Below are 56,789 nucleotides of genomic sequence, written 5' to 3' on the forward strand. Positions count from 1 at the left end.
ACAGCAGTGGAATACCACCGCGCACAAGCCTATGAATTGGCTCTTGCCAACATTGTTGACTCCACACTGCAGGAACCACCAAAGGCCTATGTGCTAGGCCCTGCGGTGGCTAACGAGGTCGTAGCGCCCAGAGAGCGCCTGGTCGGTGAGGACGAACTTTTTGTAGTGGCACTGTTTGATATAAAACCGAGCCAATGGGACCGTGTGATAGCGCAGTACGAAAAACAGATACTCAACATCCGGGCTCAAGATAGCAACATCTCCTTCAATGTCTATCCCGTGGTTGACAATCCGACACAGCTTGTTGCGATTGAATGGTGGAAATCGAAGGAAGCGGCTCGCGACTTCTCGACGACGAATCCGCTCTCAATGGAAACTGGACAGGTATTGACAGAATCGCTGGAACGTCCGATTGCCGAGTACCTTCATGAGCTCAATGAATTGAAACCTTGATATTGAAAACCGAGTGAAAGGAATTGAGCCTGATCAAGGCGACGATTTCTTCACTCGGGAGCCAGTTGGCACAAATCAGTTGCAACCGCTCTTTGGATTCAAGAAAGGAGTGGGATCAATGGATCTTGGATCAGACTGCATTCAGATCGATGTAACGGACAGCAAGATGCGACTGATCCTGAACAAGGGCTATCTGACTCAAGATCTCACGCCCTCGCGACGATCGCTATTCTCAGACAGCCTCCTAACCACCATGCAAACGCATCTCAAGTACAACAATGAGTGTCTCGGTATACTGACGCAGGACGGCTGAGTCCTGCGTCAGTCGAGAATAGCTCCACAGGCCCTGGACAGAAATCATCGCGTAGCTAGCCAAGTCGTCAATTTCAGTTTTGCTCAAGCGTCGATCCTGGCGATTTTCATTCGTCAGTGCATTGCGATATCCGTCAGTCAGCCGTTCGTAGAACTGCAGGATCTTATCGCGAGTTTCATCATCATCCGATGTCAGCTGGGTGAACGTGTTTCCCACCAGACAACCAATACCCGCACCCGGGTTCGCCTCGAATCGCTTCAACAAGGCTTCCAGATAAGCTCGGATATCTTCAATTCCTGAATCAGCCTTTTCAACGGATGAGAAAAGCGGATCCACCACGATTTCCTCATAGCGATCAAGGCAGGCATGGAAAAGCTCTTTCTTGTTCGCATGATCGCTATAAATGCCGGCGCGACTCACCCCGGTCTCTCGCACCAGATCACTCACTGAAATAACATGAAAACCAATCTTCCAAAAGGCTTTCATGGCGTTATCAAGTAGATCTGTTCTTGAAGATGATTTTTCTCTTGGCATATTTAGCATTGTAATAGAATGATCATTCCATTACCATTCAATCTCTCACAATCCGGGATATGACGTCATGGCAGGCTTTACCGACCGAAAGAAGTTCGCAACCGTTCGCGGCAAGCAAATGGCCTACATCGAGGAAGGCGAAGGGGATCCGATTGTTTTCCTGCATGGTAACCCAACGTCGTCCTACCTATGGCGCAACGTCATGCCGCATCTACACGGCTGTGGCCGATTGATCGCACCTGACCTGATCGGCATGGGCGATTCTGAAAAGCTTGATAACAGCGGACCGGATAGCTACACCTTTGCTAAACAGTCCGACTATCTATTCGAGCTGCTGGAACAGCTAGGCGTCAAGGAAAACGTGACATTGGTTTTGCACGACTGGGGGTCAGGACTGGGTTTCCATTGGGCTCATACGCACCCCGAAGCAGTCAGGAGAATTGCGTTCATGGAAGCCATTGTCGCCCCTATACCCAGTTGGGACAATTTTTCCGAAGCGGCTCGCGGAGCTTTTCAGGCGATGCGTTCGCCGGCAGGTGAGGCAATGGTTCTCGACAACAATCTGTTTGTAGAGTCAATTCTGCCCGGATCTATCCTGAGAGATTTGAGCGACGAGGAAATGGCTGAGTACCGCAGACCGTTTCTCACACCCGGTGAAGATCGTCGTCCAACACTGAGCTTTCCCCGTCAGATCCCTATCGAGGGCGAACCCGCCGATGTCGTCAAGGCCGTTGCAGCCTACTCTCAGTGGCTGATAGAGACACCCATCCCCAAGCTTTGGATCAATGCCGACCCTGGAGTGCTGATTACTGGCCCAGTGGAGGACTTTGTTCGTACCTGGAAAAATCTGTCAGAAGTGACCGTCCCCGGCCTTCATTTTGTGCAGGAAGATTCACCTGATGAGATTGGACAGGCGATAGCGAGTTGGATGAAAACCCATTAAAGGCAGCGGTACGGTACAACCATACAAATCCGTATATTGAACTTTTCTGACCAAGATTCTATGGTCCGTCGGCTGTCATCAGCAACTTCATCAAACGTATAGAGCACTCGCACATTATTCCGATCGCGCAGGCGTCATTACTTTCCACCATTTCTGACAGTACCAAAAGGAGTTACCATGTCCATCACATTGAAAATCAACGGAGAGTCACGCCAAGTAGAAGCGGATGCGGACACTCCCCTGCTATGGGTAATCAGGGACGAGCTGAACCTTACCGGGACAAAATTCGGTTGCGGTGTGGCTTCTTGCGGTGCCTGTACAGTTCATCTGAATGGCAAGCCGCAGCGTTCCTGTGTCTTTCCTATCGGTGCAGTGGGTGACAGCGAGGTCACCACCATCGAAGTGGTAGACACGCCACAAGCCAAGGCTGTACAGAGCGCATGGCAGGAGCTTGACGTTGTTCAATGTGGATATTGCCAATCCGGGCAGATCATGTCGGCTATTGGCCTGCTGTCCGAGAACGCCAAACCCACTGATGAGGACATCGATACATTCATGCAGGGAAATGCCTGTCGCTGTGCCACCTACCACAGAATTCGTGCGGCCATTCATCGCGCATCAGACATTCTGGAGGCTTGATCATGGACTCATCAAACACAGCTTCAATGAGCCGACGTGGATTTCTGAAAAGCGCAGCAGTGCTCGGCGGGTCCATGGTGATCGGCTTCAACGCCGGTGGCGCACTGGCTATAACGACAGGCTCGGCCCCGGCTGACTCTGTCGGCTTCAACCCGTTTGTCAAGATTGCTCCAGACGGCACAGTGACGGTGGTGGTCAAGCATTTCGAGATGGGTCAGGGAACGTCTACTGGTCTGACAACACTGGTAGCCGAAGAACTGAACGTGGCCTGGGACCAGGTGGCGGTAGAATTTTCTCCCTCGAACAAGAACTACATCAACCTGGCATTTGGTGGTCAGGGAACCGGCGGTTCAACCGCCATGGCCAATTCCTACCTGCAGTATCGCCAGGCCGGCGCCGCCGCCCGCGATATGCTGGTACGTGCCGCGGCAGCAGAATGGAACGTTGACGCGACAGAGGTAGTGCTCAAGGATGGACAACTTGCCAGTGGCAACAACAAAGGCTCCATCGGTGATTTCATTCAGCAGGCAGCCAAACTTGAACCCGCTGCAGAACCCGTGCTCAAGGATGCCGCCAGTTTCACCTTGATAGGCAAGGACAAGCTTCCACGCAAGGACAGCATGGCCAAAACTACAGGCAAGGCGATGTTCGCCATGGACGTCAAGGTGCCAAATATGGTGTACGTCACCATCCTGCGCTCACCGTTGTTTGGCGGCACCTTGAAAAGTTTTGAGATAGGCGCTGCCGCCGAGGTCAATGGTTTTGTCGATGCCAAGGCCCTGCCTGATAACTCGGGTGTCGCGATCTATGCAGATTCAACTTGGGCGTCCATCAAGGCGAGACGATCTGTGACTGCCGAATGGGATAACTCGGCTGCAGACTCGCGCGGTGCTGCCGAGATGCTCAGTGAATACACTGAGAAACTGAACGGAAAACCCACGTACGATGTCACCGGTAAAGCAGACCTGGTTGAGATGGAAACCGCAGCAAAGGCTGCCAGTCGATCCCTATCAGTCGACTTTCACTTTCCCTTGCTGGCGCATGCACCGATGGAGCCGCTCAACTGCGTTATCGAGCCGACAGAAGACGGTGGCGTCCGGGTACACGACGGTTGTCAGTTTCCCATGATCACACACCCGACAGTGGCTGCCATCACTCAGTTGCCAGAGGACAAGGTCGAGATCATCACCTACTACGCAGGTGGCTCCTTTGGCCGGCGAGCCAATACAAAATCCGACTATCATGCACAGGCCGCCATGGCCTTCGTCGCACTAGGTGGCAAGAAAGCAATCAAGCTTGTCTGGACTCGTGAAGACGATCTGGCAGGTGGTTTCTATCGCCCCATGTTTGCTCAGCGTGCACACATCGGCATTGGCGACGACGACAAGGTATCAGCCTGGAGCCAGCACACCGTGGCGCAGTCCATTTTCAAAGGCGGCCCCATGGAGAGTTTTGTCGTTCATGATGGAATCGATCATGCGTCTGTCGAGGGAATTGCAGACACTGCCTATCAGTTGCCAATGGCCTTGGGCCTGACTGACTACGAATCCCCGATGCCTGTTCTGTGGTGGCGCTCTGTCGGTCACAGTCAGTCCGGTTACACCATGGAAGTGCTGATGGATATGGCGGCAGAAGCGGCCGGCAAGGACCCTGTCGAATTCCGTCTCTCACACCTGGATCAAACTGATGAAAATCAGGGCCGGCTGGCTGGTGTTCTCCAACTGGCGGCAGACAAAGCTGGCTGGGATGGCAAGCAAGTGGCAGGCAAAGGCCGTGGAATAGCGGTACACAAATCGTTCGATACCTATGTTGCACAGGTGATGGATGTTTCAGTCAACGCCGAGGGGGCTATCTCCATCGACAAGGTTGTCTGTGCGGTGGATTGCGGTGTTGCCGTTAATCCGGACGTCATACGGGCTCAAATGGAAGGTGCTATTGGTTATGGTCTGGGTGCCGTGATGCGCAATCAGATCACCATGAAAGACGGTGTGGTTGAGCAAGGTAATTTCCCACAATACGAGCCTTTGCGCATTACCGACATGCCCGTGGTGGAGGTGCATATCGTGGCCTCCGACAAAGCGCCTTCTGGCGTGGGTGAGCCGGGATTGCCACCTGCGGGACCTGCATTGGCCAATGCAATCTATGCCGCCATCGGCACGCGTGTGACCTCATTGCCAATGACCTCTGCGGGAATCAAGTTCGCCTGACCTCATAGGGTGGATAAATAGTCGCCTGAAACCCAGCCATGCCTGTCATACCAGGGCATGGCTGGTTTACGCTGATGACAGACTCGCTCATCCCGACGGCGAAAGCCGATCGTGCTCAACCTGACGTCTGAGTCTCGGGCATACCAGGATTCAGAGCGCGAGTGGATCAATGGATGGAGTGGACCAAAACGTCCGTAGTGCCTGTAATCACGTACAAAGTATTCTGGCAGCTGGTGTGCGTAACCACAGAACAACGCGATACCAAACTGTTGACGAAGGCTAGTGGCTCCAACCACATGATATTTGCGGGTTCAGCTGTTCTGGCCGCAGTAGCGAGAAAGAAATTACTGATGGGCATCAGTGAATAGGCTCGTCTCTGCGAGACTATTCACTACTCACAATGATTTCCAAGTCGCCAACTGTCAATCCTGAACTGTTTTTCCAGACACATCACGTTCTGCCTTGGCAATCAAATCATCCAGTTCGGCATCCGTGAGACTCGGACACAGTACCAGCAGATGATCGCCTGGTACCACCAAAGGGGCAGTCCGGAGGATGGCAACGATACCATCTGATGCTGCGCGCAGCACTTCTGGCTCCGCATCCAGACGATGAAGAGTGCGCAGTACGCCCAGCTCCTGCCCGGCACGCACCTCATCTCCCATACCCACGCTATAGGTCATCAACCCATGAGATTGAGCGGTCAGGTAAGAGGCGTTGGCCCCCAGGTTCAGAAAGCTTGGCTCGTCGAATATGATGAGATCGGGACGACAGGCCATCGACATTGCAGTCATGGCACGCTGTAACTGACCTCCGGATACCTGGTGAGGATAACGAAAACCGATCTCCTCCGGGTTAGGTAGTTGCATTTTTCGATAAAGATCGACTGCATCCGAGCGTGCCTCGGAGCGAGACATCACACCATGTCTGACCGGCCCTTCACAATACTGGTTGATCAACTTGTAGGCTGGGTTGAAAGCGGCTGCTGCCGATTGCGCCACGTAGGCAATTCTGTTGCCTCGCAGTTGACGCAAACTTTCGGCCGAGGCACCCACCAGTTCCTGGCCATCAAACATGATAGAGCCACCGCTGATACGGCATCCCCCCTTTGTATAGCCCATACCCGCCAGACCGAGCGTCGATTAGCCCGCGCCGCTCTCACCAATCAACCCCAGGATTTCACCTCGGTTGAGCTGCACATCAACCCCTTTGATGATGGGCTTCCAGACACGATCCGAATACCCATCAATCCGAATATCCTGTATATCAAGCAACAGCTCAGACATAATCTACTCCTTCAATCCGGATGACAGATGCAACATCCAGTCAACAACCAGGTTGACGCCAATCGTCAACAGAGCAATGGCTCCAGCCGGTAACAATGGCGTCAGACCAAAGGTGGCTGTTTTCCAGGACGAGAAGTTGGCAAAGGCGATGAGCTTGGCACTTTCACGTACCATGCCACCCCAATCGGCGGTGGGAGGCTGAATACCCAGATCGAGAAAGGACAGCGCCGAAATAAACAGAAATACAAAGCAGAAGCGTAAACCGAACTCGGCAATCAATGGTGCAGCGGCATTGGGCAGAACCTCCTTGCGAATCAGCCAGAACAGCCCCTCGCCTCGCATTCGCGCCACTTCGATATAATCCATCGTCAGAATGCCCTGCGCCACCGCACGAGACAGGCGAAACACACGCGTACTGTCCAGCAGCGCGATGACCAGAATAAGGGCGAGCACTGATGTACCGGTAATGGTCAGTATCAACAAGGCAAATATCAGTGCCGGAATTGCCATCAGTACATCCACGGCTCTTGAGCTGATGGCATCAAACCAGCCACCCAGGGTAGCTGCCAACAAACCGAAAGAGGCTCCCAGCGTAAACGACAGAGCCGTTGTCAAAAGCGCTATCCCAACGGTATTACGGGCCCCGTAGATCAGACCTGACAGCACATCACGCCCCAGGGCATCAGTACCCAGATAATAGGGAGCACTCCAGCCTTGATACTGAGCACCTACCGGTGTCTGTTCAGCATAAGGGGCAAGCCCCTTTTACCAGAAAGGTTCTCTGACATGCTCGACAAAGAACAAGATACAGTTACCGCACTTCGACAAACCCTGTCTCAGATGCAGGCACTTGCCAAAGAGTCGGCCAGAGCCATGCCCGCCGAGTTCTACACCAGCGAAGGGTTTCTTGAACTTGAAAAAGACAAGGTACTTCGCCATGAATGGATGTGTATAGGCCATGCGGGAGAAGTAGCCAACGCGGGCGATTTCTACACCACCGAATTGCTGGATGAACAATTGATCGTCACCCGCGATACAGATAACGTGATCCGTGTGTTATCGAACGTATGCCGGCATCGAGGCAACCAGGTAGCGCAAGGATCCGGCAACTGTCGAAAGTTCGTATGCAGTTACCACACCTGGAGTTATGACAATGCAGGGGCCTTGGTCTCGGCGCCGCTCATGAAGAATCAGCCAGGCTTTGACAAGCAAAAATGCGGATTGCCAGAATTTGCCTCCGAGATATGGAACGGCTGGATTTTTGTCAACCTTGATGGAACGGCGACACCGTTGGCGCCGCGACTTGAAGGATTGCAGGCAATTATCAAGAACTATCATCCAGAAGAGCGCTTTCTGAATTTCATGGAAGAGGACGTCTGGAACTGCAATTGGAAATGCCTGTTCGAAAACTTCATGGAAGGCTATCATTTGAGTGCGACTCACCTGAAAACACTTCACAAAATCACCCCGACACGCCTGTGCAAGAAGATGGAAACCGGTGAGGGCTGGACTGGGTACCATGCCTACTACAATCCTGATTATCCGCCCCGTGGCCCGTTTCATCCCGACCTGACCGAAGATGAGCAACGACAGTCGCCCATGTACGGCATCTACCCCAACCTGGTTGTCGGCATGGCCACCAACTTCACGCTATTCATGTGTCTGCAGCCGCTTGGTGTTGACAAGGTAAAAATCCGTTGGGGTGTCGTAGGACTTGAGAATGATCCTGATGCTCAGATGGTCAAGGACTATGTCACTCTTTGTCGATCCTTCAATGCAGAGGATCAGGAAAAGCTGGAAATACTGCAAAAAGCCCTGAAAACCCGATACTACCCAGGCGGTCCGCTGGCCCCCGAGGATTTTGAGGGCTCAATCTGGGACTTCACACACTATATGGCCAAGCACCTTGCAAGCTGAATCCTGACAAATCACTAACAGCCTGCGATGCCGTTTTGATTAACCTCTGGCGGCATTGCAGGAACGGCTATGGCATTGCACCAGACGCCAACCGGCCAGGCAGTAAGCGCCTTTTCATTTCCAAAAACGGCACAATGAGATCCACAAGTCCATCTCTGATGATGAACTATGCATCACACCAAACCATATTCATAAAACTATATATTCATACAGTATAAATATTTGACGAAACAACACCAGAGAGGTATATTGATAGCTTCAAAGAGGGCATGAATACATGGAAGATTCAAGCAAACAAGAAGATTGGCAGAACAACTATAATACAAGCCATGAACACAGTCATGAAAACAACCATGGGAAAAGCAAACCCCACATAAACCACACATCATTCGGCACAGACTCATTCAATGCTGAAGCGCGAGAGTCCTTCGGCCGCAACCTGCGTCTGTTCATGTCACTCACGGACGGCTCTACCCTGCCTCCCCAGCCTGAGCATCCCGATATGGCGATGCCCGAAATGGCGATGCCTAACGAAGCACCTGCCATTGCCCGCCGACTGAAGCAGCTCGGAGAAGACATCTCCTCAGGCATGGCAGATCAACTCGAACTATTGGTCCGATTTGACGACCTGGAAGGCTGGAAAACCTCAGGCTCCCGCCACTGCGTAGCCTGGATGAACCTGGAGTTAGGTATCAGCCTTCAGCTGGGATGGGAATACCTGAGAGTCGGCCGGAAAGTGCGCAGCCTTCCCATCACCCGGGCATTGTTCCGAGCTGGCAAACTCAGCTGGTCAATCGTGCGCCTGCTGACACGCGTGGCCGATGAGAACAATGAAGCACTGCTGTGCCACACAGCATTGGACGCATCAGTCTCTGACGTGGAACGTCTGGTCAATGAATACCGCTGGCAGCAGGATGAGGAAGAGAACAAGGCCGATGGAGAGAACGCCAGAAGCCTGCAACAAATCGAAGCACGATCCTTCGGCTGGAGTTCAGCAAGCAATGGCAACACGCTCATCAGGCTGTCGCTGCCACCCGAAGTTGCTCAGGCATTTCTCAACAGTGTCGAACAATCCCTGGCACAGCTTGAAGAGTCTGACGACTCCACGACACAGCGCCGTGCCGATGCCGCCGTCCTCATGGCAGAGAATAGTCTGCAGAACGCCGGCCGCGAAATGGCCACGGCCGATCGTTATCAAGTCATCGTAACCGTAGATGCATCAGATTTATCGGCCAATAGCCCCGAACAACAAGATCAGCAGCCAGCTCCAAACCCGATACCCTCAAAACGCCCCACCATCAACGGTGCAGGCCCCATTGCCATCGAAACCGCTCGACGACTGGCCTGCGATTGCAGCATTTCCACAATAACCCACCAACACGGCGAACCTCTGGATATTGGTCGTAAATCCCGTCTCTGGCCACCCGCTATGGCTCGCGCCATCAAGAACCGTGATCAACATTGCCAGTATCCCGGATGCACACAAACAAGACATTTACACATTCATCATATCCAGCACTGGGCCGATGGTGGCTCTACACGCGTAGACAACGGCATCTGCTTATGCAGCAAACACCATACCGCTGTACATGAAGGCGGGTATCGAATTGAGCGCGTGAATCAACGGGAAACAGCAGCATACGAAGAACAGTTCATTCGCCAGCAAGCTACAGAACAGACGGTTAACGACATCGAGATAGCACTGCGCAACAGCCGTGAATCATTCGAACTCGTACGCCAGCTTGATCCAACCCGCTTTCGATTCCGCATCGTCAATAAAGAGGGTATGGACATTCGTGATACCAAGGAGACTTCAAGCCCAAACCGATCAAATCACGAGAATCACGAGAATCACGAGAATCACTCTACGCGTGTAGACAAGCCGTTCGATGACTACTGGCAATCAACAGACGAGGACACACCGTTCAAGCATTGGCCTGGTGTCGCTGAGTTGGCAGGGTATTACTGTGCCGATAATGCCTATGCTTGACTTGATTTTAGCAACTGACTTTTCCAACTTCCCATGGATGGAGGCGATTCTGCCGTCTGCCGGGATAGTGAATCCCGCAGACCACGGTTACTCCCTGGCGGCAATCTCCGTAGAGTTCGCTGTACGTTAACTCTTCATCAAAAACACAGCCGAGCGCCGGACTTCCTCATGATTACGCGAATTGTCAAATTTACTGTACCTACCGAGCAGATTGATGCATTCAAGGCATCGTTTGCAACAGCCGCCACAGGTTCGTTGAAGGAACCTGGCTTCGAACAAGCCAGGCTTTTCGCTGCCCGTGCAGATGCAAACACCTTTTTTGCCTACGAGCGACTGCGGGACCAAGAGGCACATGCTGCCATGCCGCACACACGCCAATTGTTCGAATTCCTGGCCAGCTCAGGCACACAGGTCGAGCAATACAATCTTGGTGAGGCGGATCCAGCGCCTGTACCACTCTCAGAGCCTGACGTCGTTGGAGATGATGAGTTGGCTGTATTTTTCATCTTTTCGCTGCGATCCGGTTTCCGGGAAAAGGTTCTGGCCCAGTTTGCCACGCACACAAAACAGGCTCGCATGGAACCGGGGAACGTAGTCTTTGATCTCTACACCATCGAGGGTAATGAGGATACGCTGATTGTTTATGAGCGCTGGAAAAACGAGGCGGCGCTGATGGAGAAGCATTTCGCCCATCCTTATGCACAGCAAACAGGTGCGCTGCTGACTGAAGCAGTTCCCGGAGATCTGGTAGAGGCCATGCATTTTTCTACTGAAATTCGCTAGACGCCCTGTCACGCAATCAACGACCTGACACTCAATTCGATCACCGACCACAGAATAATCTGCATGATAATTGAACACAAGAATAGCCTGTTGGCGGCCGCCACAACTCTCGCTGCATTGCTCTCGATCAGTAATGCAAGCGCACACGAGTCACACGAGCACAACGACACCCAAGCAACGGATAGTGTCGACGACAGAAAGGCCATAGAACAATATGGACTGCCTTTGACACTGATGAACACCATTTACGAAGGTCAGATAACGGCAGCTGAAATGAAGTCCCTGGGTAACCTGGGCGTGGGCGTCAGTAATCACCTCAATGGCGAGCTGACAGCGGTGGATGGCGTTGTCTACTCGATAGCGGCTGATGGCACAGCGACGGTTGCCCCCGATGATCTGCAAGCCCCCTATATGTCCATGATCGACTTCGAGCCCACCCGAACCATTACGATCTCGGACATCAACTCCTTCAAGGATCTGGAACAAGCAGTGCTGGCGAATATCACCTCAGCCAACACCTTACACGTATTCAAGGCAAAGGGATTGTTCTCGTTCACTCGCCTCGCCTCCGCACACGGCGTCGAGGATGAGAACGTCGACTTCTTTGAATACCTGGGCAGTCGGCAGATGTACGATCTGGAGCAAACCGAAGGCACGATTGTCGGGATCTATACACCGGCCTATCTGGGAACCGTCAGTATTCCCGGTTTGCATTTTCACTTTCAGAACGGCGACAACACCATCGGCGGGCATATGGAAGACATTCGCTTTGACCAGCTACAGTTCGAGGTACAGGAAGTTGATCGCATCAATTTGGCGCTACCCAACGTGCAGAAGTTTCGCGATATCGACATGAAGATGATTCAACCGCCTTCAGGTGCTGGCGCCGGCGGTAGCGACAAAAAAGAATAAATGCAGCTGTCGGTGTCAGTCTTTCAAGAACGCCGTAGCCGGACTGTCCAGCGGCGGGTGGCCCGCGGGTGTCGTTGGCTGATTCTCGAAGTATTCGTCGAATTTCGCTTGTGCCTGATCGCCGAACAGAATCTGGCAGGCTTCGAGCAGCCCCGGTGATTTACGGATGTCATCTTGGCGTACCACCAGGGCAATCTTGGAACGACGACGCAGAAAATCTTCCAACTTCGTGATCATCTCGCGGTGAGCGGCCTGCTGAATCTCGCAACGCGTGTACTCGGTGCCTTGGATCAGTATCTCGGCTTGACGTGGATCTTCACGGATATTCTCAAGCAAGCCGATGGCCTCAAGGGCATAGCGCCGCCATAGTCGAGTACTGAGCTTCTCGGAGGATTCCGGTGCGGTATAGCTATCCAGATCCATCAATCTGGCCTGATGAAAGAATTCTTCTTTGAGCGCCTCATGGGGTTCTCCGTACCACTTGTAGTTGGGGTACTCCATACTCACGCCCATGTCTTTTACTATATCGCAGACCTCATTACCCACATTCAGGCAGTCGGTCAGTTTGCCGCCAAAGATGCTGAGATGGGCCTGTGCCTGATCGCTATCGATGGCATGTTTTCGTGATAATTGCAGAAAATCACGGCCCTTGCCGCCCTCGGTTTGAATCGCCAGTGGCCTCACGCCACAACGGGTAGCGATGATGTCATCCTCGACCAGAGGCGTCTCCAACGTCAGTCGTTTATTGATATTGTCCAGCACGAAGCGGATATCCTCTTCGGTGACCTGAACATCAGCATCCTTGACCGGCGTATCGGTGGTGCCAATGCACGTTCTGGCCCCCATTGGTATGACGAAGAACAGTCGGCCGTCGTCCGCAAAAAACGCCAGAACCCGGCGATTAGGTGTGAGGCGATCCACGATCAAGTGGATACCTTTTGAAAACGCATGACGGTGCTCGGTCTGCTGCCCGGTCAAACCATTGTGCTGATCCACGTAAGGACCACAGGCGTTTACTACTATCCTGGCACTTATGTCGAACGTCCGGTCATTGATCACGTCTCTTGCCTGAACCGTCCATAGGCCATTGTCTCTTCGCGCGCCCAGAGACTCCACATAATTGGCAGCCACGCAGCCCCGGTTCAACGCGGTGCGAATGAAGTTGAAAACGAAACGTGCATCATTGTCATGCAGGTAGGCATCGGAGTACTCAAAACCGCCGATGCTATCGTCTGTATTGATGATGCTCTCTTCCTGTCGAATGCCCTTGCGTGAGAACAAGCGCGGAATCCTGGTGAAGCAATTACCAAAAAACCAGTACAACCAGGTGCCAGCCCAAAGATAGATCGGGTGGTAGCGAAAGCCCTTACCAATGGTGGTAAAAAAGCGTATCTCCTGCACCGTCGAGGGATAGCTTTTTATCAGATGATTGCGGCTTTTGCACAGTTTTCTGACCAGCGCGAAGTCATAGGTTTCCATGTATTTAATGCCGCCCCAAGCCAGATTTGACGAGTGCATACTGGTCTGGCCGGCAAAATCCCCACGATCGATCAGCGCGGTCTTCAGACCTTTGCCTGCCAGTGCGGCTGCGGAGACCGCACCGTTGATACCACCGCCGATGATCAGCACGTCGTAAGTGGTTTGGGGAAGCTTGTCTATATTGCTTTCACGCAGTTGCATAGCTGGGGTACCTGATAAATCGTTGATTTGACCTGAATCGGTATGACTCTGGACAACAGCGCCCTGACGGGCTGTTGTTTTAGGCAGCTACTATTGCCACGTGCTTTTGGAACATTGTTCCATTTTTGTCGTTCAGGTGCAATACACTTGAACACCCGTAACTTCAGGGGCTTGGGTGTCACACGACTCGCTAATAAGTGTGTACACGCCTGATGTCGCATTTTGTACACTGTAGATCGGCCAATGTTGGTCTGCCTGGCGATTGCTGCTGCGCCTATAACCTGGCCATGTACTTGATCATGACATTCCGCATCCCCATACGCCTTGTCACTGTATTTGGTGTTACCACACTGGTAGCCGTGGCTGTTGGCATTGTGTTCTGGCTTGGTCTGGTCAGCGCCACGCAGAACACGCGCTTGCTGATGAGCGATCAGGCCCAGACTCTGATCAATGCCATGGAACGCGAGATCGATCTGTGGCTGAGCCCCATCCAGCAACAGGCAAACTGGATTGCTGCACATATCAATGCAAATGCCGGCCAACTCACCGAGCTTGCCAGCTTTGACCCATTCATGCTGGGTACTCTGGCTGCCACTCCTCAGGTAGCGGGCGTGGCGCTTGTTACCCCGGATGCACAAAGTCAGCGCTGGCAGCGCGCTGATGGAAAATCCATCGCCGCGGACTGGTCGAATCGCCCGGGCATCAGAAAATGGATAGATACGGGTAGACAAAGACGTGATTCCTCATGGATAGAGCCCTTCTTCACAGACACCATCAGCAAGACGATTCTTCTGCACGAGCTCCCTATCCACGCCGATGACGGCCAGCTACTGGTCATGCTGGCGCAGATCGTACCCGTCGAAGAACTCTCACGCCATATGATCGATTTGGCGCCGCGCGAAGGCATGACACCGTTCATCCTCTACGGTACTGATCATGTGCTGGCCCACCCCTCTCTGACCAAAGAGAGGACCGGGCATGATATTGCCGATTCACCATTGACTCGCCTTGACGAGCTGGATGATGAGGTATTGAAACGCATCTGGACACCGGATGAAGAGGAGCTGTTTTTCCTGTCCAGTGACGAGCAGCTTCACACCTCTGGCGTTTTCATCAAGGAACAAAAAAGGTTCTTCATATTCCTCTATCGATATATTCAAAAGTATGGCGAGGAGCCCTGGATCATTGGCGCCTACCTGAATACGGAAACGTATGGCGGTGCCGAGGGGGACCGACTGATGCGCAGTCTACTGGGCGGGCTTGCTGTGCTGCTGGCAGCCGTCGTCGGCGCATTCTTTCTTGGACGATATATAACGCGCCCCGTCACAGCCATTGCCCAGGCCGCACGCCTGGTGGAAGCCAACAAACTGGAAGATGTGCCACTCTTGCAGTCCAGCCATATGCGGGAACTGGATGATGCTGCGCGCTCCTTCAATCAAATGGTTGTTGACCTACGTGAGCGTACCCTGATTCGCCAGACGCTCGGACAGTTTATACCCGAAGAGGTTGCCAGAAATCTGTTGTCCGATGGCGGTTCACTGAAGACCGAAAATTCGGTTGCCACACTTCTGTACTCCGATATCGAGGGCTTTACTCGATTGACCGAGTCCCAGGGATCAACCAGGGTGGTTGCCATCCTGAACGCCTATTTTTCGGCTATGGTGGACATTCTGGAGCGTCATCAAGGTGTCGTGACTCAGTTTCATGGTGATGCCATTCTTGCCACCTTCAATGTTCCCATCAGCAATGATGAGCATGCCAGAAACGCCCTGCTGGCCGCATCACAAATGCTCAATTGCATCGATACTCAGACCTTCGCCGATCATTCACTGCGTATTCGCATAGGCATTGACACAGGCCCTGTCGTCGCCGGTGCAGTGGGTGCTGCCGGACGCCTGAGCTACACGGTGTACGGCAACTCTGTGAACCTTGCGGCCAGACTGGAAATGCTCAACAAGGAATTCGGAACCCGCCTGCTGATCTCCGACAATACCGCCAGACTTGCGGGTGATGTCATCCCCCTGCGTCTTGTCGGGGAGGTACCGATCCGGGGCCAGGCGGACACGATCAGAGCCTTTACTGAAGGTAGCGCATCATAAAGTCAGTGCCAAGGTCTCACTGGTCCACTTTTCGGCAATGGTACGATCGTGCGTGACCAGCACCACGGCCGTCTTGCTCATCGCCGTCACCTCGGCAAGTAGCCGCATGGTCTGCTTCTGGGTGACAGGGTCGAGTCTTGAGGTCGGCTCGTCGGCCAGCAAAATCCTTGGCTTCACGCTCAGGGCTCTTGCTATGGCAATACGCTGAAGCTCACCGCCGGACACCGCATCCGGTTTGCGATCAAGCAAAGTGGTACTGACCCCGAGTCGTTCCAGAAAGTCCTCGATGACCTGCCATTTGACGCCGTGGAGTTTAGCGACATCTTTCAGGCTTTTTTGCAGAGTGACATTGGCTGCAAACGCTGCCGGAGGGTCCTGGTACACTTTCTGAACATCTGTCCTGCCCAGTGCACCATCCTTGATCACCTTGCCCGATACAGGCTCTATCAAGCCTGCCAGAGTGTCCAGAAACGTGGACTTGCCCACGCCACTGGGGCCTGTGATGGCAATGCGTTTGCCCGCAGTGATAGACAAGTCTATGGGCTGTGTCATGACCGCCTTGTGTCGGCCGACGACAAGGCCTTCGGTTCGCATCACAAACTGCCCACTGGTATCCGAGGGCGTCTTCTCCCAGTACGAGGGATCAGCTTCTATCAGGGACTTTGTATAACTGTGCTTGGGTGCCTGCAATACGGTGTGAGTTGCTCCAGCCTCTACGATGTCACCGCCTTTCAATACCAGCAGATTGCCACCGATACGGTTGGCCACCATCGCGTCGTGAGTAATGACTATCAGTACGCCTCCCTTGCCCGGGACCTCGTTGAGCAGACTAACGACGGTACCGGTTCTGTCCGTATCCAACCCCTTGGTGGGCTCGTCCGCCAACAGTACCGGTGCGCCACCGGCTAACGCTGCCGCGAACGAGACACGCTGCCCCATTCCTCCTGACAGCTGATCGGGGCGCTTGAACTCTGCCCCTGTCAGCTCAAGATCATGAAAATTGGATTGTGTACATCGCTGAGATTCAGCCTTACTCAAGCCTGCGACCAGCCGGTGTGATTCATGAACTTGCTGGTATGAGCGCATGAGAGGATCGAGTGAGCGCCAGGGCTCTTGCGGCAACATGGCTAATGAGTGTCCCCATAGTTGCTGTCGAACTGAGGGTGACAGTGTGTCTATTCGAGAACCATTGAGCCAGATCTTGCCACAGGCTTTGAGTGAGGCGGGCAATGCTCCCATGATTGCCTGAGCAATCAGACTCTTGCCAGCACCGGTTTCTCCCATGATCACCAGCGCATTACCTGCTTCCACGCTAAAGGATACCGGCCCAATCAGAGCCTGCTTGCCATGACTGACGACCAAGGATTCAACGATTAGCATGAGACAAAGATCTTTTTGACTGGCCGGTGGCCAGGTGGACGGCCAGGACGGTGAGAACAAGGCAGGCAACGGGTTGCAATATGAGCCAGGGAGTTTCGCGCCAATAAGGCAGTAGTTCTGTCATCATGACTCCCCACTCAGCGGTGGGTGGTCGCACGCCGACACTGACGAAACCCAGCGCCGCCATGGCCGTTACGCTACTGGCAATACCGAACGCTGCCAGGGTCAGCAGCCCGGGCAACAAGTCGGGCAGCAGGTGACGTTTGATGATATGCACAGGCCCGAAGCCAAGCAGCTTGGCCGCCTCTACCGCAGGACTGGCCAGCAAGGTTCTTGATCGCTGCCGGCTGTAGCGAAAGAACTCCACCCACAGTGTCAGCGCTATCCCCACATACAAGGCCCACCAGCTGCCCGGCGCAATAGCGGCCATCATCAAGACCAGCAACAATCCTGGTAATGCAAGAATGGAACTTGATAGTGCATTGGCAATATGCTCCACCCAGCCACCTCGCCAGGCGGCCAGGACACCCAGTGCCACACCCGGCAAAGCGGCAGTGAGTACGGCCAGCACAGCCAGAGAGAGTGATAATTGTGCGCCTGCCAGCAGTCGGGCAACCATATCCCGACCCAGGTGATCGGTTCCCAACAGATAATGAGAATCTGGTGGAGACAGAATGTTTCTTAGCGACTGCCTGGCAGGGTCCAGGCCAAACACATCTGGGCCCGCCAATGCCAGGATAAGCATGATCAACAGTAAAGTGACACCGATGAGACGAGATAGGGACATCATGATGCGGCCACTCTGTCGCGAGGATCGATCAGCTTGCACAACAGATCGACGCCGAAGTTCAGGGCAACGAACAACAGCCCGAGCGTCAAGGCGGCGCCTTGCACCATGGGCACATCTCGCTCGAAAATCGCATGCACCAGTGCATGACCAATCCCCGGCCAGGAAAACACCGACTCGATAATAACAACCCCTTCTATCAGTAATGCCAATTGCACACCGACGTAGGCCACCAGTGGTGCTGCCACATTTCTCGCCACGTGACGCCGCACAGTGGCGGCTTGTGAAAGCCCCTTGGTTCTGGAGAACTGAAACCATGGGCTGGCCACAGCCTCAACCACGATATCTCTCAATACGCGGTTGGAGACCGCGGCCAGACTCAGAGCCAATGCCAGCGAGGGTAGTACCAGATGCCTGATCTCACCGTAGCCCGCCACCGGCAGCAGCTTGAATTGAACCGCCAGCAACAACATCAGAACCACAGCCAGAGCAAAGGCCGGAATGGATCGCACCGAGACAGACAAAGCCATCGACAAGCGATCCATCTTGCCTCCCGGATTCAGACCCGATAGAACACCGACCGGTATGGCGATCAGCAACGACATCACAATGGCGCTACAGGCCAACAGCAAGGATGCACCCAGCTGCCCTGAAATTTCCTGCCAGACCGGCTGACCACTGACCAGAGAACGGCCCAGATCCAGCGTCGCCAATTGTGTCAGCCAACGACCCATTTGCTGGAGAACCGGCTGGTCCAGCCCCAATTCCAGCCTGACGGCTTCAGCAACCTGGGCATCCATGACATCGTAGCCATAGCGCCCAGCGGCAATCCGGTACGCAGAATCACCCGGCAAGGCCTGCATCATGGCAAAACTGGCAAGACCGATGACCAGGACCACCAGCAATGCCTGAACCAGACGGGCGCTGCTCATCTGCAGTATTGCGGACACCAGCCTACTCCGACCAGCTCAGGGCCTGGAGTCCATAAGTGCGTTCCAATGGGTCTACCACGACACCCTGCAGCCCCTTGGCAGTGGCGACGGTGTGCTGGTACCAGACCACGGGCGCAACCGGAAGATCTTCATGTATCTGCGTGATGACCTGTCGGATCAGTTCATGGCGCTCCTTTGATTCGGCGGAGGCTGCAATGGTGCTGACAGCCTCTGCAACTTCAGGTGCCTGCCAGTTCATCGCGCCCCAGTCACCACCTCCAACGCCAAAATCTGATTGCACCGCACCGGTTGGATCGACGGTGGATGCATAGTTACGCGCATACAAAGCCACCGCGAGAGTGCCATCCTGATGACCTGCGGGTATCTCTGAAAAGTTCGACACGCTAACCTCCAGCTCAATCCCGATCTGGCGCCATTGATCCTGTAATGCCGCGCCTACCAGCGGCAGTTCCGGCCTATCGGGAAAGGTTCGAAGTGTCAGGCTGAAGCGTTCACCCTCACGCACAAGAATGCCATCCTCTCCTGGCGTCCAGCCAAGGCTGGCTAGCATCTCGCTTGCTTTCTCCGGACTATACTGCAAGGCTGGCAATGTCTTGTCATACCACTGCTGCAGTGCCGGGGGGAAAAGCTGAGTGGCAGCCGACTCTGGTGCGCGCATGATACCCGCTGCAATGCCCTCCCTGTCGATGGCCAGACTCAATGCCCGGCGAGCCGTCGGCGTGTCCAGTAGCGGATGCGCAGCATTCATCTTCAGCAGCATGACTCTGGGAATGGCGACCGATTGTACTTGTACACTATCAACATCGCCAAGGCGCCTGTACCCTGATGGATCGAGTGTGTGAACCATATCAGCGTCCCCACTCTCCGCCATCAAGGCCCTTGTTTCAGCGCGTTTCACGGCCAGGTAGCTGGCACCGGAGAGTTTCGCAGGCTCCCCCCAGTAGTCCTCGTATCGCGAGGTGGTCATCGATTGTGGAACAGACAGGGAGTCGACCTTGAAGGGGCCGGTGCCTATAAGGTTAAGCGATTCACCGGTTTCATCCGCAGAAGTTGATGCGGGTATGACCGTAGAGGAATGCGTCAACACAGCGGGCAAGATGCCATAAGGTGAATCGAGTGTCACGATCACATCATCCCCATCGGCACTGATCTGACTGATCGGCGCATCATTCAGTGGACCGGGGTTATCTGCAGCACGGGTTAGCGCCTCGGCGACATCGCCACTGCTCAGCACAGACCCGTCATGAAATGTGGCTTTTCGCAACGTGAATCGCCAGCTCAATCCATCCTCAGCCGCTTGCCAACTCAAGGCCAGCCCGGGTTGAAGCGTACCGTTCGCATCAGTACTGACCAGCGTTTCCATGACCCCCATTCTCAGGAAGATGAATCCGTCAGTGGCAGGATCAGATCCGGATATCTCCCAAGGCGTTGCGATGCGAATATCGGTACGTGCATCGGCGGCGTGCAGCGTGGTCGTTGTAATGCCAATGGCCAGGGCAATGAGCAGTTTTGGGAACATGATCTGAATCAATCCATCCTAATAATGATATGTTGTAACATAACAATACTATCACAAGAAACAGACATCGCGGCCCCCGTTATTTTTCATGAAGTACTGCCAACAGAGAGCAGACTTCCAAAAAGCACAAGCTGCAGGAAGCTGTCATCGCGCCTTGCAAACTGTGGTCAAAACTTACAAGGAGATCTCCTTCAAAACTGGGAAGCGTAGCCTGCTCACTGTAAATAAACGAACGCACTTTCCCGGCGTGTTCGAACAAGCAACTTGCAGAACGTCGTTCCACCTGCATGGCCGTGTTGTGCTTGCGCGTGGATTCTTCCAGTTACAAAAGCGGTGGCGATCCCATGATTATCCTCCTACTCCTGTTCGTGATCCTCGGATTATCATTACTGGCTGGGGGGATATGGCTAGCTGTTCTCGGGGGCAGCCTCTACTACGCGATGGCTGGTGCGGCCTTGATAGTTGTCGCCTTGCTGATTCGCTCAAGGCGGGGCAAGGCGCAACTGGTGTATGCGCTGCTGCTGGCAGCCACTGCAGCCTGGGCAATCTGGGAGAGCGGCTATGACTGGTGGCCATTGGCGACTCGTCTGGGCTTGCTGATGTTGCTGGCGATACCCTTGCTATGGCCTGCCAGAGAGGCGAGCCGAAAACCGGCCATTGCTCTGCGGTGCATCTGGGCGTTAACCGGCGCCTTGCTGCTCGGCAGTCTCTTCAATGATGCTCATCGTATTGAGGGTGAACTGACGAACGAGTCCGTGGTAACCAACCCTCAACTCGGTGAGACTGGCGATAACAATGATTGGTCAAGTTATGGTCGCAGCAATTATGGTCAGCGCTATTCGCCACTGGAACAGATAACGCCTGACAATGTTGCCCAGTTGCAGCCGGCTTGGGAATACCAGACTGGGGATCTGAAAACACCGGACGATGTGACCGAGACCACCTACGAGGCAACGCCACTGAAAATCGGCAACCGCCTGTTCCTGTGTACACCTCACAACTGGCTGATCGCCCTGGATGCTGATACCGGTGAAGAGCAATGGGTTTATGACGCTCAGGTACCAGCAGAGAGTCAACGTCAGCACCAGACCTGTCGCGGCGTCTCCTATCTGCCAGCAGAAGGTGAACCAGACACAGACACTGCCGAGCCACTTTCTTCAAAGCCTGCCCGGACTCTGGCAGCCATGCGTTGCGACGCTCAACTGTATATGCCGACCTCAGATGCACGCCTGATTGCGGTTGATCCAGTGAGCGGTGCACGCTGCAGCAACTTCGCTGAAGACGGTGTGCTCGACCTGATGCACAACATGCCTTTTGAACAAGCAGGCTACTACTACGCAACCTCGCCTCCCGTGGTGACACAGGACCTGATAGTGGTTGCAGGAGCCGTAAACGACAACTACGACATCAATGCCCCCTCTGGCGTGATTCGCGCCTATGACGCCCGAACGGGGGAGTTGCGCTGGAATTGGGATTCAGCGAACCCTGATGACACCGCACCGATTGCCGAGGGCGATACCTACGCCACCAGTTCACCCAATAGCTGGTCGGTCGCCAGTGCAGATGAAGAGCTTGGACTGATCTACTTCCCCATGGGTAATCGCACCCCGGACCAGCTGGGCATGTATCGCACGCCAGCGGAAGAGAAATACGCAAGCTCCGTAGTGGCATTGAGTTTAGAGACAGGTGAAGCGCAATGGGTGCAGCAGTTTGTTCATCATGACTTGTGGGACATGGATACCCCAGCGCAACCGAGCCTGGTGGATATTGAAACTGAAGAAGGTCTGCAGCCAGGACTGGTTGTGCCAACCAAGCAAGGTGACGTCTACGTTCTGAACCGGGAAACCGGTGAGCCACTGCTACCCATTACCGAAGTGCCTGCTCCGCAAGGTACGGTAGAAGGTGATTGGACATCCCCCACACAACCGGTTTCTGGACTTAGTTTCACCCCAGAGCCACTACAGTCCAAAGACATGTGGGGTGCCACCCTACTGGACCAGATGATGTGCCGTATTCAATTCCAGTCACTGCGATACGAAGGGCGCTACACCCCTCCTTCCGAACAAGGCACGCTGGTGTATCCCGGCAATTTCGGTGTTTTCAACTGGGGCGGCGTTGCGGTGGACCCCGAACGTCAAGTCATGTTCGGTATGCCTTTGTACCTGGCTTTCACCTCAAAACTGGTAGCCAAGCAGGACGACAAATCACCCAGTGGAGAAACCAACCAGGGTGAACAAGGCCTGAACGAGAACGCCGGTGCCGACTACGCCGTGGCACTCAGCCCCTTCCTGTCGCCGCTGGGCATTCCTTGTCAGCAGCCACCTTGGGGCTACGTTGCAGGCGCTGACTTGCGTACTGGCAAGATTCACTGGAAACACAAGAACGGCACCATTGAAGATATGACCCCGCTTCCCCTGAAAGTGGAAATGGGCGTACCCGGTATCGGTGGCCCCATCATCACCCGAGGCGGTGTCGCCTTTCTGGCAGCCAGCGTCGACGACTACTTTCGCGCCTATCGTGTGACTGATGGCGAGCAACTGTGGGAGCAGCGTATCCCGGCTGGCGGTCAGGCCACACCGATGACTTACCTGAATAGCCAAGGTGAGCAGATGGTGGTTCTGGTGGCCGGTGGTCATGGGTCGATCGGGACAGCGGCCGGGGATTATGTGTTGGCTTACAAGTTGGGTGCCGTTGGGCTTTAGTATTACCAATTCCGCTGCACTTGGGAGTTGAAACACTGTGAAACGCCCTGCCTCGTTATTGCAGGTAGGATGTCGCTTTCACGATGAGTCCAAAACCTGAAACCATGCGTCGGATATTTACAGCGGCAATCCTATTGCTGGTTGGATTGGGTGCCACCGGGTGCGGTTCCAGTCCAACCACGCTACCGAACCGTATCCCCGATACTCTACGGATTGCCACCTACAACGTTCACTACATTGTGCTTGGCAAAGAGACCGGCGCCTGGTCTGTGGGTGACTGGGAACGCAGAAAGGGGCCACTGAATACCGCCTTCGGTGCACTGGACGCGGATATCGTCTCTTTTCAGGAGATGGAAAGCTTTTCCAGAGGCAGTGATGGCGGTGTCAATCTGACGCTGGACTGGCTGCTGGAGAAGAACCCGGGCTATGCGGCCGCAGCTGTCGGTGACTGGCGCGAGTTCCCATCCACCCAACCGATCTTCTACCGGAAAAGCCGTCTGAAGTTATTACAGCAAGGGTGGTACTTCTTCTCGGATACCCCGGATATCATCTACTCACCTACCTACAACGGCTCCTACCCGGCGTTCGCATCCTGGGCACGTTTCGAGGATCTTGAGAGCGGCAATGCTTTCACTGTCGTGAATATGCACTTCGAGTTCAAGAGCTTCTCCAATCGCACCAAGTCCGCCGCGCTGGTGGCTGAACGAACCGCACCGCTCATCGAGGCGGGAGAACACGTCCTGCTTGCAGGCGACTTGAATGCCTGGCACGGTATGCAGCCGCTCGAGACACTGGAGCAGATCGGGCTGAACTTCCTGCCGGTACGCGGTACCACCTACCATATGAATCACGGTATCAACCTCATGGGCGCCATCGATCATATCGCGCACACAGAGGGCCTACAAGCAGTCGGCGAGCCTGTGGTTCTTCGACAGAAGTTCGACGGCGAGTGGCCGACCGACCATTACCCGGTGATAGCGGACTTTCGATTTTCGATCAATTGAGGCCGGCACACGCTACGAAATGGAGGCGCGCTAAGCCAGCATCGTCATCACCAGCCGAATAATCACCTCTTTCTGTTGAGGATCTGACTCGGCGATCAATAGCGTTAGCGCTGCCAGCCCTGTGTCATTGATTACAGGTTCGTCACGCTCGTTGAGCAGGCGAGCGTTTCGGTGCAAAAAATCCACAAACAGGAAGGCTCCACAGTTCGACCAATCTTTCCATGGCATCACGTGGACTGGGAAGCTTACCTCCTGCCTGACCCTCAGGCTCTTCAAGCAGGCCCTCATCGTACTGTTGTAACCACGAGAATGTCCGGGTATAGCGGCTGACGATACTGACAAGACCGCTGCCTGCCTCAGCCTTCAACTCAGGTGCACGTGCAGTTTTCTCGATCAGAACAAGGGCCTGGCGTAACACTGCCGCATTTTGCTCGAAATGATGTTGATCGACAGAATAGCCTTTTAACAAGTGCTCACGCAGAGTGTTGGTCGCCCACTGTCGAAACTGCACGCTTTGCTTGCTGTTGACCCGATAACCGACCGAAAGAATGGCATCCAGGTTGTAGTGCTGCAGATTCCTTTCCACCTGACGCTTGCCTTCAGTTTGAACTACCAAGAATTTCTTAGCAGTTGCCCGTTCCTCAAGCTCTTGTTCTTTGTAGATATTTTTCATGTGCATCAACACATTTTCCGGAGTAGTTGCAAACAACTCTCCCATTTGTCGTTGAGTCAACCACACGGTGTCCAGCTCATGGAGCACTCTGACACTGACTCTACCTTCTTCAGATTGGTAGATTTCTACGTTGTTTTTCATATTTTGTTCATCCGCTTACGGCATGTTCACCCTGAGGCTTTTCACGATGAACAAGCCGATTCCTGATCGAATGTAACACCTGGCCTTGCTGCCAAGCATCATGCAAAGGCTCATTCATCATGCTGATCAGTGCTTGTACCCACTCCCTGAGAATATTTTGCATCGCAATGCAGCGGTCAGTATCTGGCGTTAGGATGTGAACCAGTTATCACTAGCGGCAAGGATGTTTACGACAATTTTTTACAAGAATTACCGATCGTGGATATTGAAAAGCACTGCAACAGAATATCCACCTGAATTTGAAACAATGGAGCTAAAGCAATGAGTTCAACACAACAGTCAGCCAACAAAAATTCAGCCAAAGCAAGTAACGGAGCTAAAGCCATGAGTTCAGCACAACAATCAGCCAAAAAGCAGATCAATCAATTTTCCGAATTACAGTCCAAGTCAGTCCAGCCAATGCGAATCTTCGGCGGCCTGGCTGCTGATGCGATAGAACAGCTCGTTCGCAAGAACTACGCGGTCATGGGAGACTTCCTCGATTTTTCCGTCAAGCAAGTGCAGCTTCCAATCAGTGGTAACAACCCACAAGAGATCTTCTCTTCGCGCATGCAGGAATTCAGTGCCTTTGGCGAACTGATGAATAGCCGCGCATCAGAGTATGCAGAGTTGGTCAGCACGTTGTCTGATCGTACTCGGGAAACGACCAATGAGGCTGCCGAACAAGTTCGCGAAGTAGCCAACGATGCAACCGATCAGACAAAGCGACTTACTGATAGCGCCATCTCGCAGACAAAAGAGGCAATGAATGACGCTGCCGATCGTACCGAAGAGGCTGTTGAAGATGCCAGTAGCAATGCGAAGAAGGCTGCCAACGATGCGACTGACAATGCAAAAAAAGCAGCTGACGATGCAACTGACAACGCCAAGAAAGCGACTGATAAAGCGGCTGACAATGCGAAGAGTGGTGCTGCCAAGGCTTCCAACAGCGCGAAGAAGACTGCTTCCAAAGCAAAGACAAGCGCCTGAACATAGGGCTTGCTGAAGATAATCACATTGCCGATATTGGCTACAGGAAATTCTTACGTGAATAATAATAAATCAGAAAAATTTGTATCCGATGTGGCCAGCGTCATGGCCATGCGATTGGCGATGCTTCCCATGATGTGGGTGCTTGATCCTGCCAAGGCTGAAAAGGAGACCAAGAAGATGTTCTCTGAAAAAGAAGATGCCATGCAGGAGTCTATCCAACAGATGATAATTGCACCCATGATGTTCTCGTTCGATGTCTGGCAAGGTCTTTTGAACGGCGACAAGGATGGCGGCATAGGACGAGCCCAAGAGCAGGCTGAAAAACGAATCTCGTCTCCCTACCTGTCACGCGTCAGTGCAAACCGTCGCAGACTGTCCAAGGGCGGCTAACTTCGAGCTAAAGCTGACTTGCCCGGGAGTCGTTCAGGAAGTCTCCCGGGCAACATTGAAGATCATGTTTCGGTAGTTCCAAAGATTCGGGCAAGCGCAGGTCTCATCAGCTTTACAGCTACACTAATGGTCACTACAGTTACCATAATGTTCAATATTGGTAACTGTAATGACCAAAAAGGTTGCTGCCAAACGTAGTCCGGTGGTCTTTCCCAAAAATCGGAAAATTCTGGAACAGCTGGGAGAGAATATCAGGCTGGCCTGTAAACGCCGCGCTTATACACAAACCCTGATCTCTGAGCGGACCGGACTAGGCAGGTTGACCATTCGCAAGATAGAACAGGGAGATCCCACTGTTTCTATCGGCCACTATGTCGCTGTGCTCAGCGTTTTGGGACTGGTGGAAGATTTCGCACAGGTGGCCAATGACGATGAACTTGGCCGGAAGCTGCAGGACATAAAACTTCTGGGCGAACAGAAACGGCATTCGCAATGAGCACGAGGTTTTTAGCCGAAGCGAACAACAACTCATGGCTGGGGCGTTCAATAAGAGCTGAATAGTCACGCGCTGGCGTCAAGTTCACTGAAGTGTTGTTCGAGAAAGTCCAGGCAGACACGAAGCTTCGCAAGATTGGCAGAGCGTGTCGAATAGACAGCCCAGACGTCGGCATTCTGGCTGTAGGCATCGAGCACTCTGACCAGCGTTTTCTCTTTCAGCATGGGGCCAACATCCCACATGGAGCGCAGCAGGATCCCGCGTCCGTGCAAGGCCCACTGCAGCACGATCTCGCCATTATTCGATGCCATTTGCAGGCCTCTACGAACAAGGTCGCGGGGTCTCCATGCCAGAACAGAATGTGGCAGTTGTCAGCCACATCATACCCACGCATCCGGTGCCTACACGCATCATCGCAGACCCCACCTCGGCCCTGCAGGCACGTAACCTGAAAAAGAACTGCGAGCATTTTGGCATCCCGTTGTTCGACACCAATGATCCCTTGCAGGGTATCGAGCATGTAGTGGCCACACAGACGCTGGTTTACCGTGTCGCCAGCAACATGCGAATTTGTATAGACGGCACACTACCGCCGGGGACGACTGCCAAGGACCTGGTGCTTGCAGTCATCGGTCGCATTGGTGCACAAGGTGCCTGCGGGTTTGCAGTCGAATACTGCGGCAGCGCGATTGAGACCCTGTCAATTGAAGCACGATTCACACTGTGCAACATGACGCTTGAGGCGGGCGCTCGCGGTGCGCTGGTGGCACCCGATCAGAAAGTCTTTGATTACGTCTTGTCACGTGCACCGGACATCATCGATAACCATGGAGAGGCGGCACTGGCACAGTGGCGTGAGTTGTACTCCGATGCGGATGCCCTGTTTGATGTTGAACATCGCTTCGATGCCGGCGACGTTGCGCCCCAGGTCACCTGGGGCACCAGTCCCGATCGGTGCGCCTATCGATGGACGCATTCCGGCACTCAGCGAGCTTCCGGACGGCCCGGTGCGCAGCAGCGCCAAGCGTGCCTTGCATTACACCGGACTGGCCGCCGGATCACCCATCGAAGGCATCCCCATACAACACGTTTTTATCGGCTCTTGTACCAACGGCCGGATCGAAGACCTGCGTGCCGCTGCCAGCATAGCCCGTGGCCGTCATGTGGCTGATGGTGTCCGTGACATGGTGGTGCCCGGATCAGGAGCCGTGAAGCTGGCGGTGGAGGCCGAAGGGCTTGATCAGGTATTCATCCAGGCGGGGTTCGAGTGGCGTAATGCCGGCTGTTCGATGTGTCTGGCGATGAACGACGAAGTGCTCGAAGCTGGCGTACGCTGCGCTTCAACCACCAATCGAAATTTTGAGGGCCGCCAGGGTAGAGGCGCAATCACCCACCTTCTGAGTCCGGCGATGGCCGCTGCCGCTGCCGTCACTGGGTACCTGACCGATAGTCGTCAACTGGATATCCTGCCATGAACACGCATACCCACATCGAGGGGCATGCCGCTGCCCTGCGTATAGTGAACCTGGACACGGATCAAATCATGCCCAAGCAGTTCCTGCGCGGCATCGACAAGTCAGGGCTGGAACAGGGTCTACTGCATGATCTTCGCTTCGACGCCCTCGGTCAGGCAAGGCCGGATTTCGTATTGAACTAGACTGTACATGCCAACACGTCGATCCTGATTGGCGGCTCCAATTTTGGCTGCGGGTCGAGCCGGGAACATGCAGTGTGGGGTTTGCAGCAGTACGGCATACATGCAGTGATCGCTACCAGTTTTGCCGAGATCTTTCATGGCAATGCGATGAACAATCAACTTCTGCTGGTGACTCTGCCACCAGACCAGGTAGAGCAATTGATGGATGAGTCGGACGATGCAAATGGCCTCTCGATCAAGATAGACATCGCTGCACAGACACTGCATAGCTCACATGTTCAGGCTTGCTTTGAACTGATGCCACGCCATCGCAAGATGTTTCTTGAAAACCTGGACAGCATCGGACTCTCTCTGACCTACCAGGATCAGATCACACGCCTTGCTCAGAAGCACTGGTCACAACAACCCTGGCTACACAATGTGGCGGAGTTTTGCACACGGACTGGGAATGAACCATCATGAGATCTGACAAGTGCTCTTTGGGGACCAGGAAGTCATCTACATGCGCCTTTCAATTGAGCATATCTACCCTGTTTTCAACAAACTTCTGCACGGCCAAAACGCCACACAGCACCTTCAACAGGGCGAGTAGCGCTTGGGATGCTAGCTGAGGACTGCACCGCAAAATTGTCACTAATATTACAAATCAGCCTACTGACTTCATTTCCTCCCAGGTTTGACGCTATACTTGATGTAACAACACCCGCCAAGGCTATGTTCTTCTTAGATCACCCTCAAACTGGCGGGTTTTTTTTGCATGAAATTTGAGAGGAGCTCTTTTTTCATATGGATTATTCCAAGCCTGCACTATCTTTCAAGCAGCAAGTAGCTCTTTTGAGCGACAGAGGACTGACGATTGGCGACAGTCGTAAAGCTGAGATTTTCCTTTCTCACACCAACTACTACCGACTGGCAGCGTATACGATCCCCTACCAGATCGGAAATGGGAATCATCAATTTGTTCAAGGCACTCATCTCGACCGAATCATTGCCGACTATGAGTTCGATCGCTCCCTGAGATTATTGTTGCTGGATGCCATTGAGCGTATGGAAGTGTCGCTCCGTGCGCATTGGGCTTATTTCATGGGTCACAAATTTGGAGCTCATGGCTACGCTCAATACCACAAACGAATATACAAAAACCAACACAGACTGAACCAAAGCCTCAGTGAGCTAGAGGCTCAAGTAGACAGAAGCAGTGAGCCATTTATCGCCCACTACAAAAACACGTACAGCGAATCATTACCACCCGCTTGGGTTGTTTGCGAGGTCATGTCACTGGGTCTGCTATCGAAGATGTACAGTAACCTCAGTGCCTATACTGTTCGCCGTGAGATCTCTGCAATTTACAAAATGGATGAAGGCTTCCTGGAAGGGTTTCTTGAACATTTATCTTACGTCCGAAATGTCTGTGCTCACCATGGTCGCGTGTGGAACCGGCACCTGATGAAGAAAATGCCCTTGCCTAGAGGCAAACCAGCAGGCCTGAGGGACAATATCAATGTCGAAGCTGAAACTGAACACAAGATTTACAATACGCTCGTCTTGCTCATGCACTGTATATCTGTTGTATCAATGCCCTGTAGCCACTGGTGTCAAAAGCTGGAAAGCCTTTTGGATGATTTTGACATGGATATCACCGCAATGGGGTTTCCGCCAGATTGGAAAGATCGGCCATTGTGGAAACTTCATTTGAATGGCGACTTATAGCGCTCAGGTGGTAGCACCTTTGGTAGAGACAATCTACTAACCTCTCTACCAGTTACCTGGACTGCCTTCTTGCGTCATTTTACAGAATTCCTGGAACCACTCGAACTCTCACAATCAATTTTCACCGCCCGTGTCCTTTGTGATTGCACACAGACTCTGTGCACGTTTGGAGAAAGGCGATAATGAGAATAGAGTCGATTTCTGATGCCTGTCACTAAAAACAGCTACCCGCCCAACTGCGCCAGTTCAAATGCATACTTCTGCCTTTCCCGCCTGCCCTGCTCAGAGGAACCATTGATCAAAGCCTCCAGCCGCTCCAGATTCACCGGGCACATACGCACCTCCGCGATCACATTGCCATATACAGGGTCTGTGACTTCTATTCGAGTTTCACCTGCAGCGGGTTGTGCCGCGTCATGCACTTCAGATTGTGCTCATCGATAACGCTATAGTCCAGCAGGTTCTCTCGCAGGAACCGTGATAGCAGGGCCTGAGAGAAAGCATTCATCTCAAACAGATAGCCTGGTATACGATTGGTGACCGCCTCGCCTTCAAGCGCGACACCTTGCGACTCAACCAGTAAGCTACAGAACGTCCTCATTCTGCTCGTAATGACACATCCGCTTACGGCGCCCCCATGCTGAGGCTTTACGTGAATCCTTCCTCATTGAGCTGGTCAGAGATGCTTTCTCGCACTAGCACCGCACTCAGTTCCAGTCTTTACTGTGAGAGAATTCTTTCATCAGTCCAAACAGCTGGCAGGACGGCAATGACTCAGATTGGCAAGACGATTCAGATATTCCTGCCGGATGGAAATCCCAGAGGACTACGCGTTGCTGAAATCACCAGTCGCACGGTAAGTGCAGTCCAGATTCCGCGTTCCAAGCTTGATCAGGCGGCCTTGAGAGCCGAGCTTTCAGGTGTTGGGGTATATCTGCTCTTCGGTTCAGACGCGGCCAAACCCAGGGTATACATTGGTGAGGCAGAAAATTGTCTCAGCCGACTCAAGCAACACAACAAGCAGAAAGACTTCTGGGCACAGGCGATAGCGTTCATATCAAAAACTCAGCATTTCACGAAAACCCATATCAAGTATCTTGAATGGCTTTGCTGCGATACTGCGCAACGGGTTAACCGGTTTACCCTTGAGAACGGCAACACGCCCAGCAAGCCTCATGTTCAAGAATCAGTGGAAGCGGATCTTCTGGACAACTTCGACTCAATGCAATTACTGGTGTCCACCCTTGGCTACCCAGTCTTTGATGAAATAAAAAAACCCGACAATGCGCATCTTGTTTTCTGCAAAGGCAAGAGCGCGGATGCCGAAGGGGAGTATTCCGAAGAAGGACTTACAGTGTTCAAGGGATCGACCTGCAATCTTATAGGGACTCCTAGTCTGGGAAATTGGGCAGTCAGTGCTCGTGCCGAATTAGTTGATTCCGGAACGCTGTCTGAACAAGATGGTCTACTAGTGTTTCAGGAAGATCATGTCTTCACATCACCAAGTACCGCCGCTGTTGTAGTTTTGGCAAGACAGGCAAACGGGTGGTTAGAGTGGAAGTACAAATCCGGGAAGACCTTGGATGAAGTCGTCCGGCAATCACCGCGTTAGAACAGCACGATCTGCCCGTATTGAACTCCCGGAAAATGCAGGCTCCCGAAAGCCTGATATTACACGGACCAAATCTGTCCGGCTTCCTACCCAATCGGCTTGTTTATCAAGAGGCCTGTCTCGCGACACACTGGGCAGCTAGTGGTGTAACCGCTTGATAAATTCCAGTTATAGTCTAACTTCATAATAGTACTTTGCAACCTGTTGAAGTGATTGAGAATGCCTAAGCGTCATGTGGTTAAGTTGTCCGAAGAAGAGCGCCATGCTCTGGAGCAGATCTGTAAAACGGGACGCATAGCGGCGCAGAAGCGACGACATGCACAGATTTTGTTACTGGTTGATCAAGGAGAGCATGGTCCTTCGATGACCGATGCCGAGGTTGCTGAGCGAATGGAACTGACCACCCGTTGCATCGCAAAGACACGCCAGCGATGTGTGGAAGAAGGATTGGAACTGGCGCTGCAGCGTAAGAGACGCAGTCGAGAGCGAACGGCAAGATTGGATGGCGATGCGGAGGCCAGGCTAGTAAGCCTGGCTTGCAGTGATGCGCCAGAAGGCCAGGTGCGTTGGACGTTGAAGCTGTTGAGCGAGCGTCTGATTGAGCTGGAAATTGTCGAAAGCGTGGCTTATGAAACGGTGCGTCAAGTTTTAAAAAAACATCATAAAACCTTGGCAGAAACGCATGTGGTGCATAGCGCCTAAAGAGGACGCGGGGTTTGTCTGCCAGATGGAGGCTGTACTGGATGTGTATAAAAGACCTTTTGATGCAGAGTATCCTGTGGTTTGTATGGACGAGACAACCAAACAATGCACGCGTGAGGTACAAAAACCGATCCCGGCATCGCCTGGCCAAAGTGAGCGCTACGACGGAGAGTACGAGCGCAATGGAGTTGCCCACCTGATGGTGTTCTATACGCCATTGGAGAGTCGACGCACGGTGCGTATTGCCGACAATCATGCGTCGGGCGAATGGGCCGAAGGCGTCCGTGACCTGGTGGAGAATCAATACCCCCACGCGAAAAAGATCACGCTGGTTATGGACAACCTGAGCACTCATAGCGGAGCCTCCCTATACAGCAATGGCACTCGGATAAGCAATCACTGCTCGTACATATGACAGCAAGTTCGCGCGGCTGATCGCGGAATATCCAACAATTTGCGCGATTTGGGCCTTCGTTTAATGGCTCTTGGTTCTCGTCGTCCTGGGCGATTTGCGACCCGAGGTCCTGCAACCGCTCGTAGTAAATAAGTCCAACCTTGAGCATCAAGTTGCTGGCCACACTGGGACCAGGCGCTCCACAGTTGCACGGTATGTCGGAAGCTGATTGAGCGCGGCTCCCGATGTGTCAGAGTCGCGGCTTCACTCATCAATAACCGTGTCAAATTGTAAGCAAGCAGGTGCACCCAGAGTTCCTTCCTGATCATCTCGGCACTGAGACAACTCAGTATCCCTGCGTCCAGAGCGCATTTGAGCGAGCGAAAATCTGTCTCCACATTCCATCGACGTAGGTACAGTGCAACAATACCTTTAGCGCTGACCTCACGTTGGTCAGTGAATGAGGTAATGTAAAAGGTATCCTGATATCCACGACGACGGCTGATCACCTGACGAACTCTGATTTTCCTGGGGCACGATTCGTAAGTCTCGGCATCCATCCATTCAGGCCTGACCGGACGATTCAGCGTCAGGTAGGCGCGTCTTTTTTCGGGGCGAGAGCGACTGCCGTTGATTTCGAAAACCCCATCGCAGCCGATATTCTGCAGCATCACAAATGTCCAGTAGGTCTCGTAGATCGCGTCGCCGACCAGAACGTCCCCTTGCGTCAAACTGCGAGCCAGAGTCCTCATTTGCGACAGCTCCCCCGTGGTTTTACCCTTGGCTGGTGCTATCAACGCATCAATGATCGCACCCGTGGCCGCGCACGACAATGCAACCATGCGAGCTTCGGGAAAACCAACCCCTTTTTTCTGACTGGAGGGCTGCGGAAACTCTCGCTGGTTGTCGGGCGTGTCCGGCATCGAGAGCCCAGTGCCATCGATGAAATAGACAGAACGCCCACGCCAGAGCCACTCGGGCGAGGCGTTATCACTGACTTGTTGGCCAACTGCTTTGAAGAGCGTTTCGACCAGCACTACGGGCAAGCGGGCGCGCGCCTCACAATAAGCTGCTGTCGATGTTCCCGGCGGACGCAGTCCGTGGTTCAGACAACGGATGATGCGATCGTTGACCGCCCGTTGGCAGGAGCTATCGTCGTTTAGCACCTGTGCGACGAACATCGCCAGAGTCTCAGTCGGGGGATAGGTGCGCTCTCGATGCGCAGGAAGCTGAGCCTCGATGGTGGCCAGGAAGCGATCATCGGTAATCAAATTGAAGACACCGACAGAGTCGAGTCTGGCACGAAGGTGTTGCTCTGAGGGCAACTCACAGGTAGGCTGCATGGTGGCTGGTTCCGGTTACGTTGATTGTTTCGCAACCTGAAACGTACTCGCCGGAACCGGCCACTGCAACCTTCAAAAATCGCTTTTAGATTAGAGCTTTGGATCTAAACCGAGTGCCATTGCCCTATACAGAACGTTCGAACCCGCCGTGGCACATGCGCTTATGCAGAAGCTTGAGTTTGTCTTTACACCCAAGCATGGCAGTTGGTTGAATATGGCTGAATGTGAGTTCAGCGTTCTGGCCAGGCAATGTTTGGATCGACGCATTGCCGACGTGCCTACGCTGACCAAGGAGATAGCCGCATGGCAGACCCATCGCAACGAGAACGCCAAGCCTGCCGACTGGCGCTTTACAACCGACGATGCTCGTATCAAACTCAAAAGGCTTTACCCGAAAGTATCATGCAGTTAACCTACTAGTTCACTGCAGTGAAATCTGGAGTAGATCGTTCCCCTCTTTCTCATCAGCTGCAAATTCAACTGAGCAGAGGCCTTCTGAACGCGTTTGTCTTGTATCAGCTTTAGCAGACTGTTGGCGCTGAGCGCATATAGGGTCATTTGATGCTGGCCAGCGTCCTGATATTTCCCTTTTTTGATGAAGACCAAAGGAAATGATAACCAGAAACGAAGCCGTTCGATCCAGCCTCCCTTCGGAAACAATTCATTGGAGGCAACGTTTACATGCCCACGTAGTTTGTTGTTCGCCCCCTTCGGGTGCCATAGCACAAGAACTTCCATGACACTCATGTTAATAACAGCTAGTCGAGGCGCGAAATAGCTATTGGTCGACGGCATACAACTCATTGACCAGAGCGAATGTTCAGTCCTTCTTGGCATAGGCACGCAGTTTTTCAGGTATGTTCTCAATATCTCCAAGGCCATGTCGGATTGACCGTGCTCCAGAAACCTGGTGTACCTTCCTTTGGTACGTTGAACGAATTCTTCCGGAAATTCCTTTTTTGGTGACTGATCCAACTGGTTTTCCATTTCGGGGTTCAGCAGCCATAGGTCTTGCTCTTCCTGAGAAATAACAAGATCCAGTTTCGTCTCGCCGCTGACTTTGCTCACATGAACAATATTCGACAGCTTCATTCCCAGGCCTTCAGCTGCATTAATTCTTCTCTGCTCTTCTGCGTTGAGATTTTTCCTGGCGACTCTGGAGAACGTGAAACCGACGATATTTCCGTGCTTTCTTCGATGTTGACCGAAGCGACTGCGAACATCCACGGATTGCCCGATATAGAAGGTTGAATCATCGAACTCAAGCAGATAGATACCGCACCTGCGCTTTGCACGTCCGATCAAGCGGGCAGTCGTCTGAAGCGAGGTTACCGGTTTCAACGGTGGATAACCCAGTGATTGAACCCAACTTGCCTTGTTTTTCCATTCCTTTGAAACTCGTGAATTTTCAGGAGATACAAGCCGGTAAAAATTTACCGGCACCGGGGAGCATCAACACCGCATGCGTTGGCCTGGACTGTTCAGAAATTCACATAGCTGAACGAGCTAGCGTTGCCTCGCTTGAAGTATTTTCGGACATCGGCATTCATGTATTTTTCGCGGATATCGTCCGAGGCTACTTTGCCTGTGAACTCCACCCTATCGCTCAGTGACATTGTTCGAAATTCATAAGGAATTGTGCCACCTTGATGCCATTTTTCAATCTCATAAACTTCCTTCGTGACACCCTGAAAAACCGGAAGTGCATACCGAGCCTTTTCTCTTCGACTGCCCATGACCCAAGTTCCCCGAGTCGCTTCGTATAACTCCTTTGCTGGCATATTATGTCGATACGTCTGGTTGATGCGTATCAAGATCACATTGTCTTCAAACACCACCTCTTTGGCAGCGTAGTGTCCTATCACTTGTTGAACTGTCATTCTTCCGAAATCCTTGCTGCCACTACCACGGGTAATGTTAGTCAGATTCTCTATACCAATCAGATCAATGGCTGCAGCCTCAACATCAAAGGCTGCCTTCTCATCCCGTAGGTTATGCGCGAGAATCTCGATCTCCGGCAGACGAGAGCTGTCGCGGATCTCCTGTATCTTGGCGATCTTGGCCGATTCCCCAGTCTCCGACAAATGATCCAGTACACGGCTCTTGACGCCCTTGCCGATGTAGAACGGCTTTCTGGTGTCAGGGTCGATATACAAATAGACATAATTCCCCAGAAGTTCTTGAATATGAGGGGGTAGATCAATGTAAGTGTCCATTACTATTTCTCCGTTTTCATCCTATAACGTGAATTTGGCCTTGGCTTAAGCATGAGCAATTCTTGCCACGCGTAATTTACTTCTGCCAATCCAACTCGATTCCTTCCTTGCGATCCGGTTTGCTGCCTACCGGGCCCCACCAAACGCAATCAAATCATAAACCAGCCGCGAAAACTCCTTCGCCTTATCTGGATTAGATAACAGCTGCATCATCTGATTCCGATTAGCCTCATTGCTCTCAATCACCGCATCATCCACCGCCTTGGGAAAATCGCCCAGCATGGCCTGCTCACGGGTGTTGGTGCGTAGCTGCATCATGGCGCGCTCGTTTTCGCTGACCTTGTCGGCAACGGTGTGAGCAAAGTTGACGCAATCCTTGTCGCTCAACTCATCCATCAAAAAGATCTCATTCAACCGCGAGATAATCTGCGACAGAAATTCCTCTTTCGGGTCCTTCGCTTTGGCAGTACCAGCTCCCTCACTCGGATCCAGCTCATAGCCTTCGGCATCTTCACTGAGCTTCAGGTTCTGCTGTTTCAGCTTCGATAATCGGTAATGACTCAGCACCACGTTGTCCAGATCAACTTCATCCTCGGCCACATTGGTTTCTCTGAGCATGGGGCGTAGCTTGCGGGCGAAGAGGCTGAGCTTTTCCAGTTCCAGGTCATCGAAGGGCACGATCTGAGAGATGAATTCGTAGAAGCGCACGAAGGTGCCTAGGGCCTGTCATCAATTAAAAGATAGATATTTTGACTTGTCGACCCGTTATAGTTGACGCCTACAGAGAACAGGCGTCGATGGGGCTCCAAACCATGGTTGGACGATACGGGCTTTCCGACAGACAATGGCAGCAACTTGGCCCGTTGTTACCTGGTCGTGCTGACACGGTCGGTGTCACTGCCAAGGACAACCGACTATTTGTCGATGCCGTACTTTATCGCTACCGTGCCGGTATTCCCTGGCGGGATCTGCCAGCTCGTTTTGGTGACTTTCGTGTCATCCATACTCGCCATTGTCGGTGGTCGAAAAAAGGGATATGGGAGCTTGTTTTCAAGGTATTAAGCGAAGACGTAGACAATGAATACGTGATGCTTGACAGTACGATTGTAAGAGCACATCAGCACAGTGCTGGGGCGGCTGGGAGCGAAAAAAAATAGAGTGCCTCGGGTTGTCGCGAGGGGGAATAAGTACCAAAATTCATGCACTGTGCGATGCATTGGGAAATCCGATCAGCTTCAAGCTCACACCCGGACAAGCATCGGATCTAGAGGGCGCTGACGCACTGCTGCCAGGACTCACGGCCGGTGCGCTGCTGGCCGATCGAGCTTATGATGTCGAGGAACGCGTGCGTAAGCGATTGCGAGAGGCGAACACTGAGGCCGTTATTCCCAGTAAGAAGTCTCGCCTTGTAAAGATCGAACATGACCGTGATTTGTACAAAGCTCGACATCTGATCGAAAATTTCTTCGCTAAAATCAAGCAGTACCGTGCGATTGCGACGCGTTACGACAAGCGAGCATGCAATTTTCTGGGAGCGATTCACTTGGTTGCCGCCATTGAATGGCTTAATTGATGACAGGCCCTAGGTCTTTCTTGAAGATTTCCAGTGCATCCTTTGCCGTTCGGCATTCCTTCAAGTGATTGTCAGCGTTGCCGATCAGTACCGCGTCCCCGGTCTTGCGATTGCGCTCCATCATCTCCAGAGAAACCTTGTAGGCATCCACTGCCATCTCATAGCGTTTCGCCCAACGGTCCACCGCAGGTTTGCAGATACTGGCCAGGGCCTTGTCGCTCTTGCCCTTCTGGTAGAAGGCGGTAACGAACTGTTCCACCTCAGCCCATTGAAAGACACCGAAGCCGCGCAGCTTTTCGAACAAGTCGTAGACCATCTGCGGGTCAGACACATCGGTCAGTTCCGCTATCTGATAGTACGGCTGAAACGCTGCCAGTACATCGTCCGGGTCATTGAAGAAATCCAGCACGAAGGTGCCGCTGGCTTTCTTGCCAGCATAGTCCCGATTCAATCGTGACAGGGTCTGTACACACTCCACACCACCGAGCTTCTTGTCCACGTACATGGCACACAGTTTAGGCTGATCGAATCCTGTCTGGAACTTGTTGGCCACGATCATGACCTGATAGTCGTCAGTATCAAATGCCTTGCGCATGTCCCGTCCTTTCAGGTTCGGGTTCATGTTGGTTTCAGTGAATTTCTCGCCCAGCAGGTCGGTTGCTCCCGGGTCTTTCTCCGTGAATTCCACCTCACCCGAGAAGGCCGCCATGGCATGAATGCCGGTATAGCCCTTCTCCGTGATGTAGCGATCAAAACTGATCTTGTAGCGCACCGCCTCCTTGCGAGAGCTGGTCACCACCATGGCTTTGGCCTGGTTTCCCAGCAGGCCCATGACGTTGTCCTTGAAGTGCTCGACAATCACCTGCACCTTCTGCGAGATGTTGTAGTCATGCAGGCGCACCCACTGGTTCAGCTTCACCTTGGCCTTCTTGCTATCTACCTCCTTGTCCACATCCTGCATTTTCAGGGCAAGGTTATAGGCCACCTTGTAGCTGGTGTAGTTCTTCAGCACATCCAGAATGAAGCCTTCCTCGATGGCCTGTCGCATGCTGTACACATGGAACGATACCGGCTTGTTGGTTTTGGATGCAGGTTCACTCGGGTCTGGCCTGCGACCAAAGAGTTCCAGTGTCTTGGCCTTGGGCGTGGCGGTGAAGGCAAAGTAGCTCAGGTTCGGGGAGGCACGACGCGAGGCGATGATCTCGTTCAACACATCGTCAGCGCTCTGCGGCGCATCCGGGTCCGCATCGCTGTCACTGGCATCAGTCATCAGCACTTCCTTCAACTGACGCGCTGTGGAGCCTGTCTGTGAGGAATGCGCCTCATCGGCAATGATGGCGTAGTTGCGCTCCTTCAGGCTCACCGTATTCTCGATGGCCTTGAGTACATGCGGAAACGTCTGGATCGTGACAATGATGATCGGCTGAGACTGCTCCAGAGCAGATGCCAGCTTGTCAGACTTCGATCCTTCCCCCTCCCGGCGATTGATACGCCCTACCACCCCATCGACATGTTCCAGCTGATAGATGGTGTCCTGCAACTGATCATCCAGCACCGTGCGGTCCGTGACGATAATCACCGAATGAAACTGCTTGTTGCCCTTGTCGTCATACAAAGACGAGAGCTGATGCGCGGTCCAGGCAATGGAGTTGGACTTGCCAGAACCGGCACTGTGCTGAATCAGATACGACTGTCCCGGCCCCTCACTACGCGCTGACGACAACAGCTTGTTGACCACATCCCACTGATGGTAGCGCGGGAACATCATGGTCTCTTTCTTGGATTTACGCCCCTCCCAATCCTCTACCTCCTTGATCTCAAGGTGCATGAAGCGCTGAAAGATACGCAGCAGGTTCTGTGGCAACAGCACCTCGTTCCACAGATAGCTTGTCGGATCACTGCCATCTTCCGGTATATCGTTACCCTTGCCACCCTCAGCCGTACCCTTGTTGAACGGCAAGAAGAAGGTCTTGTCGCCCTTCAACTGCGTGCTCATCCATACGTCATACTGACTGACTGCGAAATGCACCAGAGCGCCGCGCTTGAACGTCAGCAAAGGCTCAGGCTTGCGGGTAACCGGGTCTATCGGCAGCCTCGTCTTCTGATACTGCTCCTTCGCATTATTGAACGCCTGCTTGAATTCAGACTTCAGCTCCATCGTCACCACTGGCAGACCATTGACAAACAGCACCAGATCAATGCGCAGCTTCTGCGCCATCAAACCGGTTTCTGCCAGATGCTTTTCTGTCGCCCAGGGGCTGTACACCAGTTCGGGCACTACCCGCAGTCGATTCATGCCATAACGAATCAGGGTATCCGGATTCAGATCGTGCTCCGGCTTGAACTGACACAGACTGAAGCGTGTACCGCGATCCTTGATCTCATGGCGCAAGACACCCAAAGTGCCAAAGGTCCGAAGCTCCTTGTCCGCCGCATTCGGATCAGCCTTGTTCAACTGCGAAGCCACCTTCTCCAGAAACTTCTCTTCCGGATTATTCGGATAGATACCGCAATACTTCTCCCACTGATCCGGCTGACTTTCCTTCACAAACGCCAGCGTATCCTCTGAATACAAAGCCAGCTCGCGGTTGTATTTGGAGGGCGATCCCCGCAGCCACCCATGGCCCACCAGGCACTCGACGATGTGGTTCTGTAAAGCGTATTCGGCTGATTTATCGGGATGATGACTCATGGAGAATCCGTTTTCTGATGAGAACTAAAACTCTCGTGTAATCGATGGTACAGATCAACTATGGTCAAGCACATGATTGCAATGCGAGCCATATCGTTGTCGACAAATGCTTGACGTTGTCCGAGTATGCAGCAGAGAGTTTAGCAAATTGTAGAGAGTGCTGACGACAGTGACGAGGTTTTACTGCTCTGCCATGATCAATGATGGTAGATAAGCGGCATTTTCGGATAAAAATACAATAATACCTCGTGTATTAGCGGTTTTTCTGTATAATATTTTGTACAACTATCGGAGCCCTTATGAAGGAGCTATTTTGGTATCCGGCAAGCAAATCTGCGTTGAATGATTTTCCTACTGAGGCAAAGCAATATTTAGGTTATCAGTTGCATTTACTGCAATCAGGAGCGTCACCAGATGATTTCAAGCCCTTAAAGGATCTTGGTAAAGGGATTAGCGGTGTGTATGAACTGCGTTTTCGTGACGAGAGCAATATTTTCCGTGTTGCCTATGTTGCGAAGTTCGAGGATGCTATCGTGGTTTTACACAGTTGGCAGAAGAAAACACAGAAAACGGCTCAAAGTGACCTTACGTTAATCGCTAAACGATTTCGAGAAGTTAAAGAGGAATTGACATGAATCTGCATAAATCTAAAGGCACTGTATGGGATGACATTGCAGAAGATCCCGCTGAGGCTGCTCAGCTTAAAATCAAGGCAGCATTGTTTGATGCTATCAGAGCCTATATCGAGAAACACCAACTTACCCAAGAGGAAGCTGCAGAACGCATGGGGGTTCAGCGTTCCCGCATTGGTGATATCAGTCGTGGCAAGCTCGGTGGTTTCACCATCGACTATCTTGTGCTGATGGCCGAGCGTGTTGGTGTCAACCCTTTGAGAATTGCCGGTTAGATTAACATCTCAATGCTTACGTTCAATAGGCGCCAGTATGGTGCTGCGGATCGATGAATGCTCAGCGTTCATGTCCGAAGCGCACTACAAATTTCGGACATGCGTGTGCCTGTCACTAGCGTGCCACAGGTACGGCGCGACTTGTTCGACGCAGCCGGATCAGCCTTGTGCAACTGCGAAAGTCGCCACCTGGAAACAGATTGGAAAAACTAACAGGGGACCTGGAAGGCTTTCATAGCATCCGCATCAATCAACAATGGCGATTGATTTTCAGATGGATAGATGGAAGTCCTGAGGATGTTGAAATCGTTGATTACCATAGGTGAACTGCATGCTACCCAATAAAAGAACATCAACGCACCCAGGAAAAATTCTACTGCATGAGTTTCTGGAGCCACTGGAGCTATCGCAGTCCGAATTCGCTCGTCATTTGAGCATCCCCATACAACGCGTTAACGAATTAATCAAAGGCAAGCGCGGAATTACGCCTGACACAGCGTGGTTACTCTCAACAGCACTTGGCACGACACCGGAGTTCTGGATGAACTTGCAGACAAGCTACGAATTGTCGTCGATCGAGCCTCCCAAGGGCATTAAACGTTTGGTGGCTTAGCGCTGGACCGCCAACTATTCCATGGGTGCCGTGGTAACGCCAGTCGCTCAAGAGATTTTTGTATAGGAGAGTCATCCGAGCCGGTAGAAAAAACTTGCCTAATCTACCCGACAAACACGGAGGATAAGCGAAGGTATTTTCAGAGTACAGGGCCAATTCGCGGTTTTATGCATCCATGCTGGCAGTCAATGCTGGTTCTGCGGCTTGGCTAATAAAGTCATCCTGCGTCCAAGCGAGCTGATGGGCCTGTTCGATGCGCGCCTGGCTGGCGGTAGGGATTTCCGCCGCATTCGGATCAGCCTTGTTCAACTGCGAGGCCACTTTCTCCAGAAACTTCTCTTCCGGATTATTCGGATAGATACCGCAATACTTCTCCCACTGATCCGGCTGACTTTCCTTTACAAATGCCAGCGTATCTTCTGAATACAAGGCCAGTTCACGGTTGTATTTGGAAGGCGATCCCAGCATCCACCCATGCCCCACCAGGCACTCAACGATGTGATTCTGAAAAGCGTATTCGGCTGACTTATCGGGGTGGTGACTCATGGAGAATCCGTTTTCTGAAGAGAACTGGCTGAAATACCTGAAGGCACAATTATAGTATGGACACCAGAACCTGATGGTGCTGAAGGATTTTTCGCAAGGTAACTCGCTCTACGAACCGGCAAGGCCCAGCGCATCCCGGTGCAAGCGCTCCTCACGATCATGTTTGGAATGTCGATTGAGCATCCCACAAGGTCTTCCAGCGAGTGAATTCGGAGAGTCTTAATCGATATCTCGCATAGTTGCCCTCATGCAAAGAGAGAATCTCAACCTCAGCAACATCTCTGAATCTGTGTCGATCATCAATAGGTATATTGTCTGTCACCCACGCCTTGATGAACTTGCCAATCTCCTGCCGAGGCACAGGCTGCATGACAAGCTCTCTGACAAGCACTTGCAAGGCATCCCGATACTTCATCCGAAACGGATCCGGGGCTCCGAGCTGTTGACGTACCGTGCGGTAGTGTTGCGCCGACCTTCCATAGGCCCATATAAACAACTCTCTCATCATGGATGCGTCGCCGCACTCATAAAAACCGACAAGCGCTTTTGAATAGGCATCTTCTGGCACTTCGATGAACGAGATGGGAATAAGGTTTTTCTTGATGAACGGAATATTGGCGGCCATTCGCGAAACTCGTTTATTCACATCATCGAACGGTTGAAGATAGGGCAAAAACAACAGTGCCATGAAGGCCTGCTCAAAGGGGTTATCTATCTCGGTGATCTTTCTCAAGGTCACTTGAAAGTAGGCCTCGATCCGATGTGGATCATCCAGCGGCAAATACGTGGAACCAGCAATGCCAACCGGAATCATTCTCAACCGACCGGCGGACATGGGGTCTGGCAACAGGTTGTTGGCCAACAAGGCGTGCAGGTTCAGCAGGGTATGACGATTAAATTCGATGTCCATCGCGTTCTCAACCAGAAACTCGATAGCATCCTTATGATTGCGAATCATCTGGGCGTCAATGGCCGCAGCACCCTCCACTTCTTCATCAAAGGCAATGAGCCTACGCGTATCCAATAGCGAATACGTATTGCCTTCCAGACGACTGGAATTCCATGACAGATCGATAAGCAGCCGATCCATGATCCTTCTGGCATAGGTACCCGCAGGCAACTCATCGACAGAATCAGTCCCGATAGCTTCCAGATTTCGCTGATCTTCAATGGAGAGATAACGACTGATGTTGGGTTCGTAAGATTCGATCAGGGCACCATCGTATGAGGCCGGCTCTCGGTTTGATGTTGGCCGATTCATACGCCGAACCAGCTCACGTGACTTTGGTGACTGAAACAGTTCTATCGAGCCACTACCAACAGGCAAATACCTGGCCCAGCGACGTGCCCCCTGCATGCTCACGCGCCCGCTGTCCACGAGGGCTTTGAGACGATACTTCAGCGCATCATCACCCACGGCAAGGCTGGAACTCAGCGCCGCCTTCAACTCCGGAAAAGAGATGCCTTCTGGGTGTTTTTTGATGACCTCAAGTAAAGGGGCAAGCCGAGCTTCACCAGATTCGGACTGTGACATCGACAATGATCCCCTTGAAGCCATGAAACGAGAGCATGCTGTGAGCGCCATAAAACGTCACAATAACGCCAAAAAGCGCTTTACACGATTCAATATAGCAGTTGAGCGGCCAAAATGACCCTTTACGCGGTATTTTGCCACTTTATAGGCGTCGATGACGTTTGAAACACTGGAAACCCGCTTTTGATTACTGAGATAACGTAATGGGAGGGGTGCTCGTCGCATGCCCTGCATTCAGATAAGCATTGCAGACGAACCGGCGTGTAGAACGTTGATCAAAGTACCAAAGGTCCGAAACTCCTCATCCGCCGCATTCGGATCAGCCTTGTTCAACTGTGAAGCCACCTTCTCCAGAAACTTCTCTTCCGGGTTATTTGGATAGATACCGCGATACTTCTCCCACTGATCCGGCTGACTTTCCTTCACATACGCCAGCGTATCTTCTGGATATAAAGCCAGCTCGCGGTTGTATTTTGAAGGTGATCCCAGCAGCCACCCATGGCCCACCAGGCACTCAACAATGTGATTCTGGAAAGCGTATTCGGCTGATTTATCGGGATGGAAGGCCATAGGGGTTTGCATCCATGCTGGAGGTTGATGTGGACTCTGGGGCTTGCCAGTTGCGGACATCTATTTTGCCGGTGACGGCGGCGGAGATTAGGGCTGTGCGGCGTTCTTTGAGCAATTCGGCTGCCTTACCAGCAGATTGTATTATCTGGTTGAAACTACCTGATATTTCAGATACAAAATTCAAAATGTGGCGCTGTTCCTCTTTAGGCGGTATCTGCAATGGAATGCGGCCAAGTGTTTCTGTATTGAGGTTGTCCATCGTTGACCCCTTTGATTCCAAAGCAAGTTCGGCAACTGCTCCAGCTGAAGTAACAAGGTAACCGTTCACGGCCCCGCATGCGGGGTGTAGGAACCGCAGCTGATTCTTTCAGCTAGTCGCTAACCGAGGCGTATCAAACGGAAAGCGCACTTTCACCTCGCCCTCAATCATCGACTGGTGACACGCGATGCGGATAAACTGATAGCTTGAGATCCCTATCCGTTGTGCAGTGCCCACGATGCTCAGTATCAAGGGACGAAACTGATCGCCTTGATACGATTGGGTGGCAAAGCTCAACTTGCGCCAGATCACATAGGGCCGAAGCGCACGCTCAGCGCTATTGTTGTCTAGCGGGATCCTGTGATCTTTGAGAAAGGTCCAACACATCGATTCTCGCTTGAGAAGATGTTGGCATTGACGTTTGGTTCGTCCATCGATTCGTAGCCGGGCACCTCGCTCCAGCGTCTGGTGAAAGCTGCGGCGTAGTCGCTGCATTCGCCGGTAATAAACAGCCTCGTTGATGAGTTGATCTTGCCATCGATGCCGGGTGCGGATAACCGCGTGGGCAAGTAATAAAAGTCGGCGTCCGATCTTGCCGCCATTGCTTACCCGTCCAGCAATATCGATGAATTTTCGAATCAGGTGCGGCCAACACAGTTGACGACGACTTTCCGGTACACGGTTATAACCCACGTAGTCATCAGTGACCAAATACCCTGTGAATTCGCCTAACAGCCTATCGGCAGCCTCTTTGCCGCGCGAGGCCTGTGTCAGGAAATAGCAAGCTTGGACACACACTAACGACCACAGCCAACGGCACTCATTGCCGCGAAAATGCCGTGTTTCATCGGCATGCGCCACGGGTTGTTGGCGAACAAAATCGCCAATCTGTCGGTACGGGTCGCCTAATGCGCTCGTCGCTTTTGCCTGAGCCTGAGAGAGGGCACCGAGACTGAAATGCAACTGCCAGTGCTCAACCAGATAATCCTGAATATTACGAATCGACAAATGATAACGCCCGGACAGATGAGCGATAAGTGCCACCAGATTGGGGCCCATCTGCCCCGAAGGCACGCTATCGGGAGTCTGGGCGCAATGATGTTTGCCACACCCGTTGCATTGCCCACCGAACAGCTGATGCTCAATCACTGAAAAACGCACCACCGGGATATCAAACACCTGGTGACGACAGCGTGGCTCGGGATCGACAAAAATAGAGCCACCACAGCCACAGGCCGCGGTCGGAAAATAGCGCTGAATCTGATCGACATCACTTTCGGGTACCAGCGGGCGTTCGTGCTTTTCATGACCCGGCTGCGCACCCTTTCGTTTTGTAGATTTGGGTTTCTTTTTTCGGTTGACTCGTTGCGAGGTGGAGTCTGAAGAGGGTGGACGGGAGGAGTTACGCGAGCTTTTGCCCATGCGTTCGTTCAGCTCTCGAACCTGTTCAACAAGCTCCTCATTCTGCGCTTTAAGATCTGAGGCTATCGATTCTAACTGACCAACCACATCCCACAATTGCTCGATCTGAGTGCGAGCCTCATCAAGCGTTTGGGGTGGATTTGATAGATGAGGATCGGGCACGATGATGGCTAATAAACTCGCGGGGCCTTTTCTTCAGAATAGCCTACATAGTCAGAAAACGCTATTGCAACGCCGTGAACGCTTACAGTAACAAGCAGGTACGCATACTCTGAACTTAACCGACTTTTTAGAGTAGCCCTTAAGCTACCAGTCCCGCATAGCCAGCCTTCTTCTTCCGTTCCAACGACAGCGCATCTACCAAGCTCGCCACGACGAGCAAAGATCAAATCTCCAGCACGAAGTACATGACGTGACAGCTTTTCGGCTGTTTCATCATCAACTGAAACCTTACTTTCGGGAACTAGCTTGCCCTCTATCATATGAACTGGGTTAATTATCGGTGTTCCGTTCTCAACATATTCTTCGGAGTGCAGCTGGCTTCCAAACGGTCCCGTTTGCATTTCTAATGTGCAGAATTTTAACTGTGACACAGTCCAATGCTCCGGCACCTCCCCCAACCACTCAACCCCAGAATCCTTCATCGGCGCATCCGGATTCAATCCCTTCGTCACCGCATGACTGATCACCGCCTGACGTTTTTCCTTCAACAGCTTGATCAGTTGTTGTTGCTTTTCGATCAGCGTGTCTATTTGGGCGGTTTCGTGGTCGAGGAAACTCACTATGTTCTGCATTTCTCTCGGCTCACTTATTCCGATCGCTATTCCCGCAACAGTCTCTGTGTTCAGGTTAAGCTGAGTTCCGAACTTCCCCAATCCTTTGTAGGCTTGTTCGCCAGCAAATACATAAAACAGCAATTTGGGAGGGATCTTCAGCTGCGGGAAATATACAAATCCATCGTGAATACACGCCTTCACCGCAGTAATACAGGGTTTGCCCACTGTTCCGGCAATACTCAGGAAAATTGCCCCTGGCTCTAGCTTGACGCTCAATGAACTCCCGATATCCGACAAGCGTTGAATCGACCCTTCCAAGTACATCTTTGAAGCTGAAACATCAGCAATGCGAGTCCAACAATACTCACCTTCGTCATCGAAATATATGGGGTCCTCGATCGGTCGGGGTGAAGCACCTCTCTTTACCGAAGCCAAGTGGCCAATTTTTACTGCTTCCCAGTTACTGGGAATATTCCCCAACCACTCAACACCACTATCCCGATACTCCGGATAAGCCTCATACCTACTCACACCCCCACCTCACCCAACAACCCCATTATCTCCCGCGACACTTCCGCCAACTCCGCATCAATCACACTCAAATCCCGCGGTGGCACATACTCATAAAAATGCCGATTAAACGGAATCTCATACCCCACAATCCCGATATCCCCATCCTTGTCATCCCGCTTTGATGCATCAATCCACGCATCCGGTACATGCGGCTGCACCTCCTTGGCAAAGTACGCCTCATTCACTTCATTGACACTACGGCTTGGGTCCAGTGGCACATTCTCGTTATCCCGAAGATCACTGTCCGGCGTGTATTCCACTACCTGTGCTTTGCCCTTCGCATCCGTGGTTTCAAACAGTCCATACACCGGATCAGCCTCTGCCTTGTGCACCTTCTTGACAACCTTCTCCGCCTCCGGATTGGTCCAGCAGATCGCACTCAGTAATTGCTTCTTCTCCGCCGTCTCCAGCTTGATATCCAAGGTCTTGCAGGCGGTCTTCAACACACAATCCAGCGGATTCACATCATCATGCTGCTCATTGCCAATCTCGCCCTGCAAGGCGCGGGCTTTGAGTAACAAGGCTTTCTGATTCAGCCAGGTCTTCTCATTCAACAGGTCCTTGATATCCTTTTCCTTCATGGCACTGAGGTTGGCCTTGATATGCACACGAATCTCGGTCTCGTAGTCAATCAACTGCCCATACTGTTCACAGTCCTCTTCATCGGACCAGTAAGTCTCCCCGTATTCTGCATACACCCACTTCATCGCCGTATTGATGGCACGACTACTAGAGAAGCGCAGTTCGCTCAATAGCTCATCACTGAACTGCCAGGATTGTCGCAAGGGGCGTTCGATGGTCAGGCGTCGATACCCGAATTCATGGCTGGCAAACAACTTGGCAGCGAAGGTCTTGGCTACCGCCTCCTTGGCATTGGCAGACTGGCGTCCGCGATTGCTTTTCTGCTCGGCGGGTTTGTCCAGGGCTTGTCGTTCCACCGCCTCATAGTTACCAAAGCAGCGAACAATGGTAGCCACATCTTTCTCGCTCATCTCATTGCGCTTGGACCCCAAGGACTTTCTCATCTTGCCGTAGAGGTTCACGCCATTGATCAGCAGTACCTGGCCTTTTTGTTCTTCTCGTTTCTTGTTCGACAGCACCCACACATAGGTGGCAATGCCAGTGTTGTAAAACATATCCGTAGGTTTTCCGGTCACCCTGTTCCGAGGTGTTTTCGCTATGGTTCTACCAATTCTAAAACAGAACTAAACACTAATAATTCACATTAGCATTTAACAATTATAGTGATTTTATCTTGATTCTAATGATCATTGCTTCGGAGTACATTTATGGGACTTGTAGGAAATGTGAGCATGTGATGCTGCTCTGCCTGACAACTGGTTGCTATATTGGTCACCGTACAAACTATCTGGTGCAGTATTCGCAGTAGTAACGACAGGCAGATTTGTCCTCAAAGGAGACGGTCACGGGTGCCGGAATTTCACCGAGATCACCTTCTACACTATTTTATTTGGTGAGCGTGAGACACGTTTACCTGCAACCGTCACGGGTATATACACAAAATGATTTACAGTTTCGGTGAATGGACTTGAAGAAATATTTTGTACCTATTTACTGTGTCTTAAAGACCACTATCGCGAAAAAATACGGTGTACAGCGGTAGTTCCTCGGAATCAAATCACTTTCTCCAACTTAGCCTCAACAACAACGAACAATTCCTCTGCAATTTTCTGAGCCGTCTTCGTCGTGCAGTCAATTGTTACAAGGCCAAGTTCCTCGTATGCTTTTTCAACTGTATCCATATAACTGCCTTTAGTTTTAATGAGTCGATCAGAGACAGACCGTTGTGCACGATTATTCAATCGCTCTTGTCTGATGGACTCATCACTTACGCTTAGGTAAAATGTAAAATCGGGTTGCACTAATTCCAATGTAGAAATATCAACTGAGACACTCAATTCACTGGTCGGATGGTAGGCGATTGTGCTGTAAATGTATCTGTCACAAACTACGTTACCATGGGCCAATTTTTTCTCTATCGTGTCTGAGCAATGTTTTACAGAAGATAGAAAATATAAGTAATGTGCATCTACTCCACAATTGTCATTAACATATTTTGCAGATGTCAAAAATCCTTCAAACACTGACGACATATTTATTGTTGAATATTCTCTATTATTTAGCAATTTGCTTAGCAGACCCGAAACAGTTGACTTGCCAGCTCCGTCCATCCCTTCTATGACAATAAGTTTTCCCACTTCGTCGCCCCCCCACTAGGCATCCCTTGATGCAGATATCTTTTTCAACACGATTATCATCCTGTCAGAATTATCATCAAATGCAGAATTGGTTGAGTAATCTCCATAAACATGCTCTATAGAAAAGCTTCTTGAAAAGGCTATTCTAATATCCTCTAATTCATATTTTTTGTTAATTTCTTGGTCGGTAACATAAACACTTTCACCTGTTTGCAAATTTTTTATATCGTATGTGTATATTGCATTTAAAACATTTTTGTTTATTACTTTTTTATCGATTTTTAAATTAATTTCATACGGATAGGAGTATGACCTCCTTTTGTAAGATTTATTTATAACCTTTGTTGGATTTTTCAAATCTAATACAAGGACTCCCGTGTCATCCATATTCCTATTGCAACTATCTATAAATTTGTCTAAGTCATTTGCAGTACTTAGATAGTTTAATGTTGACCACATACAGATAACCAAGTCAGGCTTTTCTGCAGTGTCCCAATCACGTATGTCGCCAACTTGGAAAATCGCTCCTTTAGTTTTAGAGGCTATTTCTATTTCAGTCTCAGAAATGTCAATGGCGGTTACCTTGTAGTATGCAGACAATATCGTCGCGTGTCTTCCAACTCCACATCCTAAATCCACTATGTATTCGACTGCTTCACCACGAACGTGCTCCATACTTCTGATGAATTCGATCTCCTTTTTCGTGTTTCTAGATGAAGCCTGCAGGAAAAGTGGAGCTAGTTCATTGTAAAGAAGTTTGTGTTTTGCATGATCGACAAATGACCCATAATTTTCCACAATCTCTTCTGGTTTGAATTTGTATCTTCTACGCTTACGCAAAGACTGAATCAAACAACCTCGATCGTTAAAACTATGCAGAATGTGCGTATCTATTGCAGACTGCGAAAAATTCAAACTCGCCCATAGATCATCAAAATATCTATTAAATTTATCGTACGGCTTGTCTTCCTTCTCGAAAACCATGGTGGTGTTATCATCGCTATTGTTAACTAACGATGGGCTATAGAATATTGTGTCATCGACAATCATAATCGCTCCGACCGGCAAAGAGGAATAAAATCTCAACTCAATCAATTTTTCTCCCCCTTCCTTTAGTATTTTCAGATTTTCTTCAAATACCCAATCTTGTAGGTATTTAGAATCATTCTGAGCCTTGCCACCGTTCCCAGATTCAAAGTCTTTCCACCCCAATAGAGAATAGAACTGATTTTCAAAATATATCTGAAATATTTCTTCTCTCGGGCTAAGGGATAATATTTTGACATCCACACCTTCGCGTATTTTCTTTTGAATTAGCTCACGATACTCCCCTGCAAAACCACCCAAGCCAACACCATAAACGTAGAAACGTGATTTAACCCCTTCAATATTATCTCTATAATAATTTCTTATATCCGTTCTATTTGAAATAGTGTTAATTTCACTTTTCTGCTTTTCATTTTTTTCCCGTCTCTTCGAGCGTCTGGAAATTTTTGATATATCATTTGGCAGTTGCTTATTAATAGAGATTGCCACAATACGGGCATGTGTATTTGGGAAGGACAGTTGGCTACCATGTTCGTCCTTTACATCAACTTCATGTAATCTCCAAGCTTCCTTGAACCCTTCGGTTACTGTAGGTTCAATTGTTACAGTTGCTGCTCCTAAATGACTCTCAATGGTCTTTTGAAGAATTGCTGTGTCTATACTTGTTAGCTGCTCACCCAATTCATATTTGAAATTATTGACACTATTTGATCTTATTAATTTATGCAGAAGCTCGACTGCCAAAGTCGAATCGATATTAATATACCCATTGGCAATAGCAGTGGTTTCGAGTTCAGCAATTGATAGTTTGTCATTAATTATATTGGCTAACTTTACCAGATCTCCAGAAGTAGCATTCCCAACCTTTACTTCAACAATTTCTGGCCATCGCTCCACTCTGATAGGCTCTCTAGCGAAAAACACATTTTTATTGAACACACTAAATATTTGACCAAAAAAAACACTAAGTCGAAATCCTGGACTTCTTTTAGGAAGTTCATGCAAAACTGCTTGCATAGACAATACTAGTCCTGGATTATTTGCAGTATTTTTGAAATCATTCATCTCTCGTATAAGCTCTTCAAGGCGTTGGGTTAGATCACCTTGCATTACACGTAGCTCTTTCCCATATTTATCCAGAATTTCCTTTGACTTCTCTTTAGCTGCATTAGCAGCGGAATCACTTATTTCTACTAGAATGGCTTTTTTTATTTTAGTGGATTTCAACAAATGCTCCGCTTCAGAGCCGTCCGCTCCACCTATACTAACTAATAAATATTCACTAAAATCTTCCTTGGCAGTTTCGTTGTTTGAAGATAAAATATTTAGGATATACTCTGACTTCCGCAAGCCTTCGTTTTCAAATGTTTTTTGATACTCTTTATCAAACGAAATGTCTTCATTTTCCAAATTATATGCAATTAGGGATTTTATTTTTTGGCTGACGTCCATTGAAGGTTTCCTATTGCACCAATTGATTAAACGAATTATTTGTACTACAATTTGTAACTGCTCAGCCCACTGATACAATAGCTGGATTGAAGGCTTGGCCTTGGATGCTTTTACGCAGGGAATTAAGTACTTTACGGCCCTGTTTTTTCGCTGAGGAAATATAGCCACAAGTCCGGCAAAAGATGTCAGCACCTTGCTCGGAGCGAAAGCAGCCCGATATCTTTAGTTTGGCCTTGATCATTCGCACATCATGCTCGGTAAAATTATTGTCAAAAGGCAGAGTCAAATCATAGAGAAAGGCCAACGTTTCAACCTTGTATCTGAATAGCCGGTCATGCAGGTTCTTCGCCTTGTGTTGTTTGGCTCGCCCTCGCTTCTTTGTCGTTGATATAGGCATCACCGGCAGTTCGGCGCGTCCCTGGCGCAGTATCCGACTGTAGCGTCGATCGTAGTGGTTGATGCGAGACTCATCAAGCATTGACGCTCCCTTGGTCCGAGCCTCTTCGGTCTCCTTATTGGCATTCAGCAGGCAAGTGATCAACTTCTCGGCCCAGCTCTGTTGATGCTGCTCATGAGCATGGATCAGCTCACGCAGAAAGTGAGCGCCACACAGCACATGAAGGATGGCGAAGCGAAAATAGCTGGCCCAGCAATCATGTACAGCGTATCCCTTGAACCCCTCAAGAATGCCCATCGCCATCATGGCTCCATATCAGCGTTTGACTTGTCGACAGTAATTGGTAGTCTGCTCGGTGGCAGCCACTGCAGCTGGTTGCCCACGCGCAGAGCGCTTTCGTCAAAGCGGGCCACCTTGCTGTCAATGACCATGGCTTTGACCCTGGTATCGAACTCCGCCAGATGATGGTAGGCACGGATCAAAATATTGTTCACAGTTCCTTGGCTAAGACGAATCTGGGACAGGTCCGCCACCCCCTCTTTGAGTCGTGCGTAGGGCAGCATCTGATACTTTCTCAGATAGCCACGCACTGAACCTCTGTGTGACTGGTTGACGTGTGTTGGAAAGGCGGCCTTGTTGCGGCTCTGGCAACACGGGCATGCCTTGATCTGTGCACGATGCTCGGTCGCCTCATTCTTGATCGGCGGGATATCGAATACCTGGCGCGCTTCGAAGCCGGGTACGGGTACGGGTACCGTGCTCAAATCCAGCCCACAGCGGGTGCAGGCTTCCACTGCATGATCCACGATGTGATCCGGATGAGCCGTCGCCTTCAACGTCTTGCCGGGATGACCCGGTTGCACTCCAGGGCGCTTACTACTCTTAGCACGGGTACTTTTCGATTTACGCTTTTTGTAGCCGTCACTTGACGGTGGCTTACTGCTGTTGCGGCTGTTCAGTTTGAGCTGCGCTTGTACCCCCTGAACCTGTCTGGTTAGTGCAACGACTTTCTCCAACAGTTGCACGATCAACGCATCTTTCTGCGCTAAGGTGAGTGTGCTGAAGTCGACGGGGGTGAGCATGATCTGAGTTATAAAAGGATACTGGGCGGCTGTCTAGTACTTTCGTGCATCGGCAGGCTGAGTAGTTACCTTCAGTCAAGCTATTGCAAGAAAGAAGGATCGTTTAGATTAACGTGTGGCGTATATTTCACTATAATGGTTCGGATGAATTTAAATATCCGAATGATACGGGTAACTTGCGCTGGTGTCCAACGGAACGCGTATAGCTAGCATTGGGCCCAAGCCTCACTGCCTATGTCTGCGCCATCAAATGTAGCGCTCTAATTACCGCTCAGAAGCTGCGATGTTTGACGTCGAGCCCCCAAGTTTTCGGAAATATGGTGAGCTTCCGGCAGCCCAGTAAAATTCGAGGCTCAACTGTGCTACGTCAGAATCACTTTTGCTGGCTGGGGTAGTTCCAGGGCATCCAGTTCTGCGGGGCGGCACGCACGGCTAGCTGATTTCTCTGTACCGCTATCAAGTAGGCTAAGGCATCGACATTTGACTCCATACAGGTGGCCAGTATCGAGGTGATGGTGTCTGAGACTTGCGCGCCGTTCTCTGTCTTAAAGAATTGAGAATTCTTGCGGCCTCTGACCATCAACTTGATGATTCTTTCGCACTCGTTGTTATCCAATGCCGCCCCGGGGGTATGGCAGAAAGCACACAATCCGTCGTAGTGTCGATCAAAGTACGCCATGGCACGGCCCAGATTGCTGTTTGGCTCCACCGGACCACCCTCTACGGTCTGTGCCTGGCACCACTGTCTGATCTGAGCCATCAATGGAAGTGAATGCGCGTGATGATAGGCCTGGCGCTGCTGGGGATCGAACACCTGTTCTTTGCAATGATCGTCGTTGACCCATATTCCGGCGTAAAGCTCCAGTGCAAACAGGCTCTCCTCGGGGCATTGCAAGGCCAGCTCGGCAAAGCCCCTTCGACCATGCGAGTTACAAAGTGAGACCACAAAGTCCTTGTCAGTCACGTGATTGGAGCTCAAGGCATCGCTCATCAGAATGGGCACCGGCAATCCGGATTCTCGTTTACCCAGAATCTCATCGAACCATTCGCCAGCGTGACCCACGCTGGTTTGATACAGCACCAATCGTTGTGCCGGCATTAGTGTCGGAGGATCCGTGGTTGCACTATTTCCCTCTTTTGGCAAAATAGCCAGACAGGCCGAGCTGTAAACCCCTGAGCGGTGTTCGCGCCCCTTGGGTGCTGCCTGTTTAATCAGAATTCGGTGCGTCGTGTCATCCAGATAGAACAACTCAGCGTTGGCTGCCATCGATATCATGGCCACAAACACCGGCGTCAAGTGATCGGCCAGCTTCTGGCACTGATCGAAGATCGTGGAGGCGCTCAGGTGTGAGCCGAGCAACCCTTGCAGTGTCTCCTGGCGGTAGAACGGGGTAGCGGCAAAGTACCGGTAGATCGCCATCAGGGCGCAGGCCGAGTAGCCATACATCTGATCGGGCCGTCCATCGGCACGCACCTCAGGTGGCAGTTCGGCAGTAAAAATTTCATGACAGGCCGAGCATCTTAATTGGTCGCTCACATGCTGCTCGGCACTGAAGGGCGAGTGCCCGACAATGCGCAGCAACTGGGCTGGATGGTACTTGTACACCTTGCCAGCCTGACAACTGGGGCAACCATCACCCTTGTTCAAGCCCTCGATGCCATGATGATGGACCGTGGGTTTGATGGCAGGCTTCTTGTCCTTCTTCTTGCGCCTGTCCTTCTTGTCGGTGCCGGTACGCGGGCGTGCTGTGTCGGGCTGTCCGTCAGCATCGGCTTTCGTGTTGCCATCGGCACCGTTGCTTTTCTTCTTACCGGGATGGTTTTTCAACTGCTCGGACGGATTAATCATGCCCAGCAGCTTTCGCAACTTCACAATGGTGAGATCGTTGTGACTGATGCGCTCTTGCAAGCTGGCCAGTGTCAACATGGCACTGCTAAGCAGGTCATAGTCATCGGCACTAAGCGCCATGCCATGCTCGCGCGCCTCGGTAATGCGTGCCATCAGCTCATCGAGCTGGGCCTCGCTCAGGTCGATGAAACCGGTGGTTTTCTCACCCTTGGCTGGGGACTTGGGGGCTTGCACGCTCATGGTCGAGGGGATTGGGGAGCACGGGGTGTTGTTGCGGGAGTGGGACAAAGCATAGCGGATACCTGTGAAGACGCAAGGGGCGTTGCATGACAATCACCGGGTTCTGACGTGGGTTGACCCGCTGAGAACCACTCGCCGCTGAGCAACAAGCGCAGTTGCCGGGCACTGGCCGGTGACAGGGCTTCATGGCCAGTAGGCCAGCCGGTGAACTTGCCACGCGAGAGTCTTTTCGTCATCAGCCAATAGCCAGTACCGTCATAACTCAAGGCTCTAATCATGGTCCTTGCGCGATTGATAAACACGAAAATCGTTCCATCACTTGGATCTTGTTCCAGCGTGTTCCGGCACTGAGCAACGAAGCCGTCAATTCCGCGCCTGAAATCCGAAGGAGCCACCCCAAGCAGTATCGGGCTTTGATGGGTAAGCAGAATCATCAGCAGGCCCTCGTGTTGCCGCCAACCCGGGCGGCCGCCTGGAACACCTCGTCGAGCGTGAATGCACGATGGATATGAATCACGGCCTTGTTAGGTAGCTCGATGATCAGACTTTCAGTGATTGGCGGAGCCGGCTC

At 51.8% G+C, this 56,789-nt stretch carries 55 protein-coding genes and 3 pseudogenes (2 of these 58 cut by a window edge); 27 read left to right on the top strand and 31 right to left on the bottom strand.

Annotated features, from left to right (window positions below):
* Positions 1–453, top strand: partial view of a putative quinol monooxygenase gene (locus tag IMCC3135_RS28025; protein WP_088920600.1) — the 3' portion only. Its footprint begins 285 nt before the window's first position; the window shows 453 of its 738 coding nt (coding positions 286–738); the start codon falls outside the window, past its left edge; the stop codon is at positions 451–453.
* A 244-nt stretch (positions 454–697) separates the two neighbouring features.
* Here IMCC3135_RS28025 and IMCC3135_RS28030 read toward each other — a convergent pair whose 3' ends face one another.
* Positions 698–1,309, bottom strand: a complete 612-nt coding sequence (locus tag IMCC3135_RS28030; RefSeq protein ID WP_335589285.1) for a TetR/AcrR family transcriptional regulator — start codon at positions 1,307–1,309, stop codon at positions 698–700.
* Between the two features lie 58 nt (positions 1,310–1,367).
* Here IMCC3135_RS28030 and IMCC3135_RS28035 point away from each other — a divergent pair, with 58 nt between their 5' ends.
* From IMCC3135_RS28035 to IMCC3135_RS28045, 3 genes are all read left to right on the top strand, one after another.
* Entirely contained in the window at positions 1,368–2,243 is an 876-nt protein-coding gene (locus IMCC3135_RS28035; protein WP_088920601.1) for a haloalkane dehalogenase, read from the top strand.
* Between the two features lie 177 nt (positions 2,244–2,420).
* Positions 2,421–2,882 (top strand): (2Fe-2S)-binding protein, encoded by a 462-nt coding sequence (locus IMCC3135_RS28040; protein ID WP_088920602.1) that lies wholly within the window; start codon positions 2,421–2,423, stop codon positions 2,880–2,882.
* Between the two features lie 2 nt (positions 2,883–2,884).
* Positions 2,885–5,089: a xanthine dehydrogenase family protein molybdopterin-binding subunit gene (locus IMCC3135_RS28045; protein ID WP_088920603.1), complete on the top strand. Its 2,205-nt coding sequence runs from the start codon at positions 2,885–2,887 to the stop codon at positions 5,087–5,089.
* A gap of 422 nt (positions 5,090–5,511) precedes the next feature.
* Here the strand turns inward: IMCC3135_RS28045 and IMCC3135_RS34820 are convergent, their stop codons facing one another.
* From IMCC3135_RS34820 to IMCC3135_RS28060, 3 genes are read right to left on the bottom strand one after another with little or no spacing between them, the layout of a single operon-like run.
* Complete coding sequence (locus IMCC3135_RS34820) at positions 5,512–6,210, bottom strand: ATP-binding cassette domain-containing protein (protein ID WP_205737751.1); 699 nt, start codon at positions 6,208–6,210, stop codon at positions 5,512–5,514.
* A 21-nt stretch (positions 6,211–6,231) separates the two neighbouring features.
* On the bottom strand, positions 6,232–6,375 hold the full coding sequence (locus IMCC3135_RS34825; protein WP_205737752.1) for a hypothetical protein: 144 nt from the start codon (positions 6,373–6,375) through the stop codon (positions 6,232–6,234).
* A gap of 3 nt (positions 6,376–6,378) precedes the next feature.
* Complete coding sequence (locus IMCC3135_RS28060; protein ID WP_205737753.1) at positions 6,379–6,990, bottom strand: ABC transporter permease; 612 nt, start codon at positions 6,988–6,990, stop codon at positions 6,379–6,381.
* Positions 6,991–7,161: 171 nt separating this feature from the next.
* Between IMCC3135_RS28060 and IMCC3135_RS28065 the strand changes: the two genes are divergently transcribed.
* The 4 genes from IMCC3135_RS28065 to IMCC3135_RS28080 all read left to right on the top strand — a co-directional run bounded on the left by IMCC3135_RS28065 (position 7,162) and on the right by IMCC3135_RS28080 (position 11,977).
* Positions 7,162–8,292, top strand: a complete 1,131-nt coding sequence (locus IMCC3135_RS28065) for an aromatic ring-hydroxylating oxygenase subunit alpha (protein ID WP_088920606.1) — start codon at positions 7,162–7,164, stop codon at positions 8,290–8,292.
* 277 nt (positions 8,293–8,569) lie between these two features.
* The gene (locus tag IMCC3135_RS28070; RefSeq protein WP_088920607.1) at positions 8,570–10,282 is read left to right on the top strand and encodes an HNH endonuclease signature motif containing protein; all 1,713 of its coding nucleotides are present in this window, start codon (positions 8,570–8,572) and stop codon (positions 10,280–10,282) included.
* A gap of 168 nt (positions 10,283–10,450) precedes the next feature.
* Entirely contained in the window at positions 10,451–11,065 is a 615-nt protein-coding gene (locus IMCC3135_RS28075) for a putative quinol monooxygenase (RefSeq protein WP_169727537.1), read from the top strand.
* 63 nt (positions 11,066–11,128) lie between these two features.
* Positions 11,129–11,977 (top strand): acetolactate decarboxylase, encoded by an 849-nt coding sequence (locus IMCC3135_RS28080; protein ID WP_088920609.1) that lies wholly within the window; start codon positions 11,129–11,131, stop codon positions 11,975–11,977.
* Positions 11,978–11,992: 15 nt separating this feature from the next.
* Here IMCC3135_RS28080 and IMCC3135_RS28085 read toward each other — a convergent pair whose 3' ends face one another.
* Positions 11,993–13,657 carry a glycerol-3-phosphate dehydrogenase/oxidase gene (locus tag IMCC3135_RS28085; protein WP_088920610.1) on the bottom strand — a complete coding sequence of 555 codons (1,665 nt, stop codon included), beginning with the start codon at positions 13,655–13,657 and terminating at the stop codon, positions 11,993–11,995.
* Positions 13,658–13,956: 299 nt separating this feature from the next.
* Here IMCC3135_RS28085 and IMCC3135_RS28090 point away from each other — a divergent pair, with 299 nt between their 5' ends.
* Positions 13,957–15,756, top strand: coding sequence for an adenylate/guanylate cyclase domain-containing protein (locus tag IMCC3135_RS28090; RefSeq protein WP_169727538.1), 1,800 nt, complete (start codon positions 13,957–13,959; stop codon positions 15,754–15,756).
* Here the strand turns inward: IMCC3135_RS28090 and IMCC3135_RS28095 are convergent.
* The 4 genes from IMCC3135_RS28095 to IMCC3135_RS28110 are packed head-to-tail and all read right to left on the bottom strand — an operon-like array spanning position 15,751 to position 20,395.
* The gene (locus IMCC3135_RS28095; RefSeq protein WP_088920612.1) at positions 15,751–17,136 is read right to left on the bottom strand and encodes an ABC transporter ATP-binding protein; all 1,386 of its coding nucleotides are present in this window, start codon (positions 17,134–17,136) and stop codon (positions 15,751–15,753) included. The genes IMCC3135_RS28090 and IMCC3135_RS28095 overlap by 6 nt on opposite strands.
* Positions 17,123–17,926, bottom strand: a complete 804-nt coding sequence (locus tag IMCC3135_RS28100) for an ABC transporter permease (protein WP_205737754.1) — start codon at positions 17,924–17,926, stop codon at positions 17,123–17,125. Before IMCC3135_RS28100 ends, IMCC3135_RS28095 begins: the two co-directional genes overlap by 14 nt.
* Positions 17,923–18,873 carry an ABC transporter permease gene (locus IMCC3135_RS28105; RefSeq protein WP_205737755.1) on the bottom strand — a complete coding sequence of 317 codons (951 nt, stop codon included), beginning with the start codon at positions 18,871–18,873 and terminating at the stop codon, positions 17,923–17,925. Before IMCC3135_RS28105 ends, IMCC3135_RS28100 begins: the two co-directional genes overlap by 4 nt.
* Positions 18,874–18,877: 4 nt before the next feature.
* A complete protein-coding gene (locus IMCC3135_RS28110) occupies positions 18,878–20,395 on the bottom strand; it encodes an ABC transporter substrate-binding protein (RefSeq protein WP_205737756.1) in 1,518 nt (505 codons plus the stop codon).
* Positions 20,396–20,739: 344 nt separating this feature from the next.
* Between IMCC3135_RS28110 and IMCC3135_RS28120 the strand changes: the two genes are divergently transcribed.
* Both IMCC3135_RS28120 and IMCC3135_RS28125 read left to right on the top strand, forming a co-directional pair.
* Entirely contained in the window at positions 20,740–23,097 is a 2,358-nt protein-coding gene (locus tag IMCC3135_RS28120) for a membrane-bound PQQ-dependent dehydrogenase, glucose/quinate/shikimate family (protein WP_088922126.1), read from the top strand.
* A gap of 83 nt (positions 23,098–23,180) precedes the next feature.
* A complete protein-coding gene (locus IMCC3135_RS28125) occupies positions 23,181–24,101 on the top strand; it encodes an endonuclease/exonuclease/phosphatase family protein (RefSeq protein ID WP_205737757.1) in 921 nt (306 codons plus the stop codon).
* A gap of 142 nt (positions 24,102–24,243) precedes the next feature.
* On the opposite strand, the gene IMCC3135_RS28130 is transcribed toward IMCC3135_RS28125, so the two are convergent.
* Positions 24,244–24,915 carry a virulence RhuM family protein gene (locus IMCC3135_RS28130; RefSeq protein ID WP_418251410.1) on the bottom strand — a complete coding sequence of 224 codons (672 nt, stop codon included), beginning with the start codon at positions 24,913–24,915 and terminating at the stop codon, positions 24,244–24,246.
* A 384-nt stretch (positions 24,916–25,299) separates the two neighbouring features.
* Here IMCC3135_RS28130 and IMCC3135_RS28135 point away from each other — a divergent pair, with 384 nt between their 5' ends.
* The 3 genes from IMCC3135_RS28135 to IMCC3135_RS28145 all read left to right on the top strand — a co-directional run bounded on the left by IMCC3135_RS28135 (position 25,300) and on the right by IMCC3135_RS28145 (position 26,833).
* A complete protein-coding gene (locus tag IMCC3135_RS28135; RefSeq protein WP_157736322.1) occupies positions 25,300–25,944 on the top strand; it encodes a phasin family protein in 645 nt (214 codons plus the stop codon).
* A 57-nt stretch (positions 25,945–26,001) separates the two neighbouring features.
* Positions 26,002–26,337, top strand: coding sequence for a hypothetical protein (locus tag IMCC3135_RS28140; RefSeq protein ID WP_157736323.1), 336 nt, complete (start codon positions 26,002–26,004; stop codon positions 26,335–26,337).
* A 169-nt stretch (positions 26,338–26,506) separates the two neighbouring features.
* Positions 26,507–26,833, top strand: coding sequence for a helix-turn-helix domain-containing protein (locus IMCC3135_RS28145; RefSeq protein WP_088920616.1), 327 nt, complete (start codon positions 26,507–26,509; stop codon positions 26,831–26,833).
* A 65-nt stretch (positions 26,834–26,898) separates the two neighbouring features.
* Here IMCC3135_RS28145 and IMCC3135_RS28150 read toward each other — a convergent pair whose 3' ends face one another.
* A complete protein-coding gene (locus IMCC3135_RS28150) occupies positions 26,899–27,144 on the bottom strand; it encodes a LysR substrate-binding domain-containing protein (protein WP_088922128.1) in 246 nt (81 codons plus the stop codon).
* Positions 27,145–27,395: 251 nt separating this feature from the next.
* Here IMCC3135_RS28150 and IMCC3135_RS35085 point away from each other — a divergent pair.
* From IMCC3135_RS35085 to IMCC3135_RS28165, 4 genes and pseudogenes are all read left to right on the top strand, one after another.
* Positions 27,396–28,308: pseudogene (locus IMCC3135_RS35085) on the top strand (aconitase family protein).
* The gene (locus IMCC3135_RS34835) at positions 28,305–28,490 is read left to right on the top strand and encodes a 3-isopropylmalate dehydratase small subunit (protein WP_205737760.1); all 186 of its coding nucleotides are present in this window, start codon (positions 28,305–28,307) and stop codon (positions 28,488–28,490) included. The pseudogene IMCC3135_RS35085 and the gene IMCC3135_RS34835 overlap by 4 nt, the downstream one beginning before the upstream one ends.
* A gap of 21 nt (positions 28,491–28,511) precedes the next feature.
* Complete coding sequence (locus IMCC3135_RS35290) at positions 28,512–28,952, top strand: 3-isopropylmalate dehydratase small subunit (RefSeq protein WP_205738187.1); 441 nt, start codon at positions 28,512–28,514, stop codon at positions 28,950–28,952.
* A 324-nt stretch (positions 28,953–29,276) separates the two neighbouring features.
* The gene (locus IMCC3135_RS28165) at positions 29,277–30,200 is read left to right on the top strand and encodes an Abi family protein (RefSeq protein ID WP_088920617.1); all 924 of its coding nucleotides are present in this window, start codon (positions 29,277–29,279) and stop codon (positions 30,198–30,200) included.
* 379 nt (positions 30,201–30,579) lie between these two features.
* On the opposite strand, the gene IMCC3135_RS28170 is transcribed toward IMCC3135_RS28165, so the two are convergent.
* Positions 30,580–30,801: a hypothetical protein gene (locus IMCC3135_RS28170; protein ID WP_088920618.1), complete on the bottom strand. Its 222-nt coding sequence runs from the start codon at positions 30,799–30,801 to the stop codon at positions 30,580–30,582.
* 168 nt (positions 30,802–30,969) lie between these two features.
* Here IMCC3135_RS28170 and IMCC3135_RS28175 point away from each other — a divergent pair, with 168 nt between their 5' ends.
* The 3 genes from IMCC3135_RS28175 (at position 30,970) to IMCC3135_RS28185 (ending at position 32,929) form a co-directional block, all read left to right on the top strand.
* A complete protein-coding gene (locus IMCC3135_RS28175) occupies positions 30,970–31,812 on the top strand; it encodes a GIY-YIG nuclease family protein (RefSeq protein WP_088920619.1) in 843 nt (280 codons plus the stop codon).
* Positions 31,813–32,031: 219 nt separating this feature from the next.
* Positions 32,032–32,514 (top strand): helix-turn-helix domain-containing protein, encoded by a 483-nt coding sequence (locus IMCC3135_RS28180; protein WP_088916797.1) that lies wholly within the window; start codon positions 32,032–32,034, stop codon positions 32,512–32,514.
* The gene (locus IMCC3135_RS28185; protein ID WP_088920620.1) at positions 32,495–32,929 is read left to right on the top strand and encodes a transposase; all 435 of its coding nucleotides are present in this window, start codon (positions 32,495–32,497) and stop codon (positions 32,927–32,929) included. The genes IMCC3135_RS28180 and IMCC3135_RS28185 overlap by 20 nt, the downstream gene beginning before the upstream one ends.
* On the opposite strand, the gene IMCC3135_RS28190 is transcribed toward IMCC3135_RS28185, so the two are convergent.
* Positions 32,911–34,251, bottom strand: a complete 1,341-nt coding sequence (locus IMCC3135_RS28190; RefSeq protein WP_088919669.1) for an IS4 family transposase — start codon at positions 34,249–34,251, stop codon at positions 32,911–32,913. The two genes, IMCC3135_RS28185 and IMCC3135_RS28190, sit on opposite strands and share 19 nt — an antisense overlap.
* 121 nt (positions 34,252–34,372) lie before the next feature.
* Between IMCC3135_RS28190 and IMCC3135_RS28195 the strand changes: the two are divergent.
* A pseudogene (locus tag IMCC3135_RS28195) lies at positions 34,373–34,663 on the top strand (transposase); the annotation flags it as partial.
* Here IMCC3135_RS28195 and IMCC3135_RS28200 read toward each other — a convergent pair.
* From IMCC3135_RS28200 to IMCC3135_RS28210, 3 genes are all read right to left on the bottom strand, one after another.
* Positions 34,660–35,694, bottom strand: coding sequence for a GIY-YIG nuclease family protein (locus tag IMCC3135_RS28200; protein ID WP_157736325.1), 1,035 nt, complete (start codon positions 35,692–35,694; stop codon positions 34,660–34,662). The pseudogene IMCC3135_RS28195 and the gene IMCC3135_RS28200 sit on opposite strands and share 4 nt — an antisense overlap.
* A 38-nt stretch (positions 35,695–35,732) precedes the next feature.
* Positions 35,733–36,467 (bottom strand): LEM-3-like GIY-YIG domain-containing protein, encoded by a 735-nt coding sequence (locus IMCC3135_RS28205; protein ID WP_088920623.1) that lies wholly within the window; start codon positions 36,465–36,467, stop codon positions 35,733–35,735.
* A 126-nt stretch (positions 36,468–36,593) separates the two neighbouring features.
* On the bottom strand, positions 36,594–37,175 hold the full coding sequence (locus IMCC3135_RS28210; RefSeq protein WP_088920624.1) for a hypothetical protein: 582 nt from the start codon (positions 37,173–37,175) through the stop codon (positions 36,594–36,596).
* A 104-nt stretch (positions 37,176–37,279) separates the two neighbouring features.
* On the opposite strand from IMCC3135_RS28210, the gene IMCC3135_RS28215 reads away from it, so the two are divergent.
* Positions 37,280–38,040 (top strand): IS5 family transposase gene (locus IMCC3135_RS28215; protein WP_418251411.1). Its coding sequence is split into 2 segments (ribosomal slippage): positions 37,280–37,607 and positions 37,607–38,040, totalling 762 coding nucleotides; the frame shifts between segments, so codons are not numbered across the junction.
* On the opposite strand, the gene IMCC3135_RS28220 is transcribed toward IMCC3135_RS28215, so the two are convergent.
* Complete coding sequence (locus IMCC3135_RS28220; RefSeq protein WP_088920625.1) at positions 38,033–40,732, bottom strand: type I restriction endonuclease subunit R; 2,700 nt, start codon at positions 40,730–40,732, stop codon at positions 38,033–38,035. The genes IMCC3135_RS28215 and IMCC3135_RS28220 overlap by 8 nt on opposite strands.
* 299 nt (positions 40,733–41,031) lie before the next feature.
* Here IMCC3135_RS28220 and IMCC3135_RS28225 point away from each other — a divergent pair, with 299 nt between their 5' ends.
* The 4 genes from IMCC3135_RS28225 (at position 41,032) to IMCC3135_RS28240 (ending at position 42,252) form a co-directional block, all read left to right on the top strand.
* Positions 41,032–41,367 carry a type II toxin-antitoxin system RelE/ParE family toxin gene (locus tag IMCC3135_RS28225; RefSeq protein ID WP_088920626.1) on the top strand — a complete coding sequence of 112 codons (336 nt, stop codon included), beginning with the start codon at positions 41,032–41,034 and terminating at the stop codon, positions 41,365–41,367.
* Positions 41,364–41,639, top strand: coding sequence for a helix-turn-helix domain-containing protein (locus tag IMCC3135_RS28230; RefSeq protein ID WP_088920627.1), 276 nt, complete (start codon positions 41,364–41,366; stop codon positions 41,637–41,639). Before IMCC3135_RS28225 ends, IMCC3135_RS28230 begins: the two co-directional genes overlap by 4 nt.
* A gap of 167 nt (positions 41,640–41,806) precedes the next feature.
* Positions 41,807–41,965: a type II toxin-antitoxin system RelE/ParE family toxin gene (locus tag IMCC3135_RS28235; RefSeq protein ID WP_269467044.1), complete on the top strand. Its 159-nt coding sequence runs from the start codon at positions 41,807–41,809 to the stop codon at positions 41,963–41,965.
* 5 nt (positions 41,966–41,970) lie between these two features.
* Positions 41,971–42,252, top strand: coding sequence for a HigA family addiction module antitoxin (locus tag IMCC3135_RS28240; RefSeq protein ID WP_088920629.1), 282 nt, complete (start codon positions 41,971–41,973; stop codon positions 42,250–42,252).
* Positions 42,253–42,417: 165 nt separating this feature from the next.
* Here IMCC3135_RS28240 and IMCC3135_RS28245 read toward each other — a convergent pair whose 3' ends face one another.
* The 14 genes and pseudogenes from IMCC3135_RS28245 to IMCC3135_RS28310 form a co-directional block, all read right to left on the bottom strand.
* Entirely contained in the window at positions 42,418–42,798 is a 381-nt protein-coding gene (locus tag IMCC3135_RS28245; RefSeq protein ID WP_088920630.1) for a hypothetical protein, read from the bottom strand.
* A gap of 157 nt (positions 42,799–42,955) precedes the next feature.
* Positions 42,956–44,332: a Fic family protein gene (locus tag IMCC3135_RS28250; RefSeq protein ID WP_088920631.1), complete on the bottom strand. Its 1,377-nt coding sequence runs from the start codon at positions 44,330–44,332 to the stop codon at positions 42,956–42,958.
* A gap of 234 nt (positions 44,333–44,566) precedes the next feature.
* Entirely contained in the window at positions 44,567–44,902 is a 336-nt protein-coding gene (locus IMCC3135_RS28255) for a hypothetical protein (RefSeq protein WP_088920632.1), read from the bottom strand.
* Complete coding sequence (locus IMCC3135_RS28260; protein ID WP_257790397.1) at positions 44,883–45,230, bottom strand: restriction endonuclease subunit S; 348 nt, start codon at positions 45,228–45,230, stop codon at positions 44,883–44,885. Before IMCC3135_RS28260 ends, IMCC3135_RS28255 begins: the two co-directional genes overlap by 20 nt.
* A gap of 39 nt (positions 45,231–45,269) precedes the next feature.
* Positions 45,270–46,745 (bottom strand): IS66 family transposase, encoded by a 1,476-nt coding sequence (tnpC, locus tag IMCC3135_RS28265; RefSeq protein WP_088920634.1) that lies wholly within the window; start codon positions 46,743–46,745, stop codon positions 45,270–45,272.
* A 424-nt stretch (positions 46,746–47,169) separates the two neighbouring features.
* Positions 47,170–47,890 (bottom strand): annotated as a pseudogene (locus IMCC3135_RS35665) (restriction endonuclease subunit S); the annotation flags it as partial.
* Positions 47,887–49,068, bottom strand: coding sequence for an N-6 DNA methylase (locus IMCC3135_RS28275; protein ID WP_088920635.1), 1,182 nt, complete (start codon positions 49,066–49,068; stop codon positions 47,887–47,889). The gene IMCC3135_RS28275 and the pseudogene IMCC3135_RS35665, both read right to left, overlap by 4 nt.
* A gap of 498 nt (positions 49,069–49,566) precedes the next feature.
* The gene (gene tmk, locus IMCC3135_RS28280; protein ID WP_088920636.1) at positions 49,567–50,151 is read right to left on the bottom strand and encodes a dTMP kinase; all 585 of its coding nucleotides are present in this window, start codon (positions 50,149–50,151) and stop codon (positions 49,567–49,569) included.
* 15 nt (positions 50,152–50,166) lie between these two features.
* Entirely contained in the window at positions 50,167–52,650 is a 2,484-nt protein-coding gene (locus IMCC3135_RS28285) for a class I SAM-dependent methyltransferase (RefSeq protein WP_088920637.1), read from the bottom strand.
* A gap of 61 nt (positions 52,651–52,711) precedes the next feature.
* Positions 52,712–53,344: an IS66 family transposase gene (locus IMCC3135_RS35180; protein WP_157736327.1), complete on the bottom strand. Its 633-nt coding sequence runs from the start codon at positions 53,342–53,344 to the stop codon at positions 52,712–52,714.
* A 5-nt stretch (positions 53,345–53,349) separates the two neighbouring features.
* Positions 53,350–54,129, bottom strand: a complete 780-nt coding sequence (locus tag IMCC3135_RS35185; RefSeq protein WP_088920639.1) for a DUF6444 domain-containing protein — start codon at positions 54,127–54,129, stop codon at positions 53,350–53,352.
* A 373-nt stretch (positions 54,130–54,502) separates the two neighbouring features.
* Complete coding sequence (tnpC, locus tag IMCC3135_RS28300; RefSeq protein ID WP_088915917.1) at positions 54,503–56,218, bottom strand: IS66 family transposase; 1,716 nt, start codon at positions 56,216–56,218, stop codon at positions 54,503–54,505.
* A complete protein-coding gene (gene tnpB / locus IMCC3135_RS28305) occupies positions 56,215–56,652 on the bottom strand; it encodes an IS66 family insertion sequence element accessory protein TnpB (protein ID WP_088915918.1) in 438 nt (145 codons plus the stop codon). Before tnpB ends, tnpC (IMCC3135_RS28300) begins: the two co-directional genes overlap by 4 nt.
* On the bottom strand, positions 56,652–56,789 hold the 3' portion of the coding sequence (locus tag IMCC3135_RS28310) for a hypothetical protein (protein ID WP_088915919.1). The gene runs 303 nt beyond the window's last position; 138 of the gene's 441 nt are visible here — the last part of the coding sequence; the start codon falls outside the window, past its right edge; it ends in the stop codon at positions 56,652–56,654. Before IMCC3135_RS28310 ends, tnpB begins: the two co-directional genes overlap by 1 nt.

Source organism: Granulosicoccus antarcticus IMCC3135 (genome assembly GCF_002215215.1).
Classification (GTDB): domain Bacteria; phylum Pseudomonadota; class Gammaproteobacteria; order Granulosicoccales; family Granulosicoccaceae; genus Granulosicoccus; species Granulosicoccus antarcticus.

Excerpts from the sequence above, each read along its gene's own strand:
- IMCC3135_RS28030 (WP_335589285.1), bottom strand. The coding sequence starts at position 1,309 with ATGCTAAATATGCCAAGAGAAAAATCATCTTCAAGAACAGATCTACTT.
- IMCC3135_RS28035 (WP_088920601.1), top strand. The coding sequence starts at position 1,368 with ATGGCAGGCTTTACCGACCGAAAGAAGTTCGCAACCGTTCGCGGCAAG.
- IMCC3135_RS28040 (WP_088920602.1), top strand. The coding sequence starts at position 2,421 with ATGTCCATCACATTGAAAATCAACGGAGAGTCACGCCAAGTAGAAGCG.
- IMCC3135_RS28045 (WP_088920603.1), top strand. The coding sequence starts at position 2,885 with ATGGACTCATCAAACACAGCTTCAATGAGCCGACGTGGATTTCTGAAA.
- IMCC3135_RS34820 (WP_205737751.1), bottom strand. The coding sequence starts at position 6,210 with ATGGGCTATACAAAGGGGGGATGCCGTATCAGCGGTGGCTCTATCATG.
- IMCC3135_RS34825 (WP_205737752.1), bottom strand. The coding sequence starts at position 6,375 with ATGTCTGAGCTGTTGCTTGATATACAGGATATTCGGATTGATGGGTAT.
- IMCC3135_RS28065 (WP_088920606.1), top strand. The coding sequence starts at position 7,162 with ATGCTCGACAAAGAACAAGATACAGTTACCGCACTTCGACAAACCCTG.
- IMCC3135_RS28070 (WP_088920607.1), top strand. The coding sequence starts at position 8,570 with ATGGAAGATTCAAGCAAACAAGAAGATTGGCAGAACAACTATAATACA.
- IMCC3135_RS28075 (WP_169727537.1), top strand. The coding sequence starts at position 10,451 with ATGATTACGCGAATTGTCAAATTTACTGTACCTACCGAGCAGATTGAT.
- IMCC3135_RS28080 (WP_088920609.1), top strand. The coding sequence starts at position 11,129 with ATGATAATTGAACACAAGAATAGCCTGTTGGCGGCCGCCACAACTCTC.
- IMCC3135_RS28085 (WP_088920610.1), bottom strand. The coding sequence starts at position 13,657 with ATGCAACTGCGTGAAAGCAATATAGACAAGCTTCCCCAAACCACTTAC.
- IMCC3135_RS28090 (WP_169727538.1), top strand. The coding sequence starts at position 13,957 with ATGACATTCCGCATCCCCATACGCCTTGTCACTGTATTTGGTGTTACC.
- IMCC3135_RS28095 (WP_088920612.1), bottom strand. The coding sequence starts at position 17,136 with ATGCTAATCGTTGAATCCTTGGTCGTCAGTCATGGCAAGCAGGCTCTG.
- IMCC3135_RS28100 (WP_205737754.1), bottom strand. The coding sequence starts at position 17,926 with ATGATGTCCCTATCTCGTCTCATCGGTGTCACTTTACTGTTGATCATG.
- IMCC3135_RS28110 (WP_205737756.1), bottom strand. The coding sequence starts at position 20,395 with ATGTTCCCAAAACTGCTCATTGCCCTGGCCATTGGCATTACAACGACC.
- IMCC3135_RS28120 (WP_088922126.1), top strand. The coding sequence starts at position 20,740 with ATGATTATCCTCCTACTCCTGTTCGTGATCCTCGGATTATCATTACTG.
- IMCC3135_RS28125 (WP_205737757.1), top strand. The coding sequence starts at position 23,181 with ATGAGTCCAAAACCTGAAACCATGCGTCGGATATTTACAGCGGCAATC.
- IMCC3135_RS28130 (WP_418251410.1), bottom strand. The coding sequence starts at position 24,915 with ATGAAAAACAACGTAGAAATCTACCAATCTGAAGAAGGTAGAGTCAGT.
- IMCC3135_RS28135 (WP_157736322.1), top strand. The coding sequence starts at position 25,300 with ATGAGTTCAGCACAACAATCAGCCAAAAAGCAGATCAATCAATTTTCC.
- IMCC3135_RS28145 (WP_088920616.1), top strand. The coding sequence starts at position 26,507 with ATGACCAAAAAGGTTGCTGCCAAACGTAGTCCGGTGGTCTTTCCCAAA.
- IMCC3135_RS28150 (WP_088922128.1), bottom strand. The coding sequence starts at position 27,144 with ATGGCATCGAATAATGGCGAGATCGTGCTGCAGTGGGCCTTGCACGGA.
- IMCC3135_RS34835 (WP_205737760.1), top strand. The coding sequence starts at position 28,305 with ATGAACACGCATACCCACATCGAGGGGCATGCCGCTGCCCTGCGTATA.
- IMCC3135_RS28165 (WP_088920617.1), top strand. The coding sequence starts at position 29,277 with ATGGATTATTCCAAGCCTGCACTATCTTTCAAGCAGCAAGTAGCTCTT.
- IMCC3135_RS28170 (WP_088920618.1), bottom strand. The coding sequence starts at position 30,801 with ATGAGGACGTTCTGTAGCTTACTGGTTGAGTCGCAAGGTGTCGCGCTT.
- IMCC3135_RS28175 (WP_088920619.1), top strand. The coding sequence starts at position 30,970 with ATGACTCAGATTGGCAAGACGATTCAGATATTCCTGCCGGATGGAAAT.
- IMCC3135_RS28180 (WP_088916797.1), top strand. The coding sequence starts at position 32,032 with ATGCCTAAGCGTCATGTGGTTAAGTTGTCCGAAGAAGAGCGCCATGCT.
- IMCC3135_RS28185 (WP_088920620.1), top strand. The coding sequence starts at position 32,495 with ATGTGGTGCATAGCGCCTAAAGAGGACGCGGGGTTTGTCTGCCAGATG.
- IMCC3135_RS28190 (WP_088919669.1), bottom strand. The coding sequence starts at position 34,251 with ATGCAGCCTACCTGTGAGTTGCCCTCAGAGCAACACCTTCGTGCCAGA.
- IMCC3135_RS28205 (WP_088920623.1), bottom strand. The coding sequence starts at position 36,467 with ATGGACACTTACATTGATCTACCCCCTCATATTCAAGAACTTCTGGGG.
- IMCC3135_RS28220 (WP_088920625.1), bottom strand. The coding sequence starts at position 40,732 with ATGAGTCATCATCCCGATAAATCAGCCGAATACGCTTTACAGAACCAC.
- IMCC3135_RS28225 (WP_088920626.1), top strand. The coding sequence starts at position 41,032 with ATGAAGGAGCTATTTTGGTATCCGGCAAGCAAATCTGCGTTGAATGAT.
- IMCC3135_RS28230 (WP_088920627.1), top strand. The coding sequence starts at position 41,364 with ATGAATCTGCATAAATCTAAAGGCACTGTATGGGATGACATTGCAGAA.
- IMCC3135_RS28240 (WP_088920629.1), top strand. The coding sequence starts at position 41,971 with ATGCTACCCAATAAAAGAACATCAACGCACCCAGGAAAAATTCTACTG.
- IMCC3135_RS28245 (WP_088920630.1), bottom strand. The coding sequence starts at position 42,798 with ATGAGTCACCACCCCGATAAGTCAGCCGAATACGCTTTTCAGAATCAC.
- IMCC3135_RS28250 (WP_088920631.1), bottom strand. The coding sequence starts at position 44,332 with ATGTCACAGTCCGAATCTGGTGAAGCTCGGCTTGCCCCTTTACTTGAG.
- IMCC3135_RS28255 (WP_088920632.1), bottom strand. The coding sequence starts at position 44,902 with ATGGCCTTCCATCCCGATAAATCAGCCGAATACGCTTTCCAGAATCAC.
- IMCC3135_RS28275 (WP_088920635.1), bottom strand. The coding sequence starts at position 49,068 with ATGTTTTACAACACTGGCATTGCCACCTATGTGTGGGTGCTGTCGAAC.
- IMCC3135_RS28285 (WP_088920637.1), bottom strand. The coding sequence starts at position 52,650 with ATGGACGTCAGCCAAAAAATAAAATCCCTAATTGCATATAATTTGGAA.
- IMCC3135_RS35180 (WP_157736327.1), bottom strand. The coding sequence starts at position 53,344 with ATGGGCATTCTTGAGGGGTTCAAGGGATACGCTGTACATGATTGCTGG.
- IMCC3135_RS35185 (WP_088920639.1), bottom strand. The coding sequence starts at position 54,129 with ATGCTCACCCCCGTCGACTTCAGCACACTCACCTTAGCGCAGAAAGAT.
- tnpC (WP_088915917.1), bottom strand. The coding sequence starts at position 56,218 with ATGAGCGTGCAAGCCCCCAAGTCCCCAGCCAAGGGTGAGAAAACCACC.
- tnpB (WP_088915918.1), bottom strand. The coding sequence starts at position 56,652 with ATGATTCTGCTTACCCATCAAAGCCCGATACTGCTTGGGGTGGCTCCT.